General features: G+C 66.9%; 50 protein-coding genes (1 of these 50 only partly in view). 34 read left to right on the top strand and 16 right to left on the bottom strand.

All coding sequences use genetic code 11. The features are described from left to right. Positions 1–56, bottom strand: partial view of an ABC transporter substrate-binding protein gene (locus AC07YR_RS11775; protein WP_436056309.1) — the 5' end (the start) only. The gene continues 1,222 nt to the left of window position 1, outside the view; the window shows 56 of its 1,278 coding nt (coding positions 1–56); it begins with the start codon at positions 54–56; its stop codon lies off the left edge, out of view. A 69-nt stretch (positions 57–125) separates the two neighbouring features. Beyond that, on the bottom strand, positions 126–1,139 hold the full coding sequence (locus AC07YR_RS11770) for a hydroxyacid dehydrogenase (protein ID WP_494734029.1): 1,014 nt from the start codon (positions 1,137–1,139) through the stop codon (positions 126–128). A gap of 166 nt (positions 1,140–1,305) precedes the next feature. Between AC07YR_RS11770 and AC07YR_RS11765 the strand changes: the two genes are divergently transcribed. Genes AC07YR_RS11765 through AC07YR_RS11750 form a run of 4 tightly spaced genes read left to right on the top strand, consistent with a single transcriptional unit; the run spans position 1,306 to position 7,084 of the window. Continuing rightward, positions 1,306–3,285 carry a heparinase gene (locus AC07YR_RS11765; RefSeq protein ID WP_494734028.1) on the top strand — a complete coding sequence of 660 codons (1,980 nt, stop codon included), beginning with the start codon at positions 1,306–1,308 and terminating at the stop codon, positions 3,283–3,285. Beyond that, positions 3,275–4,426 (top strand): LacI family DNA-binding transcriptional regulator, encoded by a 1,152-nt coding sequence (locus tag AC07YR_RS11760; RefSeq protein ID WP_436056312.1) that lies wholly within the window; start codon positions 3,275–3,277, stop codon positions 4,424–4,426. The genes AC07YR_RS11765 and AC07YR_RS11760 overlap by 11 nt, the downstream gene beginning before the upstream one ends. Continuing rightward, on the top strand, positions 4,423–5,124 hold the full coding sequence (locus AC07YR_RS11755) for a ThuA domain-containing protein (protein WP_494734027.1): 702 nt from the start codon (positions 4,423–4,425) through the stop codon (positions 5,122–5,124). The genes AC07YR_RS11760 and AC07YR_RS11755 overlap by 4 nt, the downstream gene beginning before the upstream one ends. 37 nt (positions 5,125–5,161) lie before the next feature. Further along, the gene (locus AC07YR_RS11750; RefSeq protein WP_494734026.1) at positions 5,162–7,084 is read left to right on the top strand and encodes a DUF2264 domain-containing protein; all 1,923 of its coding nucleotides are present in this window, start codon (positions 5,162–5,164) and stop codon (positions 7,082–7,084) included. Positions 7,085–7,162: 78 nt separating this feature from the next. Here the strand turns inward: AC07YR_RS11750 and AC07YR_RS11745 are convergent, their stop codons facing one another. The 3 genes from AC07YR_RS11745 to AC07YR_RS11735 form a co-directional block, all read right to left on the bottom strand. Beyond that, a complete protein-coding gene (locus AC07YR_RS11745) occupies positions 7,163–10,708 on the bottom strand; it encodes a glycoside hydrolase (protein ID WP_494734025.1) in 3,546 nt (1,181 codons plus the stop codon). Between the two features lie 202 nt (positions 10,709–10,910). Continuing rightward, on the bottom strand, positions 10,911–11,510 hold the full coding sequence (locus AC07YR_RS11740) for a hypothetical protein (protein WP_494734024.1): 600 nt from the start codon (positions 11,508–11,510) through the stop codon (positions 10,911–10,913). 6 nt (positions 11,511–11,516) lie between these two features. Then, the gene (locus AC07YR_RS11735) at positions 11,517–12,071 is read right to left on the bottom strand and encodes a hypothetical protein (RefSeq protein ID WP_494734023.1); all 555 of its coding nucleotides are present in this window, start codon (positions 12,069–12,071) and stop codon (positions 11,517–11,519) included. Between the two features lie 175 nt (positions 12,072–12,246). On the opposite strand from AC07YR_RS11735, the gene AC07YR_RS11730 reads away from it, so the two are divergent. Beyond that, positions 12,247–14,694 carry a phosphoketolase family protein gene (locus AC07YR_RS11730; protein ID WP_494734022.1) on the top strand — a complete coding sequence of 816 codons (2,448 nt, stop codon included), beginning with the start codon at positions 12,247–12,249 and terminating at the stop codon, positions 14,692–14,694. 55 nt (positions 14,695–14,749) lie between these two features. Here AC07YR_RS11730 and AC07YR_RS11725 read toward each other — a convergent pair whose 3' ends face one another. The 3 genes from AC07YR_RS11725 to AC07YR_RS11715 all read right to left on the bottom strand — a co-directional run bounded on the left by AC07YR_RS11725 (position 14,750) and on the right by AC07YR_RS11715 (position 17,495). Then, complete coding sequence (locus AC07YR_RS11725) at positions 14,750–15,514, bottom strand: DUF429 domain-containing protein (RefSeq protein ID WP_494734021.1); 765 nt, start codon at positions 15,512–15,514, stop codon at positions 14,750–14,752. Between the two features lie 3 nt (positions 15,515–15,517). Further along, positions 15,518–16,858, bottom strand: a complete 1,341-nt coding sequence (locus AC07YR_RS11720; RefSeq protein WP_494734020.1) for a carboxylesterase family protein — start codon at positions 16,856–16,858, stop codon at positions 15,518–15,520. A 145-nt stretch (positions 16,859–17,003) separates the two neighbouring features. Next, a complete protein-coding gene (locus AC07YR_RS11715) occupies positions 17,004–17,495 on the bottom strand; it encodes an inorganic diphosphatase (protein WP_055801965.1) in 492 nt (163 codons plus the stop codon). Positions 17,496–17,655: 160 nt separating this feature from the next. Between AC07YR_RS11715 and dacB the strand changes: the two genes are divergently transcribed. Then, positions 17,656–19,119, top strand: a complete 1,464-nt coding sequence (gene dacB, locus AC07YR_RS11710; RefSeq protein WP_494734080.1) for a D-alanyl-D-alanine carboxypeptidase/D-alanyl-D-alanine endopeptidase — start codon at positions 17,656–17,658, stop codon at positions 19,117–19,119. Here the strand turns inward: dacB and AC07YR_RS11705 are convergent. Further along, positions 19,116–19,301: a hypothetical protein gene (locus tag AC07YR_RS11705; RefSeq protein WP_494734019.1), complete on the bottom strand. Its 186-nt coding sequence runs from the start codon at positions 19,299–19,301 to the stop codon at positions 19,116–19,118. The genes dacB and AC07YR_RS11705 overlap by 4 nt on opposite strands. 156 nt (positions 19,302–19,457) lie before the next feature. On the opposite strand from AC07YR_RS11705, the gene AC07YR_RS11700 reads away from it, so the two are divergent. The 14 genes from AC07YR_RS11700 (at position 19,458) to AC07YR_RS11635 (ending at position 33,291) form a co-directional block, all read left to right on the top strand. After that, positions 19,458–20,576, top strand: coding sequence for a zinc-dependent metalloprotease (locus AC07YR_RS11700; RefSeq protein WP_055801957.1), 1,119 nt, complete (start codon positions 19,458–19,460; stop codon positions 20,574–20,576). A gap of 69 nt (positions 20,577–20,645) precedes the next feature. Then, positions 20,646–21,707: a tRNA lysidine(34) synthetase TilS gene (gene tilS, locus AC07YR_RS11695; RefSeq protein WP_436056321.1), complete on the top strand. Its 1,062-nt coding sequence runs from the start codon at positions 20,646–20,648 to the stop codon at positions 21,705–21,707. Positions 21,708–21,736: 29 nt separating this feature from the next. Then, positions 21,737–22,288 carry a hypoxanthine phosphoribosyltransferase gene (hpt, locus tag AC07YR_RS11690; RefSeq protein ID WP_028270320.1) on the top strand — a complete coding sequence of 184 codons (552 nt, stop codon included), beginning with the start codon at positions 21,737–21,739 and terminating at the stop codon, positions 22,286–22,288. A 203-nt stretch (positions 22,289–22,491) separates the two neighbouring features. Next, the gene (gene ftsH / locus AC07YR_RS11685; protein WP_436056322.1) at positions 22,492–24,561 is read left to right on the top strand and encodes an ATP-dependent zinc metalloprotease FtsH; all 2,070 of its coding nucleotides are present in this window, start codon (positions 22,492–22,494) and stop codon (positions 24,559–24,561) included. Positions 24,562–24,570: 9 nt separating this feature from the next. Continuing rightward, positions 24,571–25,215 (top strand): GTP cyclohydrolase I FolE, encoded by a 645-nt coding sequence (gene folE, locus AC07YR_RS11680; protein ID WP_436056323.1) that lies wholly within the window; start codon positions 24,571–24,573, stop codon positions 25,213–25,215. Positions 25,216–25,226: 11 nt separating this feature from the next. Further along, on the top strand, positions 25,227–26,162 hold the full coding sequence (folP, locus tag AC07YR_RS11675; protein WP_436056324.1) for a dihydropteroate synthase: 936 nt from the start codon (positions 25,227–25,229) through the stop codon (positions 26,160–26,162). Positions 26,163–26,171: 9 nt separating this feature from the next. Next, on the top strand, positions 26,172–26,531 hold the full coding sequence (gene folB, locus AC07YR_RS11670) for a dihydroneopterin aldolase (protein WP_055801946.1): 360 nt from the start codon (positions 26,172–26,174) through the stop codon (positions 26,529–26,531). Continuing rightward, positions 26,528–27,082 (top strand): 2-amino-4-hydroxy-6-hydroxymethyldihydropteridine diphosphokinase, encoded by a 555-nt coding sequence (folK, locus tag AC07YR_RS11665; RefSeq protein ID WP_055801943.1) that lies wholly within the window; start codon positions 26,528–26,530, stop codon positions 27,080–27,082. Before folB ends, folK begins: the two co-directional genes overlap by 4 nt. A 3-nt stretch (positions 27,083–27,085) precedes the next feature. Beyond that, a complete protein-coding gene (locus AC07YR_RS11660; RefSeq protein WP_055801939.1) occupies positions 27,086–27,613 on the top strand; it encodes a DUF3180 domain-containing protein in 528 nt (175 codons plus the stop codon). After that, a complete protein-coding gene (locus AC07YR_RS11655) occupies positions 27,594–28,106 on the top strand; it encodes a PH domain-containing protein (protein WP_436056325.1) in 513 nt (170 codons plus the stop codon). The genes AC07YR_RS11660 and AC07YR_RS11655 overlap by 20 nt, the downstream gene beginning before the upstream one ends. Before the next feature lie 14 nt (positions 28,107–28,120). Continuing rightward, a complete protein-coding gene (locus tag AC07YR_RS11650; protein WP_494734018.1) occupies positions 28,121–29,782 on the top strand; it encodes a PH domain-containing protein in 1,662 nt (553 codons plus the stop codon). Continuing rightward, on the top strand, positions 29,775–30,764 hold the full coding sequence (locus AC07YR_RS11645; protein ID WP_494734017.1) for a Rossmann-like and DUF2520 domain-containing protein: 990 nt from the start codon (positions 29,775–29,777) through the stop codon (positions 30,762–30,764). Before AC07YR_RS11650 ends, AC07YR_RS11645 begins: the two co-directional genes overlap by 8 nt. A 1-nt stretch (position 30,765) precedes the next feature. Then, complete coding sequence (locus tag AC07YR_RS11640; protein ID WP_494734016.1) at positions 30,766–31,695, top strand: 4-phosphopantoate--beta-alanine ligase; 930 nt, start codon at positions 30,766–30,768, stop codon at positions 31,693–31,695. Positions 31,696–31,797: 102 nt separating this feature from the next. Continuing rightward, positions 31,798–33,291: a DHA2 family efflux MFS transporter permease subunit gene (locus AC07YR_RS11635; protein WP_494734015.1), complete on the top strand. Its 1,494-nt coding sequence runs from the start codon at positions 31,798–31,800 to the stop codon at positions 33,289–33,291. A 101-nt stretch (positions 33,292–33,392) separates the two neighbouring features. Here AC07YR_RS11635 and AC07YR_RS11630 read toward each other — a convergent pair whose 3' ends face one another. The 3 genes from AC07YR_RS11630 to AC07YR_RS11620 form a co-directional block, all read right to left on the bottom strand. After that, positions 33,393–34,229 (bottom strand): alpha/beta fold hydrolase, encoded by an 837-nt coding sequence (locus tag AC07YR_RS11630; protein WP_436056330.1) that lies wholly within the window; start codon positions 34,227–34,229, stop codon positions 33,393–33,395. 61 nt (positions 34,230–34,290) lie between these two features. Next, positions 34,291–35,175 (bottom strand): alpha/beta fold hydrolase, encoded by an 885-nt coding sequence (locus AC07YR_RS11625; protein WP_436056331.1) that lies wholly within the window; start codon positions 35,173–35,175, stop codon positions 34,291–34,293. Further along, positions 35,172–36,119 carry an alpha/beta fold hydrolase gene (locus tag AC07YR_RS11620; protein WP_494734014.1) on the bottom strand — a complete coding sequence of 316 codons (948 nt, stop codon included), beginning with the start codon at positions 36,117–36,119 and terminating at the stop codon, positions 35,172–35,174. Before AC07YR_RS11620 ends, AC07YR_RS11625 begins: the two co-directional genes overlap by 4 nt. 102 nt (positions 36,120–36,221) lie before the next feature. Between AC07YR_RS11620 and lysS the strand changes: the two genes are divergently transcribed. From lysS to dhaM, 9 genes are all read left to right on the top strand, one after another. Next, the gene (gene lysS / locus AC07YR_RS11615; protein WP_055801911.1) at positions 36,222–37,754 is read left to right on the top strand and encodes a lysine--tRNA ligase; all 1,533 of its coding nucleotides are present in this window, start codon (positions 36,222–36,224) and stop codon (positions 37,752–37,754) included. 2 nt (positions 37,755–37,756) lie between these two features. Beyond that, on the top strand, positions 37,757–37,969 hold the full coding sequence (locus tag AC07YR_RS11610) for a hypothetical protein (protein WP_055801908.1): 213 nt from the start codon (positions 37,757–37,759) through the stop codon (positions 37,967–37,969). Positions 37,970–38,105: 136 nt separating this feature from the next. Then, on the top strand, positions 38,106–38,432 hold the full coding sequence (locus AC07YR_RS11605) for a histone-like nucleoid-structuring protein Lsr2 (RefSeq protein ID WP_028270336.1): 327 nt from the start codon (positions 38,106–38,108) through the stop codon (positions 38,430–38,432). 393 nt (positions 38,433–38,825) lie between these two features. Further along, positions 38,826–41,318: an ATP-dependent Clp protease ATP-binding subunit gene (locus AC07YR_RS11600; RefSeq protein ID WP_436056334.1), complete on the top strand. Its 2,493-nt coding sequence runs from the start codon at positions 38,826–38,828 to the stop codon at positions 41,316–41,318. A gap of 248 nt (positions 41,319–41,566) precedes the next feature. After that, complete coding sequence (locus AC07YR_RS11595) at positions 41,567–43,687, top strand: S9 family peptidase (RefSeq protein WP_494734013.1); 2,121 nt, start codon at positions 41,567–41,569, stop codon at positions 43,685–43,687. A 22-nt stretch (positions 43,688–43,709) separates the two neighbouring features. After that, positions 43,710–44,228: an amino-acid N-acetyltransferase gene (locus AC07YR_RS11590; RefSeq protein ID WP_371745950.1), complete on the top strand. Its 519-nt coding sequence runs from the start codon at positions 43,710–43,712 to the stop codon at positions 44,226–44,228. 475 nt (positions 44,229–44,703) lie between these two features. After that, entirely contained in the window at positions 44,704–45,705 is a 1,002-nt protein-coding gene (dhaK, locus tag AC07YR_RS11585) for a dihydroxyacetone kinase subunit DhaK (protein WP_436056336.1), read from the top strand. A gap of 2 nt (positions 45,706–45,707) precedes the next feature. Continuing rightward, positions 45,708–46,340: a dihydroxyacetone kinase subunit DhaL gene (gene dhaL, locus AC07YR_RS11580; RefSeq protein ID WP_436059233.1), complete on the top strand. Its 633-nt coding sequence runs from the start codon at positions 45,708–45,710 to the stop codon at positions 46,338–46,340. Next, a complete protein-coding gene (dhaM, locus tag AC07YR_RS11575; RefSeq protein ID WP_055801897.1) occupies positions 46,337–47,011 on the top strand; it encodes a dihydroxyacetone kinase phosphoryl donor subunit DhaM in 675 nt (224 codons plus the stop codon). Before dhaL ends, dhaM begins: the two co-directional genes overlap by 4 nt. 32 nt (positions 47,012–47,043) lie before the next feature. Here dhaM and AC07YR_RS11570 read toward each other — a convergent pair whose 3' ends face one another. Together AC07YR_RS11570 and AC07YR_RS11565 are read right to left on the bottom strand one after the other, a co-directional pair. Beyond that, complete coding sequence (locus AC07YR_RS11570) at positions 47,044–47,541, bottom strand: hypothetical protein (protein ID WP_436056337.1); 498 nt, start codon at positions 47,539–47,541, stop codon at positions 47,044–47,046. Between the two features lie 77 nt (positions 47,542–47,618). Then, positions 47,619–48,437 carry an HhH-GPD family protein gene (locus AC07YR_RS11565; RefSeq protein ID WP_494734079.1) on the bottom strand — a complete coding sequence of 273 codons (819 nt, stop codon included), beginning with the start codon at positions 48,435–48,437 and terminating at the stop codon, positions 47,619–47,621. A 254-nt stretch (positions 48,438–48,691) separates the two neighbouring features. Between AC07YR_RS11565 and AC07YR_RS11560 the strand changes: the two genes are divergently transcribed. Continuing rightward, positions 48,692–49,381 carry a hypothetical protein gene (locus AC07YR_RS11560; RefSeq protein WP_494734012.1) on the top strand — a complete coding sequence of 230 codons (690 nt, stop codon included), beginning with the start codon at positions 48,692–48,694 and terminating at the stop codon, positions 49,379–49,381. A gap of 78 nt (positions 49,382–49,459) precedes the next feature. On the opposite strand, the gene disA is transcribed toward AC07YR_RS11560, so the two are convergent. Next, the gene (disA, locus tag AC07YR_RS11555; protein ID WP_055801889.1) at positions 49,460–50,536 is read right to left on the bottom strand and encodes a DNA integrity scanning diadenylate cyclase DisA; all 1,077 of its coding nucleotides are present in this window, start codon (positions 50,534–50,536) and stop codon (positions 49,460–49,462) included. 359 nt (positions 50,537–50,895) lie between these two features. Here disA and AC07YR_RS11550 point away from each other — a divergent pair, with 359 nt between their 5' ends. Both AC07YR_RS11550 and AC07YR_RS11545 read left to right on the top strand, forming a co-directional pair. Then, entirely contained in the window at positions 50,896–52,509 is a 1,614-nt protein-coding gene (locus tag AC07YR_RS11550) for a peptide chain release factor 3 (protein ID WP_055801886.1), read from the top strand. A 99-nt stretch (positions 52,510–52,608) separates the two neighbouring features. After that, positions 52,609–54,003 (top strand): GAF domain-containing serine/threonine-protein kinase, encoded by a 1,395-nt coding sequence (locus AC07YR_RS11545; RefSeq protein WP_494734011.1) that lies wholly within the window; start codon positions 52,609–52,611, stop codon positions 54,001–54,003. An 8-nt stretch (positions 54,004–54,011) separates the two neighbouring features. Here AC07YR_RS11545 and AC07YR_RS11540 read toward each other — a convergent pair whose 3' ends face one another. Beyond that, positions 54,012–55,214, bottom strand: coding sequence for a PucR family transcriptional regulator (locus AC07YR_RS11540; RefSeq protein ID WP_055801881.1), 1,203 nt, complete (start codon positions 55,212–55,214; stop codon positions 54,012–54,014). Between the two features lie 99 nt (positions 55,215–55,313). Between AC07YR_RS11540 and AC07YR_RS11535 the strand changes: the two genes are divergently transcribed. Further along, complete coding sequence (locus AC07YR_RS11535) at positions 55,314–56,435, top strand: ferredoxin reductase (RefSeq protein WP_436056340.1); 1,122 nt, start codon at positions 55,314–55,316, stop codon at positions 56,433–56,435. A 13-nt stretch (positions 56,436–56,448) separates the two neighbouring features. Then, complete coding sequence (locus AC07YR_RS11530) at positions 56,449–57,627, top strand: fatty acid desaturase family protein (RefSeq protein WP_494734010.1); 1,179 nt, start codon at positions 56,449–56,451, stop codon at positions 57,625–57,627. Positions 57,628–57,671 lie beyond the last annotated feature (44 nt).

Below are 57,671 nucleotides of genomic sequence, written 5' to 3'. Positions count from 1 at the left end.
AGGCCGAGCCCTGCAGTTACCGCCAGTGCGATCCCGGCGAGGGTTGTGCGCTTCATTGCGTTCTCCTTAGTAGGGGTTAAAGTTTGCCGCACGCGCGGCCGTCATGAGGTGGGGCGGGGTGGGGCTTAAGCGCTGAGGCCGAGGTCTTCGTGCATTACCTGGGCCAGGAGGTCCTTGCCGGCGAGGTACCGTTCAAGGTCGTTCAGGGCTGCATCCGACATCCTGCGCGTTTCGGTGCCGAGGGAGCCTGCGATGTGCGGGGTGATGATGACGTTGGGAAGGTCGTACAGCACGGAGTCCGCGGGCAGGGGCTCGGGGGCCGTGACGTCAAGCAGCGCGGTGATGCGTCCCGTGGCGCACTCGGCTTCGAGTGCTTTGGTATCAAGGAGCGAACCGCGTGCGGTGTTAATGAGCGTTGCGTGGTCCTTCATGGCGCGAAGCTCCCGTGTGCTGATCATGTTGCGTGTTTCCGGCAGTGCCGGTGCGTGGATGGTGACGACATCGGACACCGGCAGGAGTTCTTCAAGGGTCACCAGCCTTCCGCCCGCGGCGGCCACCTCGAGGGGATCGGCGTAGGGATCGCTGACCAGGCAGGTAACGTCCTGGAGTTGCTGGACCAGTTGGACCACCCTGCGGCCGATGCGTGAGAAGCCGATGACGCCCACCACACGGCCGATGTTTCCGAGCTCGCCCCGTTCGGTGGCGTAGCGCCAGTCATCACGGGAGAAGCGCGCATCGTTGGCGAGAACCTGGGCCTTCTTGCCGGCCAGGACGATCGATGCGAACGTGAATTCGGCAACGGGGATCGCGTTGGCGTCGGCTCCGTTGGTCACGAGGATGCCCCGGTCCCATAGTTCTTGGCTGACGAAGCCCCGGACCGTTCCCGCGCAGTGGAAGACGGCGCGCAGCCTGGGCATACGCTCCAGCCGCTCTGCGTTGAGATGCGGCACGCCCCAGCTGGTGAGGAGGATTTCAACCTCCTCCAAACGTCGCGCGAGTTCAGGTGAGTCCAGGGAATCCGTCCACGGCTGACCGCCGAGGTCGACCAGTCCTGCCAGCCGGTCCAGCCGCGTGGAATCAAACTGGTCAGCAAAGGTTCCGCTATTCATTACCAGCAGTGCCTGGGGCTTGAGCGACATTGAGGGGATCCTCCCTTCGAGTTTTGGGCGGCCCTGCTCGGCCGGTTATTTATGTGTTGCATCACATCTAATAATCAGTACATACTCATAAACAAGACAATTCATTCAACCCAATCGAACTCGATCCGAAACGATCAGATTCGAACAAACGAGGGACGAATCCAGTATGGCAACAACCCCCGGCACCGCAGCCGTGGAAGCGCCGCCACTGTCCAGCACGCACCCGCTGCGCGCAGCGTGGGGCCGTAAAGCTGACGCCTCTGCACTGATTGAGGCGCTCCATGGTTCGAGGCAGCGCCTCATCGTGCGTCCCGCGTCCCACGGCGTGTGGCAGCTCGCTGGCTCCCGACCGCTGGGGAAGTTGGCCGCCCGGGCGGAAGGCGAGAAGGGGAGCCCGTGGCCCCAGCCGCTTGTGTCCCAGTACGCGAGGTACTTCCGCGATGGAAATCGCACGTCTTATGAGGGTCTCGTGGCGGATCGCCAGCAGCGGCTGACCCGAGCCGTCGTGATGGCTGCTGTTACCGGAGAGCCTGGCTGGCTGGATGAGGCTATCGACGGGGCGTATCTCCTGTGCGAGCAGAGTTCCTGGAGCTGGGCCGCGCACGACGACGTCAATAGCCGCGCCGGGGAGGTGGTCCCCGACCGTTCGCGCCCGTATGTGGACCTTGGCGCAGGCGAGGTTGCGGCGCAGCTGGCCTGGCTGGACCTGGTGCTGGGCGAACGGCTGGACGAGCGGGCACCCGGGCTGCGGAAGCGCCTGCGGCACGAGACGCACCACCGCGTGATCCGGCCTTTCCTGGACCGCCTTGACTGGCACTGGCTCGGCCTCGACGGGGATGTCCACAACTGGAACCCCTGGATCCACTCGAACATCATCGTTGCTGCGCTGCTCCTGGTGGACGATCCGGCACTGCAGGCCCGCACCATCGCGCGGTGCATCGAGGGCATTGACCGTTTCCTCGCCTCCATTCCGGAAGACGGCGCCATCGACGAGGGTTTCGCCTATTGGTGGAACGGCGCAGGCCGGGCGTTGGAAGGCCTCGCCGTCCTGGAACAAGCCACCGACGGGCTGCTCGACGTCGACCTCCCGGTCATCCGTGCGCTGGCCGCCTTCCCGCACCGCATGCACCTCGGCCACCGCTGGTTCCTCAATGTTGCCGATGGCCCGGCACGCGCAGCCGAGGGGCTCCCGTGGGACATGCTGCACCGGTGGGCCGTTCGCCTGGGCGACGCGGAAGCCGCGCAGCACGCGGCGGCCTTCGCCGGCAAGGAACCTGATGCGACGGCGGGACTCGGCCGGGTGTTGCACTCGCTGTTGGCACCCCGTCCGGAGGCCGGCGGGAAGCACCAGACTGGGCCGCCGCTGACGGCCTTCGCCTACCTTCCGTCCGTGCAGATCATGGTGGCCCGGCAAACTCCGGGCACCGTGTCCGGCCTGACCCTGGCAGCCAAGGGCGGCCACAACGGCGAGCACCACAACCACCGCGACGTCGGGTCGGTGGTGGTGGCCGTCGACGGTGTGCCGTTGCTCGTGGACGCCGGCCAGCCCACCTACACCGCCCAGACTTTCGGACCCGACCGCTACGAAATCCGGGCCATGCAAAGTGCCTGGCACAGTGTTCCTGCGCCGTTCGGGCTGGAGCAGGGGACCGGGAAGGAGTTCGCCGCGACAGTCCTCCAGGAGCCCGCGGCGGACGAACCGGCGCTTGCCCTCGGACTCGGCGCAGCCTACGGGCTGGGTCACGCCGAACAGTGGATCCGCACGTCGCTGCTCAACCGGGAACAGGGCACGGTTGTCATCGACGATCGCTGGTGCCTGCCTGAGCGGCCGCCAGGAGGGCTTCCGCCCGGGGGAACGGACGACGTCGACATCAGCTACCTTGTCGCCGGAACCCTGAGGGTCGGCAACGACGCCACCGCAACAGTCCTGCCGCACGGCATCCCGGGCGGTGGTGAAGGCTGGGGCGTCCGGTTGCGCTGGAAGCCGGCCACCGCCGTCGTGCTGGTGGACGAATGGGACCTTGACGATCCGCTGCTGCGGGACGTTTGGGGCGAAAAGTTGACCCGCCTGCGGTTCCGCATGCCGGCCGAAACCCGCGCCTCCGGCGCATTCACCCTCACTGTGGAGGCAACGAATGAGTACTGAATCAGGCCCGGAAGCGGGCGGCAAGTCCCTGTTCTCGCTCCAGCGCCGTGAGCGGCTCATGGAGGAACTCCGGGCGCACGGCGCGATCACCGTGCGCGACATCGCCGCGAAACTGGGCGTCAGCGAACTGACCATCCGCCGCGACGTGAACACCCTCGCGGACGAAGGACTGGTGTCCCGCGTGCACGGCGGCGCCACGCTGCCCAGCCCGCTGGACCGTTCTGCGGCGATGGGCCGGCCGTCATCGCACAGCTACTCCATCGGCATGGTGGTCCCATCCCTGGACTACTACTGGCCGCAGGTGATCAGCGGCGCCAGAGCCGAGGCCGAGGAGCAAAACCTGCGGATCCTGGTCCGCGGTTCCGCTTACGACGCAGCCGACAACCGCCGGCAGGTGCAGGCCCTGCTCGACACGCAGAACATCGACGGGCTGATTGTGGCCCCGGACATGACCGGGGACCGCGGCCAGGAGCTGCTTCGTTGGTTGAATGCGCTGCCCATTCCGGTGGTGCTGGCCGAGCGCCGTGCGCCCGGCGACAACCCGGCGCACCGCCTTGAGTGGGTTGCCACTGACCACGCGTTCGGCGCCGGCATGGCGGTCCGGCACCTGTGGCAGGAAGGCCACCGGCAGATCGGCTGCCTCACCGATTCCTCCAGTCCCACCAGCCCCCACGTGGTGCGTGGATGGCGGCAGGCCATGAAAGCCCTCAAGATCCCGGTGGAAGACTCCATCCATGAGGATTCGGCCCAGCTGGTCAACGGGGACCGGGCCGCACACTTCGACCACGTCCTCGAGCTGTGCAAGAAGACGGGAACCACGGCCATGCTGGTTCATTCGGACACCCAGGCGGTGGCGTTCGTGCAGCACTGCGTGGATAGGGGACTGCAGGTGCCGGGGGACATGGCGATCGTGGGGTACGACGACGAAGTGGCCTACCTTGCCGAGCCCGCCATCTCTGCTGTCCGGCCGCCCAAGCAGTATGTGGGCAAGGTTGCCGTCCAGCTCATGGCCGCCCGCCTGGCGGAGGGGAGGATGCGGCCGGTACACCGCATTGAGCTGAACCCGGAGCTGATCCTTCGTGAGTCGTCGGTCGGCGCGCCACGCGTTCCTGCCGAAGGCGCGCTTCAGGACTCCCGGTGACCGCGGCCGTGGCTGCGCCGCGGGCGCTGGTGTTGAGCGGCGCGGGGCGGTACGCGGATCCGTGGCACCCCTTCGCGGAAACCTCCGCGGCCCTTGCGGAACTCCTCCGGGAAGCGCGTTTCGGCGTGGAGACGGCCGACGAAGTCGACGCCGCCCTTGCCGGGCTGGCTGCCCCGACAGGGTCATCCCTCTCGGGTCTTCCCGACCTGCTCGTGGTGAACGTCGGCCTCCCGCGTGATGGCGGGCCTTCGCCCGGAACGCCCGAAGCTTCGGCAGGTCTGCGGCGCTGGCTGGCGGACGGCAGGCCCATGCTGGTGAGCCACGTCAGCTCCACCAGTTTCCTTGACGCCCCTGAATGGGCGGACGCGCTGGGCGGACGCTGGATCCGCGGAACGTCCATGCACCCTGACTACGGCCCAGCATCGATTCGCGTGCGGACGGAATCCGGTGACCTGGTTGAGGGCATCACGGACTTTGAGCTGATGGACGAGCGGTACAGCTACCTGCAGACAGCGCCTGTCATCAACGTCCATGCCACGCACACTCACGACGGCCTCGAGCATCCGGTGATGTGGTCCCTGGACCGGGGTCCGGGCCGGACGTTCTACGACGCCCTCGGCCACGACGCCGCCTCCTACGAATCCCCTGAGCACCGCGAGGTCCTGCTCCGTGCCATCGCGTGGCTCACCGCCGGCTAGCCTTCCCGACCGCCAGCCCTCCAACCCTGAGGACCCCATGCCATCCACAGCGACCCCGTTTGCCCTGACCCTGCCCGCCCTGGACCGCGGGCTTTCGCCGCACACCGGCCTGACCCGCGTGCACTGGTGCGCCTACGCCGACTATCTGCTCCGCTCGGCCCAGCGCTACGGCACCGATGACCACGCCAACATCCACCTGCCCGGCGCCAACAGCGCCTATGGCCCGCGCAGCGACTCGCTGGAGGCCTTCGCCCGGACCTTCCTGCTGGCCTCCTTCCGGATCGCCGGCGACCCGCAGGAAACAGGCTGGATCGCAGACTGGTACGCGAAGGGCCTGGACGCCGGCACCAACCCCGGGAACCCGGACCGCTGGCCCACGCCCGGTGAATTGGGCCAGGCGAAGGTGGAGGCGGCGTCGTTGGCCGTGGGGCTGGCACTGACCCGGGACGTGTTGTGGGACAAGCTCCCGCAGCGGGTCCAGGAGCAACTGGTCGCGTGGTTCGAAACGGTGATCGGTGAGGAGTACCCGCCCATCAACTGGGTGTGGTTCCAGATTGTGGTGGAGACGTTCCTTGCCAGCGTCGGAGGACGATATTCGGACGAAGACATCGACGCCGGGCTGGCCATCCATGATTCCCTCTACCGCGGCCACGGCTGGTTTGCCGACGGCCCCGAGCGCGCCTACGACCACTATGTGGGCTGGGCCTTCCAGGTCTACCCGCAGCTCTGGGCGCTAATGGTCCCGGACGATCCGCGGGTGCAGGCCAGGAAGAAGCTTGACGGCGAGCGGCTCGCCGACTTCCTCGACGACGCCGCCTGCCTTGTCGGGGGCAACGGTGCGCCGCTGATCCAGGGACGCAGCCTCATCTACCGCTTCGCCGCCGCCGCGCCCTTCTGGGCGGGTGAGCTTTCGGGACACACCCGGCTGGCGCCGGGGATGAGCCGGCGGGCCGCTTCCGGAATGCTGGACTATTTCGCCCGCCGCGGTGCGATCACCGGGAGCGGCCTGCTCTCCATCGGCTGGCACGGCGAGTTTCCCGGAATGAGGCAGTCCTATTCGGGCGCCGGCTCGCCGTACTGGGCCGCCAAGGGGTTCCTCGGATTGGCCCTGCCGGCGGATCACCGGGTGTGGACCACAGTCGAGGAGCCCCTCCCCGTGGAATCGGGCGATATCCAGCGGCTCATCACCGCCCCGGGGTGGCAGGTGGACGGAACCGCGGCAGACGGCGTGGTGCGCATTCGGAACCACGGAACGGACCATGCCAATCCGGGGGTTGAGGCGGCAGACTCACCGCTTTATGCACGCCTCGGTTACTCGACGCACACCTTCCCGGACCTTGAACCGGAATCCCTGGACAACGCCGTCGTGCTGGTGGACAGCGAGGGCCGGCTCACGCACCGCACCGGTTTCGAATCCCTCGGCCAGAGGGATCTCGGCGGCGTCCTCGCCGGCGCATCCCGGGCCGGCACCAACTGGATTGCGGTTGATCCCGACGGCGGGCCCGACCACGGCAGCGGAGCCACAGGGACTGCGACCCGAGGCCCCGAAGTGACAGTGGTGTCACTGACCAGGGGAGCGGTGGAACTGCGGCTCGTCCGAGTCCGCGGCGCAGCCCCGGACACGGACGCCAGGTTGCGGATCGGCGGCTGGCCGGTGGATTCCGCGGCCTCCGTAGCCAGCGGGCTTCGTCCACTCGCCGGGTGGGGCTCACCGCTTGGGGACGCCGGAACCTGGCGGCGTGAGGGTCCGCATCCGATGGGGGAGGGCCTGATCATTCCGTGGGTCGGCACGTCGGGGCCGGTGGCGGACGGTGACTACGCCGCCGTCGTCGGGCTATATGGAACGGGCACGGAACAGGCCTTGGACGGTGCCGTTTTGGTCGACGGGGGACCACGGTTCGAGTTCGCGGACGGCACCTCGGTTGACCTGGGCGCCGTATGGGCGGATTTCACCAGCTGACGGCCAACGACATAAAGAAAGCGAGCCCCTGGCCGGATGTTGAGGCATCAGGCCAGGGGCTCCCGTTTACGTCGAGTGCTACCTGGAGCTGAAGTAGCTCACGCACTCTCCCTCGGTGCGAAATCCCGGCTCGACGTTGGTTGCCCAGCCGCCGTTCGCGCAGGCGACCTTACCCGTTACGAAGGCCACGGTGTAGCTCCGCGTGGTGCCGTTCGGGGCGGTCACTGTGACGGCTGCCGTCGGGGTGTCTGTAGTCGCCTGCACCACCGACACCTTGGCGTTCGTATCCAGCGGATAGGCCGCGACCGAGGGGGCCGACGCAGAGGCCGTCAGCACCTTGTAGCCCTCAACGGCCGGTGAAAAGCCAGCTACGGATTTCTGGTCCACCAGCAGCCGGCCCAGGTCGGGGAGCCCCGCCTCACCCAGGCGGGAGCCTGAGATGACCACCTCCGCCACCTTCGTGTATGAACCACTTGTTGCCAGGACAACCCGAATGCCGCGCGTCGTGACCGGGTTGAAGGAGTCCATCGCCGGGACAGCCGTGCTGAGGCCGGTGATGGTTCCTGCCGAAGTGTCCTGCCAGGCCCCGGCAGTGTCCTGGTACTGGACCGTCAGGCTCTGGGCGGCTTTTTCGGCGAGGCTGACAGTTACCGATTCCACTGTGTAGTCCCTGCTGAAGGCGTAGCTCAGGCTGTCAGCACTCCGGCCTCCACTCACCCAGTTGGACCAGCGGGTGACGGTGTTGCCGTCGCAGGTGTTCCTGGCAATGTAGGACCCCTCGGTGTAGCTGGCAGTCACTGCGGTGGTGGGATCGTCCTTGCAGATGTTGCTGCTCGGGACGCGGTCCACCACCAGAACGGTGAGGGTGGCGTCAAGCGGTTTATCGCCGTCGACCCCCGTGGCTGCCTTGCCGTGTACGGTTGCCGTGCCCACTGCCTGGAGCGCTGTGGGGTCAAGGGTGGTCCAGTCCCACGTGACCGGGAGGTCGTTTCGAACCGTTGCCGTGCCCACCTGGCCGGGGACCGTGGCCGGAGCGGCGGCCCGGACGTCGGCCGGGAGAGATCCGGTGCCGACCGTGGCCGAGACTGGGTCTGTGGCAGTGTACTTGCCGACCGTCACGGTGACCTTGGCGTCGTTGAACGGCTGGCCGTAGACGTCAGTGCCTGAACCGGTGATGGTGACTGTGCCGCGCTTCTTCCAGACGGCTGGATCCACGTATTCCCACTGGACCGGCACGGGCCGGCCCTCGCCCTTTGAGTAGAGCGGCGTCACGGATGCCGGAAGCTTGGGCGCGACGCCGATCGGCGTGCTGAGCTCCACTGGTTTGGTGCCGATGAGTTTGAGGTCCGCGAGGTCGGTGAAACCCCAGGCCTGATGGGGGTTACCGCTTGCCGTTGCCGTGGTGCCCGTGGATGAGCCCAGCGCAACAGCCGTTCCGGCGGCGGTCTGGCTGCCGGAAACCTGCAGGGCGATGGCTGCCGCAGCGTTGACCAAGGACGACTGCTTGCCGTTTTCGCTGGTGACGATCCACTGGGCCGACGGACTCAACTTGGCCTGATCGAGTGTCATCGTGGCCAGCGAAGCAGCGCCGGACTGGCTTGCATTGAGCACTCCGCCGTTGCCGGTCAGTACGCGTCCGTCCTTGTTGGTGATCACCCACCGTCGGTCATTCGCGTAGTCCTCGTTGCTGTTCACTGCCTGGAACGTCCACAACTGCGGGGTTACCTCCGCCGTCGTCGTCCCGATTTCCTGGATGGAGGCCGATCCTTCGGCCCGGGCGGTCAAGTACTTGCCGCTGGCCTCGCCGGTCAGGTGATAACTGTGGCCGTCCTGAACCGGTGCGGCGTCCTCTGCAACGCCGCTGACGCCGTCGACGACGAACGTCACCACGGAGGCTGCAGGCACCTCCAGCGTCGCGGACTTGGCCGACGCGTCGACGGCGATCGGCGTGCCCTTCACGAGCGCGTTGCGTTCGATGTCCTCCAGGGGCGACTTGGTGGTGACCACCGGAGTGACGGTTGCTCCCGGCGCGATGGCGCCAAAGCGGCTGAGGTCCAGAGTGACCTTTTCCGCCGTCGGAGTGTCGTTGAAGTGCACCAGCGTGGCGCCGTTGCCGTCAGCGTCCAGTGCGCTGGCCGTCTTGGCGTTGTCGTTCTGGATGAGGAAGTCGCCAGGGCGGATGTAGTGGGTGAAATTCCGGGTGGTGTTGTACTTCTGGTTGGTCAGGACGCGGCACTTGGCGTCCTCGGGAGCGTTGCCGTCGTTGAGCCGGCGGTTGGAGAAGCCTTCGCGTCCCTCGTAGTTGCAGTCGAAATCCACGTAGATGGAGCCCCAGCCCTTGTCGCCTTTCTCCTGCTTGTACGTGTCTTCGACCGGCTGCCAGAACACCCAGGCATCCGGTTCGAGTTCCCGCAGGTCGTTGACCATGCGGCTGGCGATGCCCAGGCCGTTGGTGATGTTGGAACGGTCCCAGCCGCTGGTGGAGTCGCCCAGCGCGGGATTGCCGGGCCAGAAGCCGCCCACTTCGCTCATCCACAGCGGCTTGTCCGTGGACTTTGCCAGGTCACGCACACGGCGGCGATCGCTGGTGCCGTAGGTGTGGACGTTGAGCTGCGAGACGGCGTCCTTGGCTTGCTGGCTGTAGCCGTTCCAGTTGGTCATGAACTTGGAGGGGTCCGTCTCGTCCATCGCGGAGATGACTGCGTCGGTACTGGTGCCGTCCTTGCCAAGTTCCGCTGCGAGCAGCTTGGTGACGCGGTCCTGTGCCGCGGGATAGATCAGGGCGCCTTCCTGCTTCTGGGTGTAACTGGTGGGCGGCTTTCCGGTGGCCGGATCGATCGCGGTGCCCCAGTAGCCCGAGTTGGGTTCGTTGAAGGGGTCGATGGTCTTCACATCGATGCCGCTGCCGCTTTCGAGAAGCTCGACGGCGTGCTTCATGTATGCGGCGAACTTCGCTTCCGCTTGGGGCAAAAGGTTTTCGCCCTTGTTCGAGTTGACCTGGCCGGAGACGTAGCCGCTCTTGGTCATAAACCAGGGCGGGGAGTTGCTGAAGGCCTCCCAGTGGGTGATTTGACGGTCTGCTGCCAGCCGCTCCACCCACCAGCGCTGGTTCCGGTCGGCATCAGGATTGTAGGAAGCGGGATCGTCCGGGTTCCACTGCTCAAGGAACGCGAGCTTGTTTGCCTGGGCGGGATCCACCGATCCGTCGCTGTTGTACAGGCGGGAGGATATTTTGCCGTCAGTTGCCCCCGTAACCGGCTTCCACCAGCCTTCCACTGCGCTGCCGTCGTTGAGGTAGTCCGCGACGTCGGACGCGTTGCCTCCCCCTACGTTGTAGCGGGCGATATTGAGGTTCAGTCCGTCCTCGCCGAACACTTTTTGGTAGAGCTCCTCGCGGAGCTCGGGGGAATAGCCTGCCGTCGCGTTAGCGAACCAGACGAGGCTAGTGCCCCAGCCTTCGAAGGCTTCGCCGCGGCTCGCAGGGTTGGGGGTGATGGTGACAGAAGCGGTGGCATCTGCTCCGGCCGCTGGCGCGGCTGGCAGGAATGCCAGGCCGGCAACTGCCGTGACTGCGGCGGCAAAAGCCGCCACAGGCCTGCGTGTTCTTCGGGCGGAAAACGTCATTGTTGTACCTCGTTGTCTCAGGGGTGCGGTGCTGATCCGGCCGTGGTGTGGATTGCCGGAGCTAAAGAATCCGGAAGCCGGGCAAGGCGAGACTATGGTCGAGATGTGTGCGGTTCAAGGCATACGAACAGGCTCGTTCGTGCTCGGTCAGAGGTGTTCAGTCGCAGTAGGGCTGCAGGCGCCGGTTGCTGACGGCACCGGCTCAGCGGACCTCAAGGATCAGCTGGAGCAGCCGTGCCGCGGCGGGGCGGGCCGCATGTTCCTCGTTCCACTGGGCCCTGGCCGCGGCCTTGCTGACCGCCTGGGTGGTGATGCCAAGTTCCTGGGCAACAGCTTTTTGCTGGCCCCGCACTCCGGGCGTCAGCAAGTCCAGGACACGCCACTCGGCCGCGCTGCGGCCGTGAACAATGTGGCCGAGCAGCTTCAGGACAGCCTCAGCTTCAGCCGCGAGGTCTGCCAGCGGGCCGTCAACCGCGACGGGAACGCGTTCCTTGCCGTTCCGCAGGCGGTTCACGGCACGGCGGGCGTAGATCAGGCCGTGCCCGCTGGCGTCCTTGATCTGGTTGGGCAGCGGCTCATTCACGGGACCTACGCCGATTCCCACGAACCAGCTGCCGCAGCGGAGGGCCACCAACGCTGCCTCCACGGCCTGGTGCGGGAACTCAACGATGCCCTGGACCTCGTCCTCAACGGAGCGGTCAAAGTCAAGGCGCGCCGGTATGTGCCGCAGGTCCTTGAGCAACTGCGGAACCCGGTCACCGTCGCGCCGGCTGTCCGTTTGGTTGATGGTCAGCGTGAACATTGTGGATCACAGAATACCCGGTGGCCGTCCTTCCGGGCCTACCACTGCACGGACGTCCACGGCCGTGAACTTCGCGTCAAAGGTGTCCCCGCTGCCGCCTCCGAGTGCGGAGGCGAACGCCATCAGCATGTAGGCGGGCGCGAACGACCAGCAGACGGCACGCCAGCCGCCGAGCCAGGCGCCCGACGTCGTGCCGTCCGTGATTCTGACAGAACGCATCCCGGCTGCCGCATCACCCAGGCTGCCAACCGCACCGCAGACCATGCCGTAGCCGAAGAGGACCAGGAACCACACGGCCGCCAAGGCCGCAAAAAACAGCCAGTCGCTGGATAGCAATGCCAGCGACAGCGAGCCCAAGGCAAAATTCTGGACCAAGGAATTCAGCACGACCATCAGGATTCCCGAGACAGCCAAGACTACGAAGGCATCCAGGGCGCGGCCCCAGAAATGCGGCCAGCCCGGCATGGGCACGTAAGAGGCCCCGGAGACGGTGTACCGGCGGACCGGGCGTCCGCTGGCCGGGTCGATCAGTGTGGTGCTTCTTTCATGGACCCTTGCCACGGTGGCTTCCCCTTATTCCAGCGCCGAATCAAAACAGAATGAACTTACCCCGGGACGCGTTGCATCGCGATGGGCAGGACAACCCACCCGCGCATAGGTTGTGCCCGTGCCCCGAAGATGTTGCGATGGGGGAGGACGCTGCCGACGGCGGCATTGACGGAAACGGAGGACCGCCATGGCCGACGCCCTGAGTGGGGACACAGTCAGTGACACCAAGACACACGGTACAAGGACTGAAACAAGGGACAGCAGCGAACTCGGGCTCGTGGACCGCTGGTGGCGGGCGGCGAACTACCTGTCCGTGGGCCAGATCTACCTCCGCTCCAACCCGCTGCTGCGCGAACCCCTCCGTGCGGAGGACGCCAAGTCCAGGCTCCTGGGCCACTGGGGCACCACCCCCGGACTCAACTTCGTCTACGCCCACCTCAACCGGGTCATCCGGCGGGACCGGCAGGAGATGCTGTTCATCGCCGGACCCGGCCACGGCGGCCCCGCCGTGGTGGCCAACGCGTGGCTGGAGGGCACCTACTCGGAGATCTACAGCAACGTGGGCAACGATGAACCGGGGCTTGCTGAACTGTTCCGGCAGTTCTCCTACCCGGGCGGCATCCCCAGCCACGCCGCTCCCGAGACTCCGGGCTCCATCAGCGAAGGCGGCGAACTCGGGTATTCCCTGGCGCACGCGTACGGGTCCGTCTTCGACAATCCGAAGCTGATTACCGCCGTCGTGATCGGTGACGGCGAGGCGGAAACCGGGCCGCTCGCGGCCAGCTGGCACTCGCACAACTTCCTGGACCCCGTGGCTGACGGCGCGGTGCTGCCCATCCTGCACCTGAACGGCTACAAGATCGCCAACCCCACCATCCTGGCCCGGATGCCCGAGGCACAGCTGGAACAGCTGCTGCGCGGCTACGGCCACAAACCGTACTTTGTCACCGTGACGGATCCCGACGACGTCGAACGGGCCCACCGCGACTTCGCCGCTGTCCTGGAAACCTGCCTGGCCGATATCCGCGCCATCCAGGCCGAACGCCGCAACGCCGGCGCCGTGTCGCCAGATGGCGCCGGTGACGACGCCGGGGCCGCCCAGTGGCCCATGATCGTGCTGCGTTCGCCCAAGGGCTGGACCGGCCCCAAGCAGGTGGACGGCAAGCAGGTGGAGGGCACCTGGCGGAGCCATCAGGTGCCGCTGTCCGAGGTCCGCACCAACCCGGAGCACCTGGCCCAGCTCGAACAGTGGCTCCAGTCCTACCGGCCGCGCGAGCTGTTCGACGACGCCGGCCGGCTCCGCCCCGACGTCGCGGAAAACGCTCCTGCCGGGGAACTGCGGATGAGTGCGACGCCGTACGCCAACGGCGGCATACTGCTGCGCGACCTCAAACTGCCGGACTACCGCAAGCACGCGGTCGAAGTGCCCGTGCCGGGGGTGCAGCGGGTCAGCGCCATGATCACCCTCGGCGGCTGGATGCGGGACGTTGTAGCCCAAAACCCGGAGACTTTCCGGCTTTTCGGCCCCGATGAGACCGCGTCCAACCGCCTCCAGGACGTCTACGACGTCACCGACAAAGTCTGGCAGTACCGGATCGACGACGTCGACGAGCACCTTGCGCGGGCCGGCCGCGTCATGGAGGTGCTCAGCGAGCACCTCTGCCAGGGCTGGCTGGAAGGCTACCTCCTGACCGGCCGGCACGGAGTCTTCAGCTGCTACGAGGCCTTCATCCACATCGTCGACTCCATGTTCAACCAGCACGCCAAGTGGCTCAAGGTCCACCGGGAGCTTGCCTGGCGCCAGCCGGTGGCATCGCTGAACTACGTCCTGTCCTCGCACGTGTGGCAGCAGGACCACAACGGTTTCTCACACCAGGACCCGGGTTTCATCGACCACGCCGTTAACAAAAAGGCCGAGGTCATCCGGGTCTACCTGCCGCCGGATGCCAACACGCTGCTCTCCGTGATGGAGCACTGCCTAGGGTCCAGGGACTACGTCAACATCGTGGTCAGCGGAAAGCAGCCCTCACCCACCTGGCTGGGACCGGCTGATGCCGCCCACCACTGCCAGCGGGGACTGGGGATCTGGGAATTCGCCGGATCCGAGGTGCCGGGCGAAGAGCCGGACGTGGTGCTTGCCTGCGCCGGAGACGTTCCCACCGTTGAGACCGTCGCCGCCGCAGAGTTGCTGAAGGAAGGCGCCCCGGGGCTGAAGATCCGAGTGGTCAACGTGGTGGACCTGATGCGGCTTCAGGACGCCAGCGAACACCCCCACGGGCTGAGCTCACGCGACTTCGACGGCATCTTCACGGCGGACAAGCCGATCATCTTCGCCTACCACGGCTACCCGTCCCTGATCCACCGGCTGGCCTACCGGCGCACCAACCAGGAAGGCCTGCACGTCCGCGGCTACAAGGAAGAAGGAACCACGACTACGGCGTTCGACATGGCCATGCTCAACGGGATTGACCGCTTCCAGCTGGCCATCGATGCCATCGACCGGGTTCCCGGACTGGCAGAGCGGCACTCCCTGCTGCGCCAGTCGCTGCAGGACCAGCGCATCCGGGCCCACAACCACACGCGCAGCCACGGCGAGGACATGGAGGAGATCCGCGACTGGACGCTCGGCGGCTAGCCCCGGGCGGGTAGCTCGGCGGATAGCCCGGACCGGTTAGCCCGCAGGGCGCTGGCTACCCGGTCCCGGTCCTGCTCAGGTCAGCCAGCGGGCCGGAGGGCACATGGATCCAGCCTTCGCTGAGGGCCGCGGCGGCATGGGTACCCGGCGGCATCAGAGTCTGGCGGAGGCTCACGGCGCGGGCCGTGAGCGAGGCGATGACGGCGTCGAACATGTCGTCAGAGGCCTCGAGGGCATCACGGTGTCCGGCCAGGTCAAGCCAGGGCGCAGCGGAGGTCAGGCTGTCCAGGATCAGGCCCAGTCGCTCCGCCTCCGCGGTGCCGCGCCCTTTGTAGCCGCGGGCGTGGATTCCCCAGAGTTTCAGCGACGCTGCCGGGTAGACCTCCGCCAGCCGGCCGGAGCCGTCCCTTGCCTGCGGACCGTAATCCAGCGCGATCTTGGCTTGGATGACCGCGCAGCGCATCGCAGGATGGGCCAGCCGGTCCGCGGAGACGCTGAGCGGAATGAGGCCGGTGGCGCCGGTGACGAACCTGTCGGTGTCCCGGTAGGCCAGCAGCCGGCGGCCCGCAATCCCGTCGTGGTCCAGGACCGGATGCGCGTCGAACTTCAGGTGCCCGGCAAGGAAGGGAACGAGGGCGTCTGGCCAGCCCACCGGGCAGTCGATGCCCGTCATGTCGCTGGCGCCGAACAACTCCACGATCTCCTCGTCGGTGACGTCCAGGGAGAGGTGGACCAGCCGCGCACCACCTTGGGTCCATTCGAGCACCGCGGCCGCGGTCTTCCTGGTGGCCGCAGCGAGGTCCACGCCCAGTGTCTTCACGGGTCAGGCGGCACGGTAGCGGAGTGTGCCGGGGAGTTCTCCCCGGCTGTCGAGGCCTTCCCCGGAGGCGAACCGGGCCCAGACGGCGCGGAGGGCACGTCCCTGAGCGTCGATGTCGTCCCAGGTGGCGCCCGCGACAAGGCCGGCCGTGGCCCACGTCTGTTTGTTGCCGAACAGCAGCGGCAGGTCAACGGTGTGGGCGGCCCCAAAGAAGTTTCCGGGCGCGGCCCAGGTGAGCACGTAGCTGTACGCTTTTCCTCCCGCCCGGGCGTGCCGCCGGGCGAACTTCCGGGCGGCCCGGCCATAGACGGCTTCAGTCACGGCCCGGCTGACTGCGTTGACGGCGGCGGTTCCGACCACCGGGATTTTGGCCAGGCGGCCGGCGACGGGGTTTCCCGGCAGGAACATGCGCGCCTCGTCGGCAGTATGGCCGATCAGAACCTCGATTCCGGGTGCGGCCGAGTTCCATGCGGCTTCAATCTCGTGTTCCGGCGGCAGCGGTGCGTGTCCGTACTGGGTGCCGAAGGGCATGGCGGCCTTGAGCCCGAACTTCCGGGCCACCTGAGAAACACGCCCTTCAATGGCAACAACGTCCATCGCGGGGGTGTCTTCGGTGACATGTTCCGCTGCGACACCCATTGCGGCGCTCATTTTCTCCCGGCCCCGGGTGATGCCCAGGGGTGCGCTCTGGATGATGGCGCGCTGGAACAACGAGGAGGCCTCCGGGGTCGCCATCAGGTGGGCGACGGCGTCGCCTCCTGCTGACTGGCCAAAGGCGGTAACGCGTTCCGGATCGCCGCCGAAGGCCCGGATGTTGCGCTGCACCCAGCGGAACGCCTCAAGCTGGTCCAAGAGGCCGAGGTTTCCGGGCCGGCCCGTACCGGTTGCCAGATATCCGAACAGGCCCAGGCGGTATGTCACGGATACAACGATGACCCGGTTCTCGGCGACCAGGGTCTTCGGATCGAAAATGGCCAGGTCGCCGGAGCCCGAGGTGTAGGACCCGCCGTGGAGCCACACCATGACAGGGATGCGCTCGCCGTCGGCAAGGTCGGCCGGGATGGTGATCGAGAGGCGCTGGCAGTCCTCGCTGCCGGGAAGCTCACCGTAGCGGGTTCCGAGGATGTCATCGAGGAACGGCACCGGGCCCTGCGGGCACGCGGGGGAGAGCGAGGTTGCTGCCCGGACCTCGGTCCAGTCAGGTGCACTGGCCGGCGGCTGGAAGCGGCCCGCCGTGGCGTACGGGATGCCCGTGGCGCGCACGACGTCGCCGTCGCGCCAGCCGGTGACCGGCCCGCACGGAGGACTAAAGCGCGGCGGATTAAAGGAAGGCACGGAAGTCACAAGGCAACGATTCCACAGATTGACTGGTGCCGGGCAACAGAAATCCCCGCCTCCCGGACCTTTCCCCCTCGCATGACGCGGGGATTTGTCCGGGGGACGGGGATCCGTGTCGCAGGCCGCACTAACGCGTACCTGCCGGCGGAAATTAGTGGCCGGCGGCCGGAACGTAGCGCTTGATGGAGGCTTCCAGCTCGGCTTCGGCAGCGGCGCGGTCGCCCCAGCCTTCAGCCTTGACCCACTTGCCCGGCTCCAGGTCCTTGTACCGGGTGAAGAAGTGCTCGATTTCCTTGATCAGGTATTCGCTGACGTCGCTGACCTCTTTGATGTGGTCGAAGCGGGCGTCGGTGGGCACGCAGAGGACCTTGGCGTCCCCGCCGCCGTCGTCGGTCATGTTGAACACGCCGATGGGGCGGGCTTCAACGATGACGCCCGGGTGCAGATCGAAGTCCTGCAGGAGCACCAGTGCGTCCAGCGGGTCGCCGTCTTCGCCGAGCGTGTTCTCGAAGAAACCGTAGTGGGTGGGGTACTGCATGGACGTAAACAGGACACGGTCCAGGCGGACGCGGCCGGTCTCGTGATCGACTTCGTACTTGACGCGTGATCCCTTGGGGATCTCGATGGTCACGTCATGCTTCATGGAATGCTCCTCGACTTCAGGGTGTTCGCGGCACACAGAATGACCAGCAAAAGGAGTGTCGGTGCCGCCGACTACTATTGAGGATATAGCGATAGGCCCAGGTTTCATGAACTAGTGGGGACATTTCAGGACTATAAGGACCAGCAGCAGCATGAAACGCATGATGAGCCACGTGGCCAGCCATCCCTGGGCGGCCATCATCAGGCGGCAACTGCCGCTGGCGCTGCTAACCATCCTGATTGTGGCGCTCGCCGTCCCGGCGGCCATGCTAGTCGCCCCCGCCTTCACCGGCCGGGGCCCGGAACCGGAAAGCACTGAGTCCGCTGTTCCCGCCTGGCAGCAGGTTCCCCGGGACCTTTCCCTCCCGCAGGGAATTGCGCCCCTCAAGGACTCGGCCCCCGTGCCCTGGCCGGACACGCTCGGCGCCCAGCTCAACACCACACTGCAGGCCGACGGCGGCGGGTCCTTTACCGGCGTGGTGCAGGACGCCGCCACCGGGCAGGTGCTGTTCGACCGCGGGGGTGCGGAAGCCCGCGTGCCCGCCTCCAACATGAAGCTCCTGACGGCCGCCGCCGCTGTCCGTGCCATCGGGCCGGACCAGCGCTTCAGCACCAAGGTGGTGTCCGGGGCTGAGCCGGGGTCCGTGGTTCTCACCGGCGGCGGCGACGTCCTGCTCGGTGCAGGGGTGTCGTCCCCGGACACCGTGATGGGCCACGCCGGACTGGCCACGCTGGCCCAGCTCACCGTCAAGGCCCTGCAGGAAAGCGGCATCAAGGGTCCGGTGCAGGTACGGCTGGACGATTCCCTGTTCACCGGTCCGGCGCTGAACCCCACGTGGAGCCCGGATGATGTAGCCGCAGGCGAGACCGCGCCCCTGTTCCCGCTCGCCCTCAACTCGGCCAGATACGACCCCGCCGTAACCACCGGACCGCGGCCTCAGGACGCCGCAATGACAGCGGCCGAGGCGTTCTCCGCCCAGCTCACGACGGCGGCCTCCGCCGCCGGGCTGTCCGTCACGCCCGGCGTCGTGCGTGGCCAGGCGCCGGAGGCCGGCAAGGTGCTGGCCGAGGTCAAGTCCGCCACGCTCCGCCAGCAGGTGGACCTGATGCTTCAGACCTCGGACAACTACCTTGCCGAGGTGCTGGGCCGGCTGGCGGCAGTCGCCGCGGGACAACCCGGCAGCAATGACGGCGCCACGGCCACCGTGTTCAAACAGGTGCAGGACCTCGGAATCCCCACGGACGGCCTTCGCGTGGCCGACGTTTCGGGCCTGTCGCTGGGCAACCAGGTGTCGGCCGGGCAACTGGCCGAAATCGTCCGGGCCATCACCTCCGGCACGGAACCCAGCCTGCGCGCAGCCATCGGCGGCTTCCCCGTGGCCGGCCTGACCGGGACCCTGGGCAGCAGGTACACCGACGCATCGACGGAGCGCGGCGCAGGGCTGGTCCGGGCCAAAACCGGCACCCTGAACTCAGTGATTGCCCTGAGCGGCTACGTTGTGGACGCCGACGGGCGCCTCCTGGTGTTCTCCTTTATAGGCAACGGACTGCAGCCGGGCGCGGCGGGCAACAGGACGGCGCTTGACCGTACGGCCTCGGCACTGGCCTCCTGCGGGTGCCGCTAGGCGGCAGCATCTCCTACTCCGAGCATCGCCGCGGAACTCACGCCGGCCTCGGGAGCCGCTTCCGCGGGGGTCCCAAACGCGGCGGTGCCCAGCAGGGCGGACATCACCACGGCGGACAGGACGGACCTCCAGCCGGTGCTCTTCCCCAGGCTCAGCGGCGGGATCGGACGGTACGCAATCATCGGACTCTCCTTGGTGGTGTGGACTTCTGTACCAACTCTGGCCCGGAACATTTGTGTTCCTCTGTTCCGATCCTGTGCCCTGCCTGTGCGTTGAACCCGTTCGCCGGTCAGCGAACTTAAGGCGTAACGGCGGGGTGCTGTGATCTGATGGACGCTATGGAGTCAACTGCAGGCGATTCATCAGCACAGGCCCAGGCACTGATCAACTGGGAGCTCGCAGCGTCAACAGCCGCGCGCCTGGCTCCCGCCGGCCCGGCGCTGGGGTCCGCCGAGATCGGGGCGGCCGTGGAGAACCTGCGCCTTATGGCCGATATCTCCGTGCCGCACGTCCACGACATCACCGGCCTGGAAGCGGCACGGGACCTCCGTGATTCGTCGGTGCTGGTGGTGGACCGTGCCTCCTGGGCCAAGGCCAACACCCAGAGCTTTGCCGTCATGCTGAAACCGGCGATGGAGAAAATGCTCGAAGGCCGCCGCGGAACCATGAGCCCCGGTGCCGCTTCCGTGAGCGGAGCCATCACCGGAAGCCAGCTGGGCGCCGTGCTCGCCTTCCTCTCCAGCAAGGTCCTGGGCCAGTACGATCCCTTCTCGGCGCTCGCCGAGGACTCCACCGCCCCCGCCGCCGGGCGCCTGCTCCTGGTGGCGCCGAACATCGTCCAGGTGGAGCGCGAACTCAACGTTGCCCCCGAGGACTTCCGGCTGTGGGTCTGCCTGCACGAACAGACCCACCGGGTGCAGTTCGCCGCCGCACCGTGGCTCCGCCACCACATGCTCAACGAAATCGACAACCTCAGCGAACACCTGCTGGGCAACGTCGACACCCTCCTCGAGCGCGCATCGGCCGCGGCCCGGTCCCTCAAGGACCGCACGGCCGCCGGAACCGCGCCGGGCCGCGGCGCCATCCTGGACTTGCTGCAGGACCCTGAGGAAAAAGCCTCCCTCTCGCACCTGACTGCCGTGATGAGCCTGCTGGAGGGCCACGCCAACGTGGTGATGGACGCCGTGGATTCCAGCATCGTCCCGTCCGTCAAGACCATCAGGCAACGCTTCAACGCCCGCGGCAAGGACCGCGGCGTCGTGGAGAAATTCATCCGCAGCCTGCTGGGCCTCGATGCCAAGATGCGCCAGTACACGGACGGCGCCAAGTTCGTCCGCGCCGTGGTGGACGTCGCCGGCATGGAGGGCTTCAACCGGGTCTGGGAATCCGCCGGGAACCTGCCCACGGAGCCGGAAATCCATGACGCCAAGCTCTGGCTCGAGCGGATGGGGCTCTAGTTGTCCCAACCCGCAACCGGACGACGGCGTCCCGGCCGGCTGTCGCCCGTCGTCGGCAAGGCGCGCAAAATGTTGCAGAAGGCCCTGGCCGACGTCGGCTACCCCGGCCGGGTGCTCGTCGCCTGCAGCGGCGGCCCGGATTCCCTGGCCCTCGCCGCTGTCGCGTCCTACTTCGGGCGGCGCGGCCATGTTGACGGGCACCCTGTATCGGTGGGCGCCGTCGTCGTGGACCACCAGCTGCAGCCCGGTTCCGCCGGCGTCGCCGCCCATACCGCCGACGTCCTCCGTGACCTGGGGCTCTCTCCCGTGGACATCCGGCGGGTTGACGTCGCGTCCACCGGGATCGGCCCCGAAGCCGCAGCCCGGGACGCCCGCCACGCCGCCCTGGAGGAAGCCGCCGCCCTGGCCGGTGCCGGCGCGATCCTCCTTGGCCACACCCTGGACGACCAGGCGGAACAGGTGCTGCTGGGACTGGCGCGGGGCTCCGGGACACGCTCGCTCGCGGGAATGCGGCCGGTCCGCGGACTCCTGCTCCGGCCTTTCCTGGGCCTCCGCCGCGCCGACACCCTGGAGATCTGCGCCGTCGAAGGCCTGGAGCCGTGGCACGATCCGAGCAATGCCGACCCGTCCTTTGCCCGGTCACGGACGCGCGTGGAGGTCCTTCCGATGCTGGAGGAAAAACTCGGTCCCGGCGTCGCGGAGTCCCTCGCCCGGACGGCAGCCATCCTGCAGCTGGACGCCGACTACCTCGACGACGTGGCGAACAGCACGTTTGAGCAACTGGCCGAGCGGTCCGGCGTCGAAATCAGTCTTCCCGAAACGGCGTTGGGCAAGCTGGCCCCCGCCATCCGGTTCCGGGTGATCGCCAAGGCGGCCGCCGCCGTCGGGGGCCAGCAACCGAGCTACCAGCGGCTGCTCGCCGCGGAAGCGCTCCTGCGCCGGCGGGGTTCCGCCGGTCCCGTGGAACTTCCCGGCGGTGTGAGTGCCTACCGGCTTTCGCTGGCGGAGATCCTCGCCGGCGAAGGGCGGAATCAGCCGGCCGGGGCGCATGATGCTGCCACCGGCGGTCCCCGCGAAGCCGCCCGCTGTGGGAAGCTAGTATTCCGGCTTCACAAGCCGCCCCAAAAATAGTCGCACCCGCATCTACACAGGAGCCATTGGTGGATTCAAACGACGTCCAGGCAGACCTCAAGCACGTTCTCTACACCAAGGATCAGATCCAGCAGCGGATTACCGAGCTCGCTGCAGAGATCGACAAGGACTACGAGGGCCGGGAGCTCCTCATCGTCGGCGTTTTGAAGGGCGCGGTGATGGTCATGGCGGACCTGGCGCGGGCACTTCACAGCCACGTTTCCATGGACTGGATGGCAGTTTCCTCCTACGGTTCCGGGACCCAGTCATCCGGTGTTGTGCGGATCCTGAAGGACCTCGACACGGACCTGATGGGCAAGGATGTGCTGATCGTTGAAGACATCATTGATTCCGGCCTGACGCTGTCCTGGCTCAAGACCAACCTGGAATCCCGCGGCACCGCCTCTGTGGAAATCTGCACCGCCTTCCGCAAGCCCACGGCCGCGAAGGTCCAGATCGACGTCAAGTACGTCGGCTACGACATCCCCAACGAATTCGTTGTGGGCTACGGCCTGGACTACGCCGAGAAATACCGCAACCTGGACTTCGTGGGCACGCTGGCCCCCCACGTCTACGAGTAGGCGCACTCCCCGGGATCCCTCCCGGCCGGCTGGGCCCGAAAAGGCCGCGGCCATGCACCGCTACGCCTAGAGGGAACTTTTGCCCTACACCGTGCGTGATTCACTCCGAACGGTGTATAGCTAGTAGCTGACGCAGCACCACACGCGCGCAGACCAGTCGCCGTGCAGCACTACCAGGAGGGACGGGGCCAGCCCCCGATCAGATGAAAGCTAAGAGTTTCTTCAAGGGCCCGGGCATCTGGATCGTAGTTGTGGTCGGAATGCTCCTGCTGGCCTTTGCCACGCTCGCCCCCGGCGGGGCTACCCGGATCGACACCAAGCCGGGCCTCGAGCTTCTTGCAGACAGCGGCAAGGTGGAACAGGCCAAGATCTTTGATGCGGAAAACCGCGTGGACCTGGTCCTCAAGGACAACCTGGTCATCGACGGACAGGACAAGGGCAAGAACGTCCAGTTCTTCTTCGTCAACGCCCGCGCCGCGGACGTGGTCAAGGCAGTCACCGACGCCAACCCCTCAAGCGGTTTCACTGACCAGCCGATCGAAAACAACTGGTTCTCCGGGCTGTTCTCCCTCCTGATTCCGGTACTGCTGCTGGGCGTCCTCTTCTGGTTCCTGCTCTCCCGCATGCAGGGCGGCGGATCCAAGATCATGCAGTTCGGCAAGTCCAAGGCCAAACTGGTCAACAAGGACATGCCCCAGGTGACGTTCAGCGACGTCGCCGGTGCCGACGAAGCCGTCGAAGAGCTCCAGGAAATCAAGGAATTCCTCCAGGAACCGGCCAAGTTCCAGGCCGTTGGTGCCAAGATCCCCAAGGGCGTGCTGCTCTACGGCCCTCCGGGCACCGGTAAGACCCTGCTGGCCCGCGCCGTCGCCGGTGAAGCGGGAGTGCCGTTCTTCTCCATCTCGGGTTCCGACTTCGTCGAAATGTTCGTCGGCGTGGGTGCGTCACGTGTCCGCGACCTCTTCGAGCAGGCCAAGGCCAGCTCGCCCGCCATCATCTTCGTGGACGAGATCGACGCCGTCGGCCGTCACCGTGGCGCCGGCATCGGCGGCGGCAACGACGAACGCGAGCAGACCCTCAACCAGCTGCTGGTTGAAATGGACGGCTTCGACGTCAAGACCAACGTCATCCTGATCGCCGCCACCAACCGTCCTGACGTGCTGGACCCGGCCCTGCTCCGCCCCGGCCGCTTCGACCGCCAGATCACCGTTGAGGCTCCCGACCTCGTGGGCCGCGACCAGATCCTGCAGGTGCACGCCAAGGGCAAGCCGATGGCTCCCGGTGTCGACCTGAAGGCCGTCGCCAAGAAAACCCCCGGCTACACCGGTGCCGACCTCGCCAACGTCCTCAACGAGGCCGCCCTGCTGACGGCCCGCTCCAACGCCAACCTGATCGACGACCGCGCACTCGACGAAGCCATTGACCGCGTCATGGCCGGACCGCAGAAGCGCAGCCGCGTCATGAAGGAACACGAGCGGAAGATCACCGCGTACCACGAAGGCGGACACGCCCTGGTGGCTGCCGCCCTGCGGAACTCCGCCCCGGTCACCAAGATCACCATCCTGCCGCGCGGCCGCGCCCTGGGCTACACCATGGTGGTCCCGGAGAACGACAAGTACTCCATCACACGCAATGAACTGCTGGACCAGATGGCCTACGCCATGGGCGGCCGCGTGGCCGAGGAAATCGTCTTCCACGATCCGTCCACCGGCGCCTCCAACGACATTGAGAAGGCCACTGGAACGGCCCGCAAGATGGTCACGGAGTTTGGCATGAGCGAACGCGTCGGTGCCGTGCGCCTCGGTCAGGGCGGCGGCGAGCCGTTCCTTGGCCGCGACGCCGGCCACGAGCGCAACTACTCGGACCAGATCGCCTACATCGTGGACGAGGAAGTGCGCCGCCTGATCGACCAGGCCCACGACGAGGCCTACGCGATCCTCACCGAGAACCGCGACATCCTCGATTCCCTGGCCCTTGAGCTCCTCGAGCGGGAAACCCTCAACCAGGCTGAGATTGCGCATGTCTTCCGGGACATCCGCAAACGCGACTTCCGCGAAGTGTGGCTCTCCAAGGAAAGCCGTCCGGTGCAGACCGCCGGCCCCGTTGAGTCCCGGCTGGAGCGGGCCGAGCGTGAGGCCCAGGAGGAAGCCAAGGAAGCCCGCCTGGAAGAGCCGCTGGACGCCCAGCCGCCCCACCCCCAGGGCGTAGCAAGCCAGGAGAACTTCGGCGGCGGTGTTACGGACGTCGGCGCCGACGGACCGCATCACGGCTAAGCTTCTGCTGTGAATCATTTCGACGACAACGACGTTTCCGGCACCGCCAACCCCTCCACTGCAGGCCATTCGCGGCATGGGGGAGGCACGAAGGTGGACCGCCCCAGGATCGAGGCGGCCGTCCGGGAAATCCTGCTGGCCATCGGGGAGGACCCGGACCGCAGCGGGCTGCTTGACACCCCCAAAAGGGTGGCCAAGGCCTACTCGGAGGTCTTTGCCGGCCTCCACCACGACCCCGCGGAAATCCTGGCCACCACCTTCGACCTGGACCACGAGGAGCTGGTCCTGGTCAAGGACATTCCGTTCTACTCCACCTGTGAGCACCACTTGGTGCCGTTCCATGGGGTGGCGCACGTGGGCTACATTCCCTCGCACGACGGCAAAGTTACCGGGCTGAGCAAGCTCGCCAGGCTGGTGGACATGTTCGCCAAGCGCCCGCAGGTGCAGGAACGGCTGACGACCCAGATCGTCGAAGCACTGGTGACGCATTTGAAGCCGCGCGGCGCGATCGTGGTGGTTGAGTGCGAACACCTCTGCATGTCCATGCGCGGCATCCGCAAGCCCGGTGCCAAGACCGTCACCAGTGCCGTGCGCGGTCAACTGCATGACCCGGCCACCCGCGCCGAAGCCATGAGCCTCATACTCGGAAGGTAATAAAACAGACTATGGACTCCCTAGCTGCTGCCCCTGGAACCGGACCCGCAACAAACCCCTTGCCAATCCTGCGTAAACCGCGGCCGGCAGCCAAGTTTGAAGAACTCCCCACGGACCGCACGCTGGTGATGGGCATCCTGAACGTCACCCCGGATTCCTTCAGCGACGGCGGCACGCATCCGACGCCGGACGCCGCCATCGCGGCCGGCCTCCGGATGTTCTACGCCGGTGCCGACATCATCGACATTGGCGGCGAATCCACCCGCCCCGGTGCTGAGGAAGTCAGCCCCGAAGAGGAACAGCGCCGTGTGCTGCCCGTGGTCGAGGCCATGGTCAAGGCCGGCGCCCTGGTCAGCATCGACACCACCCACGCGTCAACGGCAGCCGCTGCCCTCAAGGCCGGCGCCGCCATCATCAACGACGTTTCCGGGCTGACGATGGAGCCGGAGATGGCGGAACTGGCTGCCCGCACCGGCGCCCCGTATGTGCTGACCCACCGCCGCGGCGACGCCAAGACCATGACCTCCCTCACCGACTACGGCAACGTGGCAGAGGAAGTCGCCGCCGAACTGGTGGGCGTGCGCGACAAGCTGTACGCGGCCGGTGTAGCGCCGGAGCAGATCATCGTGGACCCGGGGCTGGGCTTTTCCAAGAACGATGTCCAGAACTGGGAGCTCCTGCGGAACCTGGGACCGCTGGAGGCCCTCGGCCACAGGATTCTCGTGGGAGCTTCGCGCAAGCGCTTCCTTGGCACGCTGCTGACCGTGGCGGGCAAGGCGGCCGCCCCCCAGGAACGGGACCACGCGACCGCCGCCATCACGGCGATCAGCGCCGCCCGCGGCGCATGGGCCGTGCGCGTGCACGACGTCGGACCCAGCCTTGACGCCGTCAAGGTTGCCGCACGGATGTCCGCCGGAACCCTCGGCGACTCCAGACCCGCCAAGTAGGCAGCCACAATGGACACAATCACGCTGAGCGGTGTTACCGCCGTCGGCCATCACGGGGTGTTCGATTTCGAACGCCGCGACGGCCAGCCGTTCATCGTTGATGCGGTGCTGCACCTGGATTTCACCAAGGCGGCCGCCTCGGACGACGTCCTGGATACCGCCCACTACGGTGAGGTGGCCGAACGCATCAAGCACTGGATCACCGGCGAGCCGTTGAACCTGATCGAGGCCCTGGCCGTGCGCATCGCCGAAGACCTGCTGCAGGAATTCCCGCTTGCCGCCGTCGACATCACCGTGCACAAGCCCAAGGCTCCCATCGAGGTTGAGTTCGGCGACGTCTCCGTCAGCGTGCATCGGCGGCGGTCATGAACCCGCCGTACTCAAACAACCCGTACGTTCGGGCCGTCCTGGCCTTGGGCAGCAACCTGGGGGAGCGGAACGACACCCTCTCCAGCGCCGTCGCAGACCTCGTGGACCGGCCCGAAGTGCGGCTGATCGCAGTGTCCCCGGTGGTGCAGACCAAAGCCGTGGGCGGCCCTGAAGGCCAGCCGGATTTCCTGAACATGGTGATCACGGTGGAGACCTCGCTGCCGCCGTCGGAACTGCTGCGTCATTGCCAGGCCGTGGAAAACAAGCACCACAGGGTGCGCGAAGTCCGGTGGGGTCCGCGGACCCTGGACGTGGACATCATTACCTACGGCGATTTGGTGAGTGCGGACCCCGCGCTGACCCTGCCCCATCCGCGTGCCGCGGAGCGCGCATTTGTCCTGTACCCGTGGTCGCTCATCGACCCCGCGGCGGAGCTCAACGGCGTCCGCGTGGGCGAACTGGCGGTCCGCGCCGCTGACTTTCCCGATCTTGCCCCCTTCGACGGTTTCGGGGACTTCGACGGCCTGCCCACCGCGGGAGCAGTGGAGTAGGCCGTGAAACCCGTCAACCCCTTCCTGCTGATCGTCGTCGGGCTGATCCTGGCCATCGCCGGCTGGTTCGCGACCGTCATGACCACCCGCTACGGCCTGGCCACCCCGGTGCTGCCCCAGACCGGGCTGGTGACCATGGGCGTGATCGTGGCGCTCACGCTGGTGCTCGGAATCCGCGTCCTGCGCTGGCGGAACGGCAACAAGAAGAAGATGCTCAACCCCATCCTGGCCGCCTGGACGCTGGTCCTCGCCCAGGCCTGCGCGTACACCGGGGCCGTGCTCCTGGGCTGGCACGCGGGAATCTTCCTGGACCTGCTGCGGCTCTGGAACCTGCGCAGCGACCAGGGAATCACCTGGCTGGCGCTTTCCATGGCCGGCGGCGGACTTGCCATGATCATCGTGGGGCTGGTGGTTGAACGCTTCTGCCGGATTCCGCCCGAAGACGGCGACGCCGACGGCGCGCCGGGAGCACCCGGAAGGGGAGCCCGCAAGCCCAAGGGGGAGGGCGAATATGCGTACCGAGGCGATTGATCCGCCGGGGATCTCCTGGCTCCGCGTTTCACCCAAATACGTGACCGTCCGCCTGGTCGAATGGGCGGTCGGCAACCTCATCGCCGTGGCATTGCTGTCGCTGCCGCTCGTGTTCACCCTGGCGGGCTGGTGGGAGTGGGTTCCGCTCTGGCTGGCCATCACGGTTCCGGCCGTCATGCTGCTGCTCGCCGTCTGGCGGCTGCTGCTGATACCCCGCCAGGTGCGGGCCATCGGGTATGCCGAGCGCGACGACGATCTGCTGATCCGCAACGGCATCTTCTTCCAGCGCACCCTGGTGGTCCCCTACGGCCGGATGCAGTACGTCGACATCGGCGTGGGCCCCGTGGAACGCGCCCTCGGCCTCTGCACGCTGAAGCTGCACACCGCCTCCGCCGGCACCAACGCTGAAATTCCGGGCCTGCCTGCCGATGAGGGGGCGCGGCTCCGCGAGCAGCTTTCCGCCCGGGGCGCTGCACGGCTGGCCGGGCTGTGACCCCAGGCTACGCCGTGACCCCTGAAGGCCCCGTGGCCACTGACGGGGCCGGGCAGGTTTCCGGGAAGCCCGACGGCGAGTGGCTGCGGGTGCATCCTGCGTCGCCGTTCATCCGGGGCTGGGTGGCGCTGGCCGCCATCGGCTTTTTCTTCGGCCGCGACACTTTTGAGAGGCTCCTGCAGGGCCGGCCCCTGATGGATGACATGTATGCCGGGCGCGTGCCGTTCCTGCTCGCCGGCGGCGGCCTGGTCCTGCTGCTGTCCGTACTCGGGTTCATCATGACCTGGTACTTCACCCGCTACCAGGTGGCCGAAGGCTACGTCCGGGTAAACACGGGTTTCCTGTTCAAGCAGCAGCGGCAGGCCAGACTGGACCGCGTGCAGGCCATCGACATCGTGCAGCCCCTCCTGGCCCGGGTCTTCGGCCTTGCCGAGCTCAAGTTCGAGGTTGCCGATGCCGGCGAATCGGCGGTCCGCCTGGCCTACCTCCGGATCGACGACGCCCGCCAGCTGCGGGCCACCATCCTTGCCCGCGCGGCCGGGCTGGAGCCTGACCCCGAGCGGCCCGAAGCAGCCCTGCCGGAGGCTCCGGAATACCCCGTCCTGGCCGTCCCGCCGTCGCGCCTTGTCGGTTCGCTGCTCCTGAGCGAACAGAGTTTCTTCGTGGTGCTGGGCGCGGTGGCGTCCGTGGTGCTCTCAGCCATCACCGACAACCGCAGCTTCTACTTTTATCTGATCCCCGCCGTCCTTGGCCTGGCCGCCGCCTATTGGGGGTCGTTCAACAAGGGCTACAACTTCACCGCCGCCATTTCGCCCGACGGCATCCGGCTCCGGTACGGGCTGCTGGACACCCAGGCGCAGACCCTTCCGCCCGGCAGGATCCAGGCCCTGAAAGTGACGCAGCCGCCGCTGTGGCGGATCTTCGGCTGGTACCGGATGCAGGTGAACGTGGCCGGCTACGGCGGCCCCGGCAGCAACGGCGAAGCCGCCTCACGCACCACGATTCTCCCCGTGGGCGTCCTGGCGGACGTTATGAGGATGCTCGCCCTGGTGCTCCCCGACCCCGGAACAGCAGACCCCGCCCGCGTCTTTGGTGCCGGCCTGAGCGGCCTCGCCCCCGGGGGAACGGTCTCCAAGGGAGGCGTCCCCGCCGGGGAGGCTCCCGCGGCTGGGTCTTCCACCGGAGCGCCCGACGGCGGTTTCGTCACCAGTCCGCAGCGCGTGCGGCTGCTGGCTCCGATGGGCTGGCGCCGCAACGGCTTCGCCGCTACGGACACGGCGCTGCTCATCCGTTCCGGCCGGCTGTGGCGCGAGCTGGTGGTGGTTCCGCACCAGCGCACGCAGTCGATGGCCCTGCACCAAGGACCCCTGGCGCGGCGCTTCCGGGTGGCGGACCTGGTCCTTCACACCACGGCCGGTCCGGTGTCGCCCCGGGTCATCCAGGCCGGGCTGGACGAAGCCCGGGCCCTGTTCGATGCCCAGGCCGCCCGCGCACGGGAAGCCCGCAAGCGCCAGACCAGCGAGCAATGGCTCGCGCAGGTCGCTCCGGCCACGGCGGCTGAGCCTCCGGTGGTCAGGGAGCGGCCGGGGAGCGAAACCCCGTATCTCCACACAACCGATCTCCGGCGTGAACCCGTCGACCTGCAAACCCGCGAGGAAGGCCCGCAACATGGCTAAGCCAGGACGCCTCGGCATCGGAATCATCGGTGCAGGCAAAGTCGGAGCCGTGCTCGGTGCAGCACTCCGCGCAGCCGAGCACGCCGTCGTCGGGGTTTCCGCCGTCTCCGACGCCAGCCGCGAACGCGCCGAAACCCTGCTGCCCGGCGTGCCGGTCCTCGACGTGCAGGACATCGTGGAACGGTCCGAGCTGGTGCTGCTCGCCGTTCCGGACGATGCCCTGGGCGACCTCGTGCAGGGGCTTGCGAAGCTGGGCGCCTGGCAGCCCGGACAAATCGTGGCCCACACCTCCGGCCGCTTCGGCGTTGGCATCCTGCATCCGGTGCGGGCCGCCGGTGCCATCCCGCTCGCGCTGCACCCCGCCATGACCTTCACCGGCATGAGCCTGGACCTCACCCGGCTGCTGGACTGCACCTTCGGAGTCACGGCGGACGCCGCGATGCTGCCCATCGCGCAGGCCCTGGTGGTGGAGATGGGTGCCGAACCGGTGGCCATTGCCGAGGGCGACCGCGCCCAGTACCACGCGGCCCTGGCACACGGCTCGAACCACATGGTCACCCTGGTTGCCCAGGCCTCTCAGCTGCTGCGCGAGGTGGGCGTCGAATTCCCTGAACGGATGCTGGGTCCGCTGCTGCGGGCAACGCTGGAGAACGCGCTTGCCTCCGGCGAGGCCGCCCTGACCGGGCCGGTGGCCCGAGGTGATGCCGGCACGGTTGCCGCGCACGCGGAGGCCCTGCGCGAACACGACGCCGGTGCAGGCGGCGATATTCTCGAGGCATACCTGGCCATGGCGCGGGCCACCGCCCGCCGCGCCGGAAGCCGGGGGCTGCTGAAACCGGACCAGCTGGACGCTATCCGGAAAGCCCTGGCCGGCATAGACGATCTGGATGACGACGGACCGGACAACAGCGGACCGGACAACAGCGGGCCGGACAACGACGGGCCGGACAACGACGGGCCGCAGGCCACTGGAGGTAACTGACTTGGCGATCAAACTCGTGACCACGGCGGCGCAGCTGCGCGCCGAAAGCGCCCGGCTGCTGACGGAGAAACAGGGTTCGTCACAGGGCTTCGTTCCCACGATGGGCGCCCTGCACGAAGGCCACGCGAGGCTGGCGCGCACCGCCGTCGAACAAAACGACGTTGTAGTGGCCAGCATCTTCGTCAATCCGCTGCAGTTCGGCGAGGCCGTGGACTTGGACCGGTACCCCCGGACCCTTGAAGCGGACATGGAACTCCTGGACGCCGAGGGCGTGGACCTGGTGTTCGCGCCGTCCGTGGACGAGGTCTACCCCGGCGGCGAGCCCCTCGTCCGCGTGACGGCAGGACGGCTGGCCGAGAAATGGGAGGGCGCGTCCCGCCCCGGCCACTTCGACGGCGCACTCACGGTGGTGGCCAAGCTGCTGCACTACGGGATCCCGGGGACAGGGCTGCCCGGCGGAGGCGCGTTCGTGACCGGCGCCGGCGCGGGCCTGCCCGCGTACCGCGCCTACTTCGGCCAGAAGGACGCCCAGCAGCTGGCGCTGGTGCGTCGCATGGTGGCGGACCTGAACTTCCCCGTGGAGATCGTGGCCGTGCCCACCGTCCGTTCCGCTGACGGCCTGGCCCTGAGCAGCCGGAACAGGTTCCTGTCCGCGGAGGAACGCGGCGCAGCCCTGGTCCTCTCCCGGGCGCTGCGGCTCCTCGAAGAGCGGGCCAACGCCCACGAACCGCTCGACCTGGAATCCGCCCAGGCCCTGGTGGAATCGCAGCCCCTGGTGGGACTGGACTATTTCGACGTGGTGGACCCGGACACGCTCGAACCCCTGGCCGAGAACTGCAAGGAGACACCGTTCCGCGGCGAAGGCCTGGCCATCATCGCGGCGAAGGTGGGCCCGGTCCGGCTGATTGACAACGTGCCCCTCAGCTCCTGAACTTTTTTCCAATGACGGGAATTACCCCGGCGGATACACTGTTGGAATCTGCAGCGACGAAGCTCGCCGGAAACCACTTCACATCTCCCTGAGGGAATCCCCATGTCTACAGACGTCTCTTCCAACGCCCACGGCGACCCCGTGGCCCCCGCATCGCCAGCGTCTGAGACGGCAACGGCGACCGGCCCGGTCAAGATGTCCCGCGAGTCCGTCACCATCATCGTCACCCTGCTGGTTGCCACCTTCGTGGTCATCCTCAACGAGACCATCATGAACGTCGCCCTCCAGCGGCTCATGGTGGACCTTGGCGTCGACGCCCCTACGGTGCAGTGGCTGTCCACGGGCTTTATGCTCACGATGGCCGTGGTCATCCCCACCACCGGATTCATCCTGCAGCGGCTGTCCACCAGGGCCGTCTTCATGCTGGCCATGGGGCTGTTTTCGGGCGGCACCCTGCTGGCGGCGCTTGCTCCGGGATTCGAAGTCCTCTTGCTGGCCCGCATCGTGCAGGCCGGCGGCACGGCCATCATGCTTCCGCTGCTGATGACCACCATCCTGACGCTCGTGCCCATCGAACGGCGCGGTGCCGTCATGGGCAACGTGAGCATCGCCATTTCGGTGGCCCCGGCCATGGGCCCCACAGTGTCCGGGCTGATCCTCGAGCACTTCACGTGGCGCTTCATGTTCGTGTTCGTGCTGCCGATCGCTCTGGCAGCCTTCGCCATTGGAGCCCGCTACCTCACCAACATCGGCGAATCCGAGAAGACCCGGCTGGACATCCTGTCCGTGCTGCTGACTGTGCCTGCCTTCGGCGGCCTGGTGTACGGGCTTAGCCAGGTCGGCGGGGGCCACGGCGGGCAAAGCGGCCCCGGAACGACAGCCCTGGCTGCGCTGGCAATCGGCCTGGTGGCCATGACGGCGTTCGTCTTCCGCCAGCTGAAGCTGCAGAAATCCGACGGCCCGCTGCTGGACCTGCGCGCATTCAACTTCCGCATGTTCACCGTGTCCGTGCTGCTCCTGGTGGTGGCCATGATCGCCCTGTTCGGTGCCGTCATCCTGCTCCCGCTGTACCTTCAGGAAATCCGTGGGCTGAAGTCCTTGGAGACCGGTCTGGCGCTCCTGCCCGGCGGCCTGGCCATGGGCCTCTTGGGCCCGTTCATCGGCCGCCTTTTCGACAAGGTGGGCCCCCTTCCCCTGACCGTCACAGGATCCGTCATGATGGTGCTGTCCCTGTGGCAGTTCTCCATGCTGAATGCCGAAACAGCCGTCTGGTGGATTGTGGCGCTGCACGTGGTCCTCAGCCTCGGCCTGGCGCTCCTGTTCACCCCTGCGTTCACCACCGGACTCAACCCGCTGCCGCCGCACCTCTACTCGCACGGTTCAGCCATTATGAGCACCCTGCAGCAGGTTGCCGGTGCCGCCGGAACCGCGCTCCTGGTGTCGATCTACGCGGTCGTGTCCGCAGGATCGGGCATCGTCGCGGGCATGCACGCAGCGTTCCTGACTGCGGCAATCATCGCCGTCGCCGCCGTCGTGCTTTCCGCCATGATGCGCAAGACCGCCGGTGCGGAACACCCGGTGCCGGCAGCGCACTAGCCCAACCTTCAAGCGCGAAGACTTAAGCGCGAACGGACACTTGAGGCCCCCGTTCCGAGGGCCTCAAGTGTCCGTTCGCGCTTGCCGCAGGGAACCCGGGGTCAGCCGGCGAAGAATTCGCTGAGTTCGGTGATCAGCTTGTCCGGGGCGCGGTTGACGCCGTCGTGGCCGGAGCCGGGCAGGATGGTGTAGCTCGACCCGGACAGGACGTCGTGGATCTGGCCGCACGCGATGCCGAAGTAGGCGGGGCTCTTTTCGCCCACAATAATGAGGGTCTCCAGCGGCAGGGCCAGGAACGGCTCGGCCGGCATGTCCGCCGCGATGATCGCCTTGATCTCCCGCACCCCGGTCTTCATCAGCTCGCGCTGCTGCTTGCCGATTGGTGTCCCGGCAATGAGCTTGTTGGCCAACGTCAGCATCGAGAGCGGCATCCGTGAGGACAGGGCCCCTCCCGTTTCGAGTCCCCTGACCAGCACGGCGAGGGCGCGGTCGTCGTCGCCGGCAGCGGTGGCGCGTTCGTATTCGGCAATCCAGTCAGCCTTCACGCTGTGGTTGACGGAGACGGCGGGATCGTAGACTGCGAGCCGTTCCACCGGCAGCGTGCGGGCGGCGTGGAGTGCCACGGCGCCGCCGAAGCTGTGGCCGAAGACGTCCGTGCTGGACGTGTGCCGCATCACGGCATCCAGGTCGCGGATGTCCACGTCCAGGGTGTAATCCTCGGGCTGCGGTGACGATTCACCCCGGCCGCGCCGATTGAACGTGTGCACTGGCCGGCCCAGCGAGGCACTCAGTTTCTGGGCAAAGCGCGTGTAGTCCGCGGCGGTGACCATGGAAGCCTGAACGACGACGACGCCCGAGCCCGCCGAAGCCAGCTCGGCCCCCGTGGTGTAAAGCTCCAGCGTTCCGCCGTCGGGTGTTTTGATGTTCTCGCGCGTCATGTTCCGAGCCTACCCGGGGCGGCCGGAACCGCGCAGCAGCTTCGGCCCGGCACGCAGTGCGTCAGCCCTTGTAATACGCGGAGATGTCCTCAACCAGTTCCTTGACGGCCGCAGGAATGGAGGCATGGACGCACTTGGGTGAAACCTGGAGGGCGCTGCCGGGCACGGCACGGTGCAGCAGTTCCGCCGTTACCTTGTAGTACCGGGGGCTCTTGGCTCCCACCATGAAACGCGTGTTCGGCGGTAGGACGGAGAAGTCGCGGACGTGGTCGGCCTCGTCGAACACCGCCTTCAGCTCGCCCACCCCGCTGGGCATGAGCTCCTTGAAGAGACGGTTCACCTTGGTCCGCGATACCAGCGCCATCAGCCCGGCGAGGACCGGCTCCGGAATCCTGGCCAGCGCCGCGTTTGGCTGCATGCCCTTCTTGAGCTTGGCCAGGGCGTGCGGGACGTTTCCCTCGTTGACTGAGCGTTCGAAACCGTCCAGCCAGGAGGTATCCACGCTGCCGTCGATGTTGACTGCGGCGTCATAGACCGCAAGCTTGTCCGGCTGGTGGGCGGTGCCGATGAACTCCTGCACCGCGTTGAGCGCCACGGAGCCGCCCAGGCTGTGGCCGAACAGGTTGCGGGCGCCGGTGGCATCCATGATGGTCCGGACGTCGGCAATCTCGGTGGCCATGGAGTAGTCCGCCGGCTGCGGCGTGGAATCCCCGCGGCCGCGCCGGTCATAGACGTCCACCGCCCAGCCGTCGCCGAGGCCCTTGGACAGTGCCTCGGAAAACGGCCGGTAGATCGATGCAGTGAGGAAGGCTCCGCCGATCACCACCACACGGCGCTCGCCGGGGGCATCGACGGTTCCGTAGCTGTACACAGCCAGCCGTCCGCCGTCGTGCGTGGGGATGACCTGCTGTTTGGCTGTTCCCTCACGGGCGCGGGTTTCCTTCACCGGCCCATCCTAAAACGGTTACCCAGGGGAATCCCGGCGGCGCGGAGGCGCGGGAGCCGCAGCGCGGCGTCGTCGGCCAGGAACCGCGCGGTGGTGAGGGCCAGTCGCGCCCCCGGACGGAGCGGGCCTTCGTGCAGCTGCCCGGGTACAAGGGCGAAGTCGATCGCTGGGACTGCCGCTGCGAGCTGCCGGCCTGTTTCGGCGAAGTACGCCGGGCTCCAGCCGCCACTCAGCATCAGGGTGGGGGTGGTGACGCCGGCGAAATCCCCAAGTTCGGCGTCGGCCTGGAGCACCGCCCGCATTTCGACGACGGCGGTGGGCAGCAGTTGCCGCATTTCCGCGCCGAGGCGGGTCCGGGCCGACAGGATGCTGAGCATGCGCAGGGCCCCGAGCGGGAGTTTCGACACCGGCCCGGCGGTTTCCAGGCCCTGGACAAGGTGCGCCCACGCCTGGTCGAGCTGCCCGGCCGCCATGGAGTGCTCCAGTTCCGGCCGCCACCGGCGGCTGAGGCTGCCGGACAGGGAAACCGCGGCGTCGTAGGTCACGAGCCGCCGGATGGGCTCCGTCCTGGCGGCCTGCAGTGCCACGAAGCCGCCGTAACTGTGGGCCACGACGTCGGCGGCCCCGGTTGCCCGCATGACGGCACGGAGGTCGCTGACCTCCGTCGCGGCCGAATAGTCTTCCCGCTGCTCCGAGGAACCTGCCCGGCCGCGGCGGTTGTACGTGTGCACCGGCCGCCGCAGCAGGCGTGCGATCTTCAGCGCGAACGGCCGGTACAGCGCGTCGGTCACCAGGGTTCCGTGAATTACGACGACGCCGGGTTGCGCCGCGCCGTCCGCTGCGGGAGGTGCCGGGACGGCAAGTGCGGTGGAGGGAGCAGGACTGAAGGAGTGCACCTGAAGGTGGCCTTCGCCGTCGTCCGTCCTGATCGTCCGAGTTTCCACAGCCCCGAGTCTATGCCCCGCTCTTCGATGCGCTCCCGCGGGAGGGGGGATCGAAGTGTGGTCGGAAAACATGCCGGAGAACTCCCGGTAAACTTAGGGATTGTGACTTCCCAAAACACCCCCACCCCGACCAATGCTGCCGAACCGGCGGACGCCAGCGAGCAGATGCGCATCCGCATGGAGAAGCGCGCCAAGCTGATTGAACGCGGCGTCGAGGCCTACCCGGTGGGTGTTGAACGCACGCATTCCCTGAGCGAAATCCGGGAGAAGTACGCGCACCTCCAGGCCGACGAGACCACCGGGGACACCGTGGGCGTCACCGGCCGCATCGTCTTCATCCGCAACACGGGCAAGCTGTGCTTCGCCACGCTCCAGGAAGGCGGCACGGACGGCAAGGGCACCCGCCTCCAGGCCATGCTGAGCCTCGCCAACGTTGGCGAAGAAGCACTGGCTGAATGGAAGGCCCTGGTTGATCTGGGCGACCACGTCTTCATCAAGGGCGAGGTCATTTCCTCCCGCCGCGGCGAGCTGTCCGTGATGGCCGATTCGTGGTCCATGGCGTCCAAGGCGCTGCGCCCGCTGCCGGTGCTGCACGCCGGCCTGAACGAGGAAACCCGCGTCCGCCAGCGCTACGTGGACCTGATGGTCCGGGACGAGGCCCGCGAAATGGTGTACACCCGCGCGGCGATCACCCGCTCCATCCGGGAAAGCCTGCACCGCCGCAACTACGTCGAGGTGGAAACCCCGATGCTGCAGCTGGTCCACGGCGGCGCCCTGGCCCGGCCGTTCGAGACCCACATGAACGCCTTCGACCAGAAGATGACCCTCCGCATCGCCACCGAGCTGTACCTCAAGCGCGCCGTGGTGGGCGGCATCGACCGCGTCTACGACATGGGACGGGTGTTCCGTAACGAAGGCGTGGACTCCACGCACAGCCCGGAATTCACCACGCTGGAATGCTACGAAGCCTGGGCCGACCAGTTCGTCATGGCGGACCGCATCAAGGAGATCATCCTCGATGCCGCCGACGCCGCCGGTGTGGGCCGCACCCTCCAGACCGAAGCGGGGGAGATCAACCTCGACGGGGAATGGAAGTGGCTGGCTGTCTACCCCGGACTTTCCGACGCCGTGGGCCAGGAAATCACGCCGGACACCACTGTGGAGGAACTGCGGGCTGTTGCGGCCAAGCACGAGGTCAAGGTGGATCCCAAGTGGGATGCCGAAAAGCTGGCCGTTGAACTGTTCGGCGAAATCGTGGAACCCACGCTGCTGAACCCCACCTTCGTGTACGACTACCCGCCCTCCGCGCAGCCGCTCGCACGCCAGCACCGCGACGACGACCGCCTGATCGAGGCCTGGGACCTCATCATCGGCGGCATGGAGCGCGGCACGGCCTTCTCCGAGCTCATCGACCCCGTGATCCAGCGGGAGCGCCTCACCGAACAGTCCATGCACGCAGCGGCCGGTGATGTCGAGGCCATGCAGCTGGATGAGGATTTCCTCCGCGCGCTGGAGTATGGCGCTCCGCCCATGGGCGGCATCGGGCTGGGCATCGACCGCCTGGTGATGCTGTTCACCGGCGCAGGCATCCGCGAGACGATCCTCTTCCCGCTGCTGAAGCCCGAAGGGCACTGACCGTGGAGTACGTTGCAGTCCTCCTGCCGTCCCTTGTGGTCGGGTTGCTGTTCTGGTTCGCCATGAAGTCGATCTTCAACGCCGATAAGTCGGAGCGCCAGGCAGAAGCGCGCGCCCAGGCCGAGGCGGACGCCCGCGCGGCTGAAACCAATCACGGACCCAATGGCGCGCCGAATACCGGGACGAATGCCGGCAACGGGAACGGCACAAACTAATACTCCCTGTATATTCCTGCCCACCATTCACAGGAACCTTTTGGCGCTTTGACGCGTTGCCATAAACCGGGGGATACTTTTTACAGATACATCCTGCTTTTCTGCATACCCGTCCTTTCCAAAAGAGAGAATTTATATGGCACAGAAAGTAAAAATCATCCTTGTCGATGATCTGGATGGGGGAACCGCGGACGAAACTGTCCGATTTGGCCTTGACGGCGTCAGTTACGAAATTGACCTGTCGGGTGCCAATGCTGCAGAACTCCGCTCCTCCTTGGAGCGGTTTGTTTCAAGCGCCCGCAAGACGTCCACCGGCCGCGCCACCCGCACCAAGGTCTCAGGCGGCAGGAACCAGGACTCTGCACAGATTCGCCAGTGGGCCAGGGAGAACGGTTACGCGGTTAACAGCCGCGGCCGCATCCAGGCTGAAATTCAGGAAGCCTACCAGAAGGCAAATTCCTAGCACTGCCGCAGTTTTGCGTGGAAAATCAATGCCCCTGCCAATCGGCGGGGGCATTGATTTTTGAATACCAGTGCCCGCCGGCGAAGCTGCTCGGGTAAAGCGGTACCCGCTATTCCGGGGATATTGCGGCCGGGAACAAGGCAGTTGCAAGCCAGGGGCGAGTTCCGCGTTCAAGTTCGGGGCGGCCGAGCTGCAATAGGAGTCGTGGAAGTGTCGGGATTCCGGACTGAAAACAAAGCCAATAGGCACGGAGTTCGGGGGCTCCTGCGGTCTTGATGACCTGCGCTGTCAACCCGGGACGGCGACCCCGGGTTTCCCCTGTGGCGAACACGCTCCACAAGTCCGGGTCTGCCACGTAGCATCAAAGTACGTCGTAGCTAGGAGTGTGGCGAAATGTTTGAGCGATTTACGGACCGTGCCCGTCGCGTAGTTGTGCTTGCCCAAGAAGAGGCACGCATGCTGAACCACAATTATATCGGTACCGAACACATCCTCTTGGGTCTGATCCATGAGGGTGAGGGCGTTGCCGCCAAAGCTCTGGAGTCCTTGAGCATTTCGCTCGACGGCGTACGCGAGCAGGTGCAGGAGATTATCGGCCAGGGCCAGCAGGCCCCGTCCGGCCACATCCCCTTCACCCCGCGCGCCAAGAAGGTGCTGGAGCTCTCGCTCCGCGAAGCCCTTCAGCTGGGCCATAACTACATCGGCACGGAGCACATCCTGCTGGGGCTCATCCGCGAGGGTGAAGGTGTGGCTGCCCAGGTGCTCGTGAAGCTCGGAGCGGACCTCAACCGCGTCCGCCAGCAGGTGATCCAGCTGCTCTCGGGCTACCAGGGCAAGGAGACCACCGGCGCAGGCGTCGGCACCGGCCAGCCGGAGGGAACTCCTGCAGGTTCCGTGGTCCTGGACCAGTTCGGCCGCAACCTGACCCAGGCTGCGCGCGAGAACAAGCTGGACCCGGTCATCGGGCGCGAACAGGAAATGGAACGCGTCATGCAGGTCCTTTCCCGGCGCACCAAGAACAACCCCGTCCTCATCGGCGAACCCGGTGTCGGCAAGACCGCCGTCGTCGAAGGACTCGCCCAGGCGATCGTCCGCGGGGACGTCCCGGAGACCATCAAAGACAAGCAGCTCTACACCCTGGACCTTGGGTCCCTGGTGGCAGGCTCCCGCTACCGCGGTGACTTCGAAGAGCGCCTGAAGAAGGTCCTCAAGGAGATCCGCACCCGCGGCGACATCATCCTCTTCATCGACGAGATCCACACCCTGGTGGGTGCGGGTGCCGCCGAAGGCGCCATCGATGCCGCGTCCATCCTGAAGCCCATGCTGGCACGAGGCGAGCTCCAGACCATCGGTGCCACCACGCTGGATGAATACCGCAAGCACATCGAAAAGGATGCCGCGCTTGAGCGCCGCTTCCAGCCGATCCAGGTCAAGGAGCCTTCGGTGGCGCACGCCATCGAGATCCTCAAGGGCCTGCGCGACCGCTACGAGGCGCACCACCGCGTGACCATCACCGACGGCGCCCTCGCCTCGGCAGCCAACCTGTCCGAACGCTACATCTCGGACCGCTTCCTGCCGGACAAGGCCATCGACCTCATCGATGAAGCCGGCGCACGCCTGCGCATCCGCCGCATGACAGCCCCGCCGGAGCTCAAGGCCATGGACGAGCGCATCGCCGAACTCAAGATGGAGAAGGAGTCCGCGATTGACGCGCAGGACTTCGAAGGTGCCGCCTCGCTGCGCGACAAGGAGCAGAAGCTCATTGCCGAGCGTGCCGAGAAGGAACGCCACTGGAAGACCGGCGGCATGGACGACATCTCCGAGGTGGATGAGGATCTCATCGCCGAGGTGCTGGCGAACTCCACCGGCATTCCCGTCTTCAAGCTGACCGAGGAAGAGTCCTCGCGCCTGCTGAAGATGGAAGGCGAACTGCACAAGCGCGTGGTCGGCCAGGACGAGGCCATCAAGGCCCTGTCCCAGGCAATCCGCCGCACCCGTGCAGGCCTGAAGGACCCCAAGCGTCCGGGCGGTTCGTTCATCTTCGCCGGGCCCACCGGCGTCGGCAAGACCGAGCTCGCCAAGGCCCTCGCCGAATTCCTGTTCGGTGAAGAGGATGCCCTCATCACGCTGGACATGTCCGAATACTCCGAGAAGCACACGGTGTCGCGCCTCTTCGGTGCCCCTCCCGGATACGTCGGCTACGAAGAAGGCGGACAGCTGACCGAAAAGGTCCGCCGCCGTCCGTTCTCCGTGGTGCTGTTCGACGAAGTGGAAAAGGCCCACGCGGACCTCTTCAACTCACTGCTGCAGATTCTGGAAGACGGCCGCTTGACCGACTCCCAGGGCCGCGTGGTGGACTTCAAGAACACCGTGATCATCATGACCACCAACCTTGGAACGCGGGACATTTCCAAGAGCGTTGCCACCGGCTTCCAGTCCGGCACGGACACGCAGACCGGCTACAACCGGATGCGCGCCCGCGTCACCGAGGAGCTCAAGCAGCACTTCCGCCCCGAGTTCCTGAACCGTGTTGACGACGTTGTGGTGTTCCCGCAGCTGACCCAGGACGAGATCATCGAGATCGTGGACCTGTTCGTCGGCCGCCTCGAAAAGCGCCTCAAGGACAAGGACATGGGCATCGAGCTCACCAAGGCTGCCAAGGTGCTCCTGGCCACCCGCGGCTACGATCCCGCCATGGGTGCACGGCCGCTGCGCCGCACCATCCAGCGCGAGATCGAAGACCAGCTGTCCGAAAAGATCCTCTTCGGAGAGATCCACGCGGGCGACATCGTAGTGGTGGATGTGGACGGCGAAGGCGACGACGCCAAGTTCACGTTCGAAGGAAACGCCAAGCCGCGCATCCCGGAAATCGCTCCGAGCGTCTAAGCATTACCGCCAAGGCCCGTCAGCTCCCGAAAGGAGTCGGCGGGCCTTTGCGTTGTCTCTCGGATCCGCCTCACGTGGCTGGGTCCGGCGCCGACCCTCGCCTCCAGCTCGGCGCCGGCAAATGTCTCGGCCGACGGCGCCAAGCCAACCCCGCGCCCTTAGGCCCATGAAGCGAAGGAGGTGGCCGTAGCGTTTCGCCGGTAGTGAAGTGGTTGTGACGGAAAGCACAGCTCGGGTTGAATCTCTTTATGGCTTCCCAAGACTCAGCGATCCTGAGCGAACAACCGGCGACCCCTTTCCACGACATTGACCACTATCTCGCCATACCCCGCGTGAGCGGCCTGGCGCTGAGCCCGGACGGAAAGCGCCTGGTGACCACTGTCGCCACGCTCAACTCCAAGGGCACCGAGTACGTCACCGCCCTGTGGGAACTGGACCCCGCGGGTGAGAGGCACGCCCGGCGGATCACACGCAGCGCCAAGGGCGAGGCGGGAGCTGCCTTTGCCTCCACGGGGGATCTCTACTTCACGTCGGCTCGCCCCGATCCCGAGAGCCCCGACGATGAACCTGTCAGTGCCCTCTGGCAGCTGCCCGCCGACGGCGGCGAGGCCCGGGTGGTCCTTTCGCGGGCCGGCGGGATCGGCCAGGTGATGTCGGCCCGGGATACCGGAGCCACGTTCGTCACGGCGTCCGTCCTGGCGGGTTCCGCCGACGAGGAGGCGGACGAAGCGCGGCGCAAGAGCCGCAAGGACAACAAAGTGTCCGCGATCCTCCACAGCGGTTACCCCGTGCGCTACTGGGATGCAGACCTGGGCCCGGACCAGCCGCGAATTTTCGCTGTCGAGCCGGGGGAGGAGAAGGAGCGCGGCAAACCTGCGACGGTTGACGCCGCCGCGCCGCTGAAACTCCGGAACCTGACGCCGGACGCGGCAGGACTACTGCGCAACGCAGATTCGGTGGTCAGCCCGGACGGCAGGACGATCTACACAAGCTTCGACAAACCCCTCGCCAAGGCCGATTCGCGCTCCATCCTGGTAGCCATTGACGTGGCCACAGCGACGCATAGGGTCCTGCTGGACCGCGAAGGCATGAGCTACTTTGCGGGGCCGGTAAGCCCTGACAACCGCACCCTGGTGGTGATGAGCGAATCCGACACCACTCCCTTCGAGGCTCCGCAGGTCAAGCTCCATCTGCTGGACGTCAGTGCGCCGGGGGATTCGGAGGCGACCCTCCGGCCGCTTGCCCGCGACTGGGACCGCTGGGCCATCAAGGCGGCGTGGTTGCCGGACGGCTCCGCCCTCCTGGTGACGGCCGACGACGACGGCGCGTCGCCGGTTTTCCGGATCGCCGTAACGGCGCCTGCCGCTGAAGGGAGTGTCACCCGGGTGACCCGGGACGCCGCCGCCTACACCGACGTCGTGGTTTTCCCGGACGGGCGGAGCGCCTACGCGCTGCGGAGTTCGTACGAATTTCCGCCCGAGGCGGTCCGGATCGACCTGGCGAGCGGGGACGTCACCCGCCTTCAGGCTCCGGCTGAGCGCCCGAATATCCAGGCTTCCCTGGAGCGCATTGATGCGACCGCCGCCGACGGTACGCGGGTGCCTGCCTACCTGGCCCTGCCGGACGGCGCCTCCGCGCAGGAACCGGTGCCGCTGCTGCTCTGGATCCACGGCGGACCCCTGGGTTCGTGGAACGCGTGGACGTGGCGCTGGAACCCGTGGCTGCTGGTGGCCAAGGGCTACGCCGTGCTCCTGCCGGATCCGGCCCTGTCCACCGGCTATGGGCAGTCCTACATCCAGCGCGGCTGGGGTGAATGGGGCAAGGCGCCCTTCACGGACCTCATGGAGATTACGGACGCTGTCGGGGAGCGCCCCGACATTGACGCCGGCCGGACTGCTGCCATGGGCGGCTCGTTCGGCGGCTACATGGCGAACTGGGTGGCGGGCCAGACAGACCGTTTCGACGCCATCGTTACCCACGCAAGCCTGTGGGCGCTGGACCAGTTCGGCCCCACCACTGACGCGTCGCAGTATTGCCTGAAGGAAATGACGGCCGAGATGGCCATGGCTAACTCGCCTCACCTGCACGTCGAGAAAATCAGCACGCCCATGCTGGTGATCCACGGCGACAAGGACTACCGCGTGCCCATCGGCGAAGGCCTGCGGCTCTGGTACGAACTGCTGTCCAAATCGCAGCTGGCAGCGGACAGCAACGGCCGGACGCCACACCGTTTCCTGTACTACCCGGACGAAAACCACTGGATCCTGCAGCCGCAGCACGCCAAGGTCTGGTACGGGGTCGTCGAGCACTTCCTGGCGAAGAACGTGCTGGGCCGCGACCTGCCGTTGCCGCCGGAACTGGGGCTCTAGCCGGACCGGGTGCAGCCGTAAGATGGGGGCTGTGACTGAGACCTTCCGCATCCGCCCTGCCCGCACCAGCGATGTAGCTGCCATCAAGCGCCTGGTGGCTCCGCTGGCGGACAAGAGGATCCTGATGGCCAAGGAGACGGTGGCCTATTACGAAAGCCTGCAGGAGTTCAGGATCGCGGAGTCGGCCGACGGCGAGGTGATCGGCTGCGGCGCCCTGCACGTCATGTGGGAGGACCTCGCCGAGGTTCGAACCCTGGCGGCCTCGGACGCGTGGCGGGGCAAGGGCGTGGGCCACGTCCTGGTGGAAAGCCTGCTGGAAGAGGCAAAGGCATTGGGCGTCTCGCGCGTGTTCTGCCTGACGTTCGAGGTGGATTTCTTCAAGAAGCACGGCTTCGACGTCATGGCTGACCAGACGGCCGTTGACCCTGTCGTCTATTCCGAGCTGCTGCGCTCGCATGACGAAGGGGTGGCGGAATTCCTGGACCTTGCCCGGGTGAAGCCGAACACCCTGGGCAACACCCGGATGATCAAGGCCCTCTAGCCTGTCCCGGCACCGCCCATAATGTCGTATTTCTAAACTCTTCCCATATATCGAATCGATGTATAAAATTAATCACGCCTGCCAGTACCACCAGAATCCCGAAACCACTTCAGAGGACAGAAATGCGCGAACACGCCATTTTTCCGGATTTTTCGGCGTTTCAAATGGACCTGCCGACAGTACTGACTCGAAGGGATCCCCTGAGTCAGCCCAGTGAGTCGTCGGCATTCCACATAGGCGCCGCGGCGTGGCCGGATTTCCTCCCGGCCTCCTGGGGGAAGCGCTGAGCCCGGCCGGGGGACACAAGCCTGGAAGGGGAAGGGACAGTCTATTGGGGGCTGTCCCTTTCTTTTGCCCGCGCTGAACCGGTCTCTGGCGCAAGCTGAACCAGCCGAATCGACAGAGCGCTACCGTTGCCCGGGCCGCGGTAGTACTGTCAAGACAAAGCCGCCAGGACACTCCAGGGAGCACTCCAATGAAGAAGCTGATCAATGATCCCCGCGCTGTAGTGGACGAGTCCGTGGAAGGCTTCGGCCTGGCCCACGCAGACCTCGTGAACGTCAGTGCCGAGCCGAAATTCATTACCCGCAAGGACGCCCCGGTGGCCGGGAAAGTGGGCCTTGTCAGCGGCGGCGGCAGCGGCCACGAGCCACTTCATGGCGGATTCGTGGGCCTGGGAATGCTCGACGCCGCTGTGCCGGGTGCCGTCTTCACCTCGCCCACCCCCGACCAGATTATTCCGGCCACCCTTGCCGTGAATTCCGGCGCCGGCGTCGTGCACATCGTCAAGAACTACACCGGCGACGTGCTGAATTTCGAAACAGCGGCCGAAATGGCGGAAGCCGAAGGTGTGCAGGTCCGCACCGTCCTGGTCAACGACGACGTCGCGGTGGAGGACTCACTCTATACGGCCGGCCGGCGCGGCGTGGGCGGCACTGTCCTGGTGGAGAAGATCGCCGGCGCGGCCGCAGAACGCGGGGATGACCTGGACGGCGTCGCCGCCATCGGGGACCGGGTCAACCAAAACGTGCGCAGCATGGGCGTGGCACTGACCGCCTGCACGGTCCCGCACGCAGGGGTGCCCAGCTTTGACCTGGAAGAGAACGAAATCGAAATCGGCATCGGCATCCACGGTGAGCCCGGGCGGCACCGGATCCCCATGGAAAACGCCGATGGCATCACCGACCGCCTCCTTGAGCCCATCCTGTCCGACCTCGGCATCGCCTCGGGCGACAAGGTCCTCCTGTTCGTGAACGGAATGGGCGGCACGCCGCAAAGCGAGCTGTACATCGTGTACCGCCGCGCGGCGCAGGTACTCGCGGAGAAGGGCGTTACGGTGGAACGGTCCCTGGTGGGCAACTACATCACCTCCCTCGAGATGCAGGGCTGCTCCATCACGGTGCTGCGGCTCGACGACGAACTCACCGCACTCTGGGACGCGCCGGTCCACACTGCGGCGCTGCGATGGGGCATCTGACAGTGGGACTGGACGTTGACTGGGCGGTGCGGTGGCTCACCCTTTCCGCGCAGGCCATGGCGGAGCACCGCGTGGAACTAATCGAACTGGACCGTGCCATCGGGGACTCCGATCACGGTGAAAACATGGACCGCGGCTTCAAGGCCGTGATGGAGAGGCTCGCGGACGCGCCGCCCGCCACGCCGGGAGCGGCGCTGAAGCTCACTGCCATGGCATTGATGTCCAAAGTGGGCGGAGCGGCGGGACCCCTGTACGGGACGGCCTTCCTGCGTGCCTCCACCTCGCTGGGCGACACCACGGATATCGACCCCGGGGCACTTGCCGCTGCCATTGAGGCCGCCCGCGACGGCATCGTGGCCCGCGGTAAGGCCGAATCCGGCGACAAGACCATGGTGGATGCCTGGACCCCCGCCGTCGACGCTGCGGCAGCGCAAGCCGCCGCAGGGGACGGGGACGTCCTCAAGGTCCTCCTGGCGGCAGCAGAAGCAGCCGAGGCGGGTGCCGTTGCCACTGATCCGCTCATCGCGCGCAAGGGGCGCGCCAGCTACCTCGGGGAGCGGAGCGCGGGCCACCGCGATCCCGGTGCCGTGTCCACCGCCCTCATCCTGCGCGCTGCGGCCGGGGCGGCCGAGTGACGGTCCGGCTGGTGGTGGTGTCCCATAGCGAAAAGATCGCCGCCGGCGCGGTGGAACTGGCCGCCCAAATGGCACCCGACGTCGTGATCCTCCCGGCTGGCGGTACCGACGACGGCCGGATCGGAACCAGCCTGGAGAAGGTCATGGCCGCCCTCGAACAGGCGGCCGGCGACGACGGAATCGTGGTGCTGACGGACCTCGGCTCCGCCGTGATGACGGCCGAAGCAGCAGTGGAGTTCCTGCCGGACCCGGATTCGGTACTCCTGGCAGACGCGCCGCTGGTGGAGGGGTTGGTGGCGGCTGCCGTTGCCGCGCAGGCCGGGGCGGACGCCGCCGGAGTAAAGCAGGCGGCGGAAGCGGTCCGCCGGGCGGCTGCAGCGGAGATTCCGGCCGAGGCGGAAACACTCGGGCCGCCCGACGCTTCGGGCGATTTTGAGGTGGTCAACCAGGCCGGCATGCACGCACGGCCCGCAGCGAAGATCGCCGGGGGGCTTTCAGGGCTGGAGGCCGAGGTGACCGTCAACGGCGTGGACGGCGCGTCCATGACCGGCCTCATGACCTTGGGCGCGGGCAGGGGATCGATCCTCCACGTCGAAGCCTGGGGGCCGGACGCGGCCAAAGCTGTGAAGTACGTCGGAGGCCTGGTGGAGGCCGGGTTCGGCGAGCCCTGACTGCTCGGCAAGCTATGACTTCGAGCCTCTGTTTACGGTGACTGCCTGAGGCCGTCGGCATCCAGCACTACGCCTGCCGTGATGAACTTTCCGCACTGTTCGCCGTACGGATACTCAGCCCTGGGCATGAAGCTCAGCTTGCGCTCGGGCAGCGGCGTCCCCGCATTGGATGTGCCGGTGGCCGTGGCGTCGATGCGCGATTCAGTCAGGACGTCCATCATCAGCATGCCCGTCAGCGTGCCGTCCGGTGAGGACGTTGCGGAACACGTGCCGTCCGGGCCGGCCGAGGGCTCGCAGCCCTGGTCCACCGTGGTGCTGCCCGGCATCAGCTCAAGGTCGGCTTCCCGGCAGGTTCCGTCCTGGCAGGCTTTAAGATGGATGGCCTCGACCACGGGGGCATAGCTGGAAGCCACGGTCAGCGCCACCACAGACGCCTGCGCGATTGCCGGGCACGGCACTGCCTCGGGCATGCAAGCGGAAGGGATCAGCGACGTCGTGACCGCTGCCAGAAGTACCCCTAAGCTGCGCATGCTTCAGGGTAGATCCGCCGGCGCCGGCCGCACCAGCACAGGGTGATTCCAGTTCCGGAACGAATGTGTAACGGGCGTCAGGCCGGGAGCCTCAGGCCGCCCAAGTGCAGCTCGGCCAGGCCGTCGCTGACCAGGCCAGCCAGCGCGCGTTCCAGCTGTTCCGGCGCGGAATTCAGCCGGTGCAGGGCCGCAAGCGGGACGCCGATGCCGTCGGCTTCGAAGCCAAGGTCCGCGGCGGGCTGATGGAACATTTCCGGTGCCACCGGTGAGTCCGCCAGGCGGAGGACAGCCATCACGGCACCCCGTACCTGCCGGTCGGTGCCGTGCCAGGACTGGCCTTTCGGGGTGTACGACGGCGGCGGTTCGCCGGCCGCCAGCCACTCGCACGCGCTGCGCACCGGGCATTCGCCGCATTTCGGCGCCCTTGCCGTGCAGACCAGGGCGCCCAACTCCATGACCGCCGCGTTCCAGCGGACTGAAAGTCCGACGTCGGCCGGCAACAGTTCGGCGGCGAGCCGCATCTCGGCGGCCGTCAGCGACTGTGACGGCAGCGCCGTGCCCGAAAAAAGCCGTGCATGGACGCGGCGGATGTTGGTGTCCACCACTGTCTCGCGGCGGCCGAAAGCGAACGCGGCCACGGCGGCCGCCGTGTAGCTGCCCACCCCTGGAAGTTCCAGCAGTTCCGCGTACGTTCCAGGCACACCGCCGTCGTGCTTCTCCACGATGGCGACGGCGGCGGCATGCAGGCGCAGTGCCCGCCGGGGGTAGCCCAGGCGGCCCCAGTGCCGGACAGCCTCACCGGACGGTTCCGCAGCGAGGTCTGCCGGTGACGGCCAGCGGCGCAGCCAGTCTTCCCACACGGGCAGCACCCGGACAACCGGCGTCTGCTGCAGCATGATTTCGCTGACCAGGACGCCCCAGGGGGAACAGTCGGGTTCGCGCCACGGCAGCTCCCTGGCGGTATCTGCGAACCAGGCGGCCAGGGTGTTGTGGAGGACTGCCAGCGGCGCCGGCGCGGGGCGACTCGCCGGGGAAAGGGCAGTGGGTAAGGCTAAGGCTTCGATGCAAATACTGTAGTGGATACTGGCCAAGGTCCGTCTCCGCGGCGTGGTGGTGCGCCAATGTGCCCGGCGTTCTTTAGCCTAGAAGGATGGTCAGGCAAGGCACTTCAGGAAAGAACAGTTCGAAACCGAAGGGCACCCCCGGCCGTCAGGCGGGACGGCCTCCGCTGAAGGCCGTCTACCGCCGCCGCAGGCTGTTCGTTGCCGTGGTGCTGCTTCTCGTTGCCTCGGTGGCGCTGGGAGGCTTCGCCGCCGTGTCCGCTGCCATGCGCTCCTCCGAGCAGGCCTCCTCCACCGACCCCGCGGGCCGCGACGGTTCAGACGGGGCGGCAGCGAAGCCGGAAGCAACGCCCTCCGCGTCCGCTATTCCGAGCACACCGGCCACGCCGACGTGCGACCAGGGCCTTGTGACCGTTTCGGCGTCCACCGACAAGGCTGCCTACGCGGCGGGGGAGAACCCGCTGCTCAGCCTGAAGGTCACTAACGGCGGAAAAGTGGCGTGCGAGGTGAACCTGGGGACGTCCCAGATGGAGTACACGGTTACCAGCGGCTCCGACCGGATCTTCTCCTCGGTTGACTGCCAGGTGGAGAGCGGCGACCTGGTCAAGACCATCGCTCCGGGCCAGAGCGAGACCGCCAACTTCCCGTGGGAGCGCAATCGCAGCGTTCCCGGGTGCGGCGCGGTGTCCGCGAAGCCCGGCGCCGGCGGAGCGTATTACATGTTCGTCGCCAGGCTCGGGACCAAGTCCAGCACCAAGGCCGTCTTCCAGCTCCTCTGACCCTTTTTGACCATCGATTGCTCCGTGGTTGCCCTTATGGACGCCCAAAACGGCAGTTGTGGAGCAACCGACGAGGAATTAGAGGAAGCGGTCCAGCAGGCTCGCTTCGGCCATCCGGCTCAGTCCCTCCCGGACGGTGCGGGCGCGCTGGTCGCCGATGCCGTCCACGGTCATGAGGTCATCGATGGTGGCCGCCATCAGGTACTGGAGGCCGCCGAAGTGGTCCACAAGCCTGTCCGCCACGGCCTTGGGCACTGCCTTCAGGCCGGACAGCAGGCGGTAACCGCGCGGCTGCACTACGGCGTCGAGCGTGTCCACGCCGCCGGCGAAGCCGATGATGCCGGCAATCTTGCTGAGATCGATCAGTTCGGTGGGGCCGAGGCTGAGCAGGGCACTGACGGCGCCGTCGATGTCCTCCGGGGAGGCGTTCGGGCCGGCGTAATCGCGGATGATCACATCGCTGCCGGGTCCGCGGCCCACTGTGAGCTCGTCCAGCTGCAGCGACAGCAGCCGCCCGTCCTCGCCGAGTTCAAGGACGTACTGGGAGATCTCCTCGGAAATCCGGCGCACCATCTCCTGGCGCTGCAGCGTCACGGCGACGTCGCGGACGGTGACCATGGCTTCGATTTCCAGGGCGGAGAGTGAACTGGTGACCTGGTCCAGGCGGGACCGGTAGCGTTCCAGCGTGGCCAGCGCCTGGTTGGCGCGGGCCAGGACCTTCTCGGAGCCCTCCAGGACGTGCCGCAGCCCGTTCACGTACAAGGCGATGATCTGCATGGACTGGCTGACCGAAATCACCGGGACGCCGGTTTGGATGGCGACGCGCTCGGCCGTGCGGTGCCTGGTGCCGGATTCCTGGGTTTCGATGCTCGAGTCCGGAACCAGCTGGACGGCCGCCCGGAGGATGTTGCCCGCGTCCTTGTCGCAGATGATGGCGCCGTCCATCTTGGCGAGTTCGCGGAGCCGCGTCGGCGAGAAGTCGATTCCGATGTCGAATCCGCCGGAGCATATGGACTCAATGGTGCGGTCCGAGCCCAGAACGATCAGCGCGCCGGTCCTTCCGCGGAGGATGCGTTCCAGGCCGTCACGCAGAGCGGTGCCTGGAGCCACCCTGCCCAGAGTCGCCTTCAGCGAATCTTCAGGGCTCCGAGCCATAGGTTGTCCCTTCAAAGGTGCAGGCCGTTGCCTGCAAGTATGCCGGTTTTACGATTCCGCCGACAGGATCAAAAGTACTCAATTTCCCACTGGCTCCATCCTAGAGGCAAAGGAGTGCATTAACCGCACGGACAAGCCTCAAAGTGGCCCATTTTGAGCTGCGCCGGGAACGGTCCCGAAGGCACCGGTTGGCGACGGCGGGAGGCGGCAGTTGGGCGCCCACCGGCGGCCTCCTGCCGCCCTGCGATAAACTGGGAACCTTGGCTGCACAGTTCACGCCTGCCGGCCCCACGTACACAACGCACGTCCACGTCACGCATAAATCCCAGCCCACCCCCTGTCGCAGCGAAAGTAGCACCGTGTCTCAAGAAGTCCTTAGCCCCGCCCGAGTCCAGGAGATTCACAAGCAGGCGGCCCGGCGTCGGACTTTCGCGGTCATTTCCCACCCTGACGCCGGCAAGTCCACGCTCACCGAAGCCCTGGCCCTGCACGCGAAGGTGATCGGCACGGCCGGCGCGTCCAGCGGCAAGGCCAACCGCAAGGAAACGGTCTCGGACTGGATGCAGATGGAAAAGGACCGCGGCATCTCCATCAGCTCGGCCGCCCTGCAGTTCGCCTACCGGGACACCGTGATCAACCTGCTGGACACCCCCGGCCACGCCGACTTTTCCGAGGACACCTACCGTGTCCTGGCCGCCGTCGACTGCGCCGTGATGCTGGTTGATGCCGCCAAGGGCCTGGAAACACAGACCATGAAGCTCTTCGAGGTCTGCAAGCAGCGCAACCTGCCCATCATTACCGTGATCAACAAGTGGGACCGCCCCGGCCTGGATGCCCTGGCGCTCATGGACGAAATCACCGAACGCACCGGCCTCCAGCCCATGCCGCTGACCTGGGCAGTGGGCATCTCCGGTGACTTCCGCGGCGTGTGGGACCTCCGCAACGACCGCTTCGCCAGGTTCCAGCGCAACAACGCCGGCGCGAACATCGCGCTGACCGAGTACTTCACCCCGGAAGAGGCCGCCGCCAGCCAGGGCGACAACTGGTCCAACGCCGTGGACGAAGCCGGGCTGGTCATCGAATCCAACCTTGAGTTCGACACCGACGCCTTCTACGCGGGCAAGGCGACTCCCATCCTCTTCAGCTCCGCCGCCCTCAACTTCGGCGTCAAGGAGATCCTGGACGCGCTGGTGGACTTCGCCCCGCCGGCGGCGCCGCGGCCCGACGTCGACGGCGACCCCCGGCCCGTCGATGCCCCGTTCGCGGGTTTCGTCTTCAAGGTCCAGGCCGGCATGAACAAGGCCCACCGCGACCACGTCGCCTTCATCCGGGTGTGCTCCGGCGTGTTTGAGCGCGGCATGGTGGTCACGCAGACGCGCACCGGCAAATCCTTCGCCACCAAGTACGCCCAGCAGGTGTTCGGCCGTGAGCGCGAGGTCATCGACGAAGCCTTCCCCGGCGACGTCGTGGGACTGGTGAACGCCTCCTCGCTGCGGGTGGGCGACAGCCTGTTCCTGGAAGAGCCCGTGGAGTTCCCCGCCATCCCGCTGTTCGCGCCGGAACACTTCCAGGTGGCACGCTCCAAGGACCCCAGCCGGTTCAAGCAGTTCCGCCGCGGCATTGAGCAGCTTGAGCACGAGGGCGTCATCCAGGTGCTCCGCTCCGACATCCGCGGTGACCAGGCGCCCGTGCTTGCCGCCGTCGGCCCCATGCAGTTCGAAGTGGTGGAGGACCGCATGGCGCACGACTTCAGCGCCCCCATGCGCCTGGAACGGCTCCCGTACTCGATGGCCAGGATTTCGACGGCGGACGCCATGCCCACGCTGGCCAACGTACCCGGCGCCGAGGTGCTCTTGAGGTCCGACGGCGAATACCTCGCGTTGTTCAACGACGTTTGGGCCCTGCGCCGGATCGAGAAGAACCACCCCGACCTGACCCTCGTGCCCATCGGCACGCACAACCCCGCCAAATAGTGGGTTCCCTCCCGGGCTTCGGCACGGAACCGACGACTTCCGGGATATCATAAGCATACTTATTGATTTATAGCTGAGAGGCCAATCATGGCTGCGAGCATGGCACCTGGTTACCTCCTCAGCGGTCGGTACCGGATTGGCGACCTCATTGGCCGGGGCAGCCAGTCGGGCGTCTACAGCGCATTCGACGAACTCCTGCAGCGGGAAGTGGCCGTGAAGCTTTTCCGGGACGACCCCGGAAACACGGACCATGCGCGCCGGCAGGACGAAGAAGTGCGCATTCTCGCAGGCCTGAGCCATCACGCGCTGGTGACCCTGCTGGATGCCGGGGCGGATCTTAGTGACCCACAGCAGCGCCGCACCTACTTGGTGATGGAACTGGTCCGCGGCCCGGACCTGCGTGAACGGGCGGCCCACGGGCCCATCCCGGCGGCGCACCTGGCCCTGATCGGCCACGACCTTGCCGACGGACTCGCATACATCCACCATCACGGCATCGTGCACCGCGACGTCAAGCCCGCCAACATCCTCCTGGTGGATTACAGCAATGACGACCAGCGGCCGCGCGCCAAGCTCAGTGACTTCGGCGTCGCCATGATCCTGGGTGACGGCCAACTCAGCGGCTCCACCGAAAGCTCGGGAACCCCGCAGTACCTCAGCCCTGAACAGGCCGCCAGCGAGCCGGTGGGGCCCGCCAGCGATGTGTACTCCCTCGGGCTGGTCCTGCTCGAGGGGCTGACCGGCAAGCCGGCCTACCCCGGGGCGCCCATCGCCTCAGCCCTGGCGAGGCTTCTGCGCGACCCGCACATCCCGGACGGTGTGGCACCCAAATGGGCAGCGCTGCTCTCCTCGATGCTGTCGCGTGAGCCCTCCGCCCGGCCCGGTGCGCGCGAAGTTTCCCTCGCCCTTCGGCAGGAGGTCATCAACGCCTCAGGACGCCGCCGGAGCGCTGCAACGGTCACGGAAGCGCCGCCGTCGCACGCATCGAATGAGCGCGCGAACGAAGAGGCGCGGATGCGCGCCGTCGAGCGTTACCGGATCCTGGACACGCCCCAGGACGGAACGTTCGACCGGATCGTGGGCCTTGCCGCCCGGATGTTCTCCGTGCCCGTGGCCATCGTCAGCGTGGTGGACCATGACCGGATCTGGTTCAAGGCCCATCACGGCACCGACGTTGGCGAGATCGGAAGGGACCCCGGGCTGTGTGCATCCGCCATCCTCCAGGACGACGCCTGGGTGGTCCCGGACGCACGGACAGACCCGCGCACGCTGGCGAATCCGCTGGTTGCAGGTGAGTTCGGCCTGCAGTTCTACGCCGGTGTTCCGCTGCGCACTCCCGACGGCTACAACCTGGGGACGTTCTGCATCCTGGACCGGGAGCCGCGGGAGTTCACGGCGGAGGACACCCGCGCGCTGGAGGACCTGGCCGCCATCGTGATGAACGACCTTGAGCTGCGGCTGCAAAGCCGGAGCGCGCTGGCAGCCGGCAGATGACCGGGCTCCTAGCGCCGCCCCGCGTGCAGGGCCAGTTCCAGCTCGAACCGGGCGCGCGGGTCTTCCAGTGCCTCCCCGAAGAGCTCGCGCAGCTGGGCCGCGCGGTAGCCCACGGTCTGGGGGTGGATGCCGAGCTCGGCGGCCACCGGCGCCCGCTGTCCCCAGTGCCGCAGCCAGGAGAGAAGGGTCTCCGCCAGCCTCTCGCGCTGCGCCGGGCGCAGGCCTTCCAGGGGCGCCAGCCTGCGCTCCGCCAGTTCCGCGATGGCCGCGGGTTCGGAGCCGAGGACAATCTTCGCCAGGTGGTCGTCCGCCCAAATAGGGGGATCTTCGGGGCCCTCCCGCGGCGGCAGCACGGAGGCCGCGAGTACGGCGAGCCGCAGGGAGTCGGGCACTTTTTCCCAGCCGCCCGCCGGACCCACGGCAGCGGACCTGCCCTTCAGCGCCTTCTCCAGCGCAGCACGGGCGGCATCGGACTTCCGGGCCGGAACAAGCGCCACGGCATCTGTTTCGCGTTCAACCACCAGTGTTCCCGGGCCCAGCTGCAGCCGGAGCCCTGCCGACCGGTCCAGCGGGAGCGTGACAACCACGAGCCTGGGCGGCAGGGACCAGTCGGCCATGGATGCCGCCTGCCGCAGGGCGGCCTCGTCCGCCTGGCCCATCAGCAGCAGCTCCAGCAGTTCTGTCCTGCGCCGGTCCACCGCTCCCGCCCGCTCCGACTGTTCGAAGGCGTAGGCTTCGGCGCTCACGGCGGACAGTTCGTCGATGTAGGCCAGGATCGATTCGCCCAGGTCCACAACGACGCTCAGGCCCAGGTCCTTCTCCATCGAGATCTTCGACATTTCCCGGAACGTCACGCGGGCACCCATGCGGTAGGCGCTCAGCAGCGCGTCCATGCTGCGCCCCTGGCGGAATTCGCCGCTGCCAAGCCCTGCCACGAGCTCCCGGCTCTCTTCGGACAGAGCGGGCAGCCGGGTGCCGGGGAGCTGCAGGAAGCGCTCCAGCGCCGCGGCCACGCCGCGCCGCAGGCCGCGGCCGAAGCGGCCCTCGATGGGCCTGGCGTAGGCGGGAACCAGTTGCGGAACAGCATCGATGATGGCCTCCACAATGCCGGGCATCCTGGGTCGCAGCAGGTCGCTGACCTCCCGGGGCAGAGCCAGCCACGGCGGATCATAGGCGGGCGCTGCAGGACTCTTCGAGGCCGGAGGGTTCATGAGAGACTTCCATAAGTTGTTTCGGGGGAACAGTTTAGAACGTTCGATCGTATGCCTTGGGAGAAGAAATATGCCTCGATCCAACATAAGGTTAATAACATGATCCGGCTCCGTAAGCTGGCGCGCGCCGCATCTGTACTGACCACCCCGCTAGCTCCAGAAGATATTCTGTCGCTGTTCAATCCTGTGTTCTCTGCCCGCCAGTTGCGCGGCATAGTCACCAGGGTGGTCGCTGAGACGGCCGATTCCGCCACCATCTTCTTCCGTCCTGGCCGCGGCTGGAAAGCCCACCAGGCAGGCCAATGGGCGCGCATCGGCGTCGAACTCGACGGCGTGCGCCACTGGCGTTCCTATTCCCTGAGCGCTCCCGCCGGCCAGGACCCCGCCATCACGGTGACCGACGTGGGCGCCGTTTCCGGCGTCCTGGTCCGCGACACCCGACCCGGCGACGTCCTGTTCCTGGCGCCGCCGCAGGGCGACTTCGTCCTCCCTGAGCACCCCCGCCCGCTGCTGATGCTCACCGCCGGCAGCGGCATCACCCCCGTCATGTCCATGGTGCGCACGCTGGTGCCGCACCGTCCGGATGCCGACGTCGTGCTGATCCATTCAGCCCGGACCCCGCAAGACAGCATCTTCCGGGAAGAACTGTCGGAGCTTGCCGACCAGTTCCCCAACTTCAAGGTCACGCACTGGTTCACTGGCGAACGTGGCAGGGTGGACTTTTCCTCTGCCGCTGTTCTGGACGAGCTCTGCCCGGACTGGCGCCACCGTGCAGCCTATGCCTGCGGGCCTGAGGGCTTCCTGGACGACGCCGAGGCGCTGTGGTCCGCAGAAGCAGCCGCAGCGGCGGCCGAAGGTTCCGCCGCTGGCGAATCCCACCAGCCGGAAGGGCCGTTTGCGGCCGATCCAATCAACCTCATCATCGAACGCTTCACCACCAGCCTGGCGGCCGGAGCAGGGCACGACGGCGGGCTGGTCACCTTTGAAGCCTCCGACCGCGAGGTGGAGGCAGACGGAAGCACCCCGCTGCTGGACGTCGGCGAAGACGCCGGCGTGCTGATGCCCAGCGGCTGCCGGATGGGCATCTGCCACAGCTGCCTCACCCCCCTGCGGGCGGGGCATGTCAGAGACCTCCGCACCGGCGAAGTCCACGGCGAGCCGGGCCAACTAATCCAGACGTGTGTATCGGCAGCCGCCGGACCCGTTAACCTCGACATTTGAGGAGCACCACCGCATGGCAATAGTTATCAACCACGAAGCCGAGACCACGGAAGACGCCGTTGTGCCGTCCGCGAAGACGCGGCGGGGTGCGCTGGCCTCTTCCGGCAGCCCCCTGGTCCGCCCGCCGGCCGCGGCTCACCTCTCCGACGAGCAGGTGGCCGAGCTGGGCCGCGAACTTGATGCCATCAAGGACGACATCCTGGCCAAGCGCGGAGCCTCCGACGCCGCGTACATCCGCCGCATGATCCAGATCCAGCGCGGACTGGAGATCTCCGGCCGCGCGACGCTCCTGGTGAGCCGGAACAAAGGCGCCTGGATTGCCGGCACCACCCTGCTGAGCCTGGCCAAGATCCTCGAAAACATGGAGATCGGGCACAACGTGCTGCACGGCCAGTGGGACTGGATGCGGGACCCGGACATCCACTCCACCACCTGGGAATGGGACTTCGTTACCCCGGCCCGCGCCTGGCAGCACACGCACAACGATCTGCACCACCGCTGGACCAACGTGGTGGGCAAGGACAACGACGTCGGATACAACCTCCTGCGTATGGACCCCCAGCAGGAGTGGAAGCCGTTCAACCTCGGCAACCCGCTGTACAACGCCATCCTGGCGCCGGTCTTCGAGTGGGGCATCGCGATCTACGACCTCGAGCTGCAAGACTTCAAGGACGGTAAAAAGTCCAAGGAAGCCCTGGTCAAGGACCTCAAGGCCCTCGGCGTCAAGGCGCTCAAGCAGTTCACCAAGGATTACGCCGCCACCCCCGCCGTGGCCATGCTGACCGGTTCCGGCAAGCAGGCGCTTTACGGCACGCTGACCGCCAACGCGGTACGCAACGTCTGGGCGCACGCGGTGATCTTCTGCGGCCACTTCCCCGAGGGGACGGACACCTTCACCGAGGAAATGGTGGAAGGGGAGACCCGCGGGGACTGGTACGTGCGGCAGATGATCGGTTCGGCCAACATCTCCGGCTCCAAGTTCATGCACCTCATGACCGGCAACCTTTCGCACCAGATTGAGCACCACCTCTTCCCGGACATTCCGTCCAACCGTTATGCCGAGGTGGCGCCTAAGGTGCAGGAAATCTGCAAGCGTTACGGCCTGCCGTACACCACCGGCCCGATCTGGAAGCAGGTCGGCTCCACGTGGGCCAAGGTCTTCAAGCTGGCGCTCCCGCCCAAGAAGGCCTAACAGCACTACGAGAAGGGGGGGGGGGGGGGGGGGGGGGGGGGGGG

It is taken from the genome of Arthrobacter sp. GW460-12-1-14-TSB2, assembly GCF_059423525.1.
Note: the sequence above shows the minus strand (reverse complement) of the source record. Positions and strands in the feature narration are given on the sequence as shown.

Coding starts and splice junctions, on each gene's coding strand:
- AC07YR_RS11770 (WP_494734029.1), bottom strand. CDS start 1,139: ATGTCGCTCAAGCCCCAGGCACTGCTGGTAATGAATAGCGGAACCTTT.
- AC07YR_RS11765 (WP_494734028.1), top strand. CDS start 1,306: ATGGCAACAACCCCCGGCACCGCAGCCGTGGAAGCGCCGCCACTGTCC.
- AC07YR_RS11760 (WP_436056312.1), top strand. CDS start 3,275: ATGAGTACTGAATCAGGCCCGGAAGCGGGCGGCAAGTCCCTGTTCTCG.
- AC07YR_RS11750 (WP_494734026.1), top strand. CDS start 5,162: ATGCCATCCACAGCGACCCCGTTTGCCCTGACCCTGCCCGCCCTGGAC.
- AC07YR_RS11745 (WP_494734025.1), bottom strand. CDS start 10,708: ATGACGTTTTCCGCCCGAAGAACACGCAGGCCTGTGGCGGCTTTTGCC.
- AC07YR_RS11740 (WP_494734024.1), bottom strand. CDS start 11,510: ATGTTCACGCTGACCATCAACCAAACGGACAGCCGGCGCGACGGTGAC.
- AC07YR_RS11730 (WP_494734022.1), top strand. CDS start 12,247: ATGGCCGACGCCCTGAGTGGGGACACAGTCAGTGACACCAAGACACAC.
- AC07YR_RS11715 (WP_055801965.1), bottom strand. CDS start 17,495: ATGAAGCATGACGTGACCATCGAGATCCCCAAGGGATCACGCGTCAAG.
- dacB (WP_494734080.1), top strand. CDS start 17,656: ATGATGAGCCACGTGGCCAGCCATCCCTGGGCGGCCATCATCAGGCGG.
- AC07YR_RS11705 (WP_494734019.1), bottom strand. CDS start 19,301: ATGATTGCGTACCGTCCGATCCCGCCGCTGAGCCTGGGGAAGAGCACC.
- AC07YR_RS11700 (WP_055801957.1), top strand. CDS start 19,458: ATGGAGTCAACTGCAGGCGATTCATCAGCACAGGCCCAGGCACTGATC.
- tilS (WP_436056321.1), top strand. CDS start 20,646: ATGTTGCAGAAGGCCCTGGCCGACGTCGGCTACCCCGGCCGGGTGCTC.
- ftsH (WP_436056322.1), top strand. CDS start 22,492: ATGAAAGCTAAGAGTTTCTTCAAGGGCCCGGGCATCTGGATCGTAGTT.
- folP (WP_436056324.1), top strand. CDS start 25,227: ATGGACTCCCTAGCTGCTGCCCCTGGAACCGGACCCGCAACAAACCCC.
- folB (WP_055801946.1), top strand. CDS start 26,172: ATGGACACAATCACGCTGAGCGGTGTTACCGCCGTCGGCCATCACGGG.
- folK (WP_055801943.1), top strand. CDS start 26,528: ATGAACCCGCCGTACTCAAACAACCCGTACGTTCGGGCCGTCCTGGCC.
- AC07YR_RS11655 (WP_436056325.1), top strand. CDS start 27,594: ATGCGTACCGAGGCGATTGATCCGCCGGGGATCTCCTGGCTCCGCGTT.
- AC07YR_RS11645 (WP_494734017.1), top strand. CDS start 29,775: ATGGCTAAGCCAGGACGCCTCGGCATCGGAATCATCGGTGCAGGCAAA.
- AC07YR_RS11635 (WP_494734015.1), top strand. CDS start 31,798: ATGTCTACAGACGTCTCTTCCAACGCCCACGGCGACCCCGTGGCCCCC.
- AC07YR_RS11630 (WP_436056330.1), bottom strand. CDS start 34,229: ATGACGCGCGAGAACATCAAAACACCCGACGGCGGAACGCTGGAGCTT.
- AC07YR_RS11605 (WP_028270336.1), top strand. CDS start 38,106: ATGGCACAGAAAGTAAAAATCATCCTTGTCGATGATCTGGATGGGGGA.
- AC07YR_RS11600 (WP_436056334.1), top strand. CDS start 38,826: ATGTTTGAGCGATTTACGGACCGTGCCCGTCGCGTAGTTGTGCTTGCC.
- AC07YR_RS11595 (WP_494734013.1), top strand. CDS start 41,567: ATGGCTTCCCAAGACTCAGCGATCCTGAGCGAACAACCGGCGACCCCT.
- AC07YR_RS11590 (WP_371745950.1), top strand. CDS start 43,710: ATGGGGGCTGTGACTGAGACCTTCCGCATCCGCCCTGCCCGCACCAGC.
- dhaK (WP_436056336.1), top strand. CDS start 44,704: ATGAAGAAGCTGATCAATGATCCCCGCGCTGTAGTGGACGAGTCCGTG.
- AC07YR_RS11570 (WP_436056337.1), bottom strand. CDS start 47,541: ATGCGCAGCTTAGGGGTACTTCTGGCAGCGGTCACGACGTCGCTGATC.
- AC07YR_RS11565 (WP_494734079.1), bottom strand. CDS start 48,437: ATGCTGCAGCAGACGCCGGTTGTCCGGGTGCTGCCCGTGTGGGAAGAC.
- AC07YR_RS11560 (WP_494734012.1), top strand. CDS start 48,692: ATGGTCAGGCAAGGCACTTCAGGAAAGAACAGTTCGAAACCGAAGGGC.
- disA (WP_055801889.1), bottom strand. CDS start 50,536: ATGGCTCGGAGCCCTGAAGATTCGCTGAAGGCGACTCTGGGCAGGGTG.
- AC07YR_RS11545 (WP_494734011.1), top strand. CDS start 52,609: ATGGCACCTGGTTACCTCCTCAGCGGTCGGTACCGGATTGGCGACCTC.
- AC07YR_RS11540 (WP_055801881.1), bottom strand. CDS start 55,214: ATGAACCCTCCGGCCTCGAAGAGTCCTGCAGCGCCCGCCTATGATCCG.
- AC07YR_RS11535 (WP_436056340.1), top strand. CDS start 55,314: ATGATCCGGCTCCGTAAGCTGGCGCGCGCCGCATCTGTACTGACCACC.
- AC07YR_RS11530 (WP_494734010.1), top strand. CDS start 56,449: ATGGCAATAGTTATCAACCACGAAGCCGAGACCACGGAAGACGCCGTT.